We start from the raw sequence: 57671 nt of genomic DNA, 5'->3' as shown, positions 1-57671 counted from the left end.
GGTAGGGTTCAATGAACACGATACGTTTTATGCCTGCGGCGATAATATGTTTCGCACAATTGTGACATGGGAACGTCGTAACGTATAGAATTGCGTTTTTCACGCCGCGCCCAAGTCTTGCCGCGTCTGTTATTGCATTCATTTCGGCGTGAACCATTCGACCATATTCAGTAATACTTCCAATTAGTGAGTCGTTTATCGCATCGCGGATTTTGCTTTTAGATAGAATTTTTTCTGGCGTCTTTTTTTTCGAATAACGTTTTTTTCTTTCAGAACTCTCAGAAAATCAAAAATAATTCTATTTGTTTCTTCTTTGTTAGCTTCTGCTTTTTTATCGACATCGCGTGCTTTGTTTTCATCTTCGTCCCAGTAATTTCCACCGGAGGGTTTGGGAACTTCGTTACAACCGATTGTAATAAGGTCCCCATCTTTTGAAATAATTGCAGCGCCAACTTGGCGAGACAGATCGACGGATCTTAACGATGCAGCTTTAGCGAGATAACTACCAAATTCGTCTCGTGTAGGCGCAATGCTAGTTTGGCCAAACAGAGCTCGTATGAAGCGACGGCATGTATTGGAAATTGTATCTTGCGTTGAAGCATCAATAAAAACATCTCCAAACTGAAAAATTACTCCAAGTTTTTGGCCGAAAATCAACTTGTTTCCGTTACCGTCCTCGTCTTCATTTTCGTCTCTTTTTATTAACTTTCTGGCATGCTCATCACAAGCATCGTTATCCAGATTCGGCAGCTCAACTCTGGTCCTTTGAGATATATTCGCATGCCGTTTGGATTTCTCTTGAGTGATCGACACCTGAATAAATTGCTTTCCATATACTCTTTCCAAAAGTTCAATTTCTTCTGGTCTTTTGAGTTGCCTGACTATGTAAGCTGTTTTGGTCGCAGGAAAGTCGCTTAGTTCAATAAGTTCGTTCGCACCTTCGACAGCTGGTATTTTGGTACCGCGTGTGGAATGCTCTTGATTTCTAGAATGTCTAATTCTTCGAATTGCTTCAACCGCAAGTATACCTTTTTGACCAAATAGCTCTCGCACTTCATTTCCAGCATCAATCTTTTTCTCAAGAGTATTGAGTATCGGTCTTTCATTTTTCTTTATTGCTAACAAGTCGGCAATCGACTCGCTCAAACTAATTAGATGAGGTGAATAATCTACCTCCTTTAGAGCGTTAGCTAGTGCTTGCTCAACCTCGTGAATGTCGCATCCAATCGGGCCAACCAAACCGAATACTAGCTCAGGAAAATTATGTGGGTCGGACATATGGTTTTTTAAATCCTCTTTAGGAGTTGGTGAGTTTCTCAACTATATGCTTGATACGATTCACGCCTTGATTCATTGTGAACAAAAAGTTTTGGGAGATATTTATGAGCAAGCTTGCAACCTCAATTGCTAAACCACAAGCAGAAATTCCATCGAAAGAATCTGGTGTAGGGAGATCAGCGGCAGAAATAATAAGTGAAGTTACAAATGAATTTAAGCAGATACAAAAATCTTTGAGTGCGCAATCGCCGTCAACTAGAGCTTATTTGTCAGGAAGGTTCCGCGCCAATTGAAAGCCTAATCACCAGACTGTTAGTTCGGAGAATAGATACTAAACACCGTTCATTGCTCCCCCTCAACCCGTCCCCGCAGCGTCTTCACTTCCCCGCGCACCTTCTTGGCCTTCAGCCGTCGCTTTTTCGACCCTAACGTTGGTCTTGTCGCGATCCGGCGTTTCGGGGCGACCAGTGCTTTTCGCACCAACTCTGTCAGCCGTTCCCGCGCGATTTCGCGGTTGCGGGTCTGGCTGCGGGTGTCTTCGACCCGCAGGATGAGTGCGCCGTCCAGTGTCCAGCGCCGTCCTGCGAGTCGCTTAAGCCGGGTCTTCACGGCAGGTGTCAGATTTGGGCTGCGCGCGGCCTCGAACCGTAGCTCGACCGCTGTCGAGACCTTGTTCACATTCTGCCCGCCGGGGCCGGACGAGCGGGTGAAGCTTTCGCTCAGCTCCCAATCGGCCAGCGTTATGTCATCGTTGATCTGCAACATGGTTCAAAGTCTATCGTCGGTACGTAAAAACGGAAAGAGCCCGCGCGAGCTTCGCACGGGCTCTCCTCGAGAATTGGAGGTGGCAAGCAGGGACCCGGAGGTGCGCCTGTAGCCAGATTGTTAAGTAGAGGGGCTGCCCCCTAAATCGTCCTCTCGCCTGTAACCTTTACCAGTTGCTCCTGTTTCCCAATAATCATTGGCACCTCCTTTCTGGTTGATATTCACAACTAGGAGCGTGGCACATATTTTGTGTTTGTCAAAAGAAATTACGCAGCATTTGCCATCATTTTGCCAACGAGCAGCCTAAAAGGCACCAGTGCGATCAGTGCGATTGTCGTTTTCACAACCCAATCAGCGACGGCAAGCGACACCCAAAGCGGTGCTTCGGCACCCACGCCAAGGAAGGGTACGACGCCACCGGCCCATGCGACAGCTTCGTTCGCCGCGGTTCCAAATACGGTTATTGATCCGGCAAAAGCGATAGAGAAGAACAGGGCCGTGTCGATGGTTGACCCGACCAGTGTGGACGCCAAAGGTGCACGCCACCATGCCCCGTCGCGCAGTCGGTTGAAAATCGCAACATCCAGCAATTGGGCGACCAAAAAGGCAATTGCAGAGCCGATTGCGATACGCAATGCAACGGCAGGCACCAGAACTTCGGGTGCAACTTCGATCATGATTTGCGAGCCAATCAGGGAACAAACAATGCCCGCGATGAAACCGACGAACACAACTTTGCGTGCCGCGTCAGAGCCATAAACGCGGTTCATCACATCAGTCACAAGAAACGAAAGCGGGTATATGAAGGCACCCCACGTCAGCCAGTTGCCAAACAGGAACTGCACAAGGATGTTGGACGCCACAACAATGGCAGCCATGGCGATTACGCCGGGAAGAATTCTGGTCATAAATCTGGTCCGTTTTATCAAGGTAGCGGAGACTTGGCCCTGCAACATGCAGGACGCGGCGCACGTAGCACAGGCTGATGCGCCAGATCAAGGCATTCTTAGCGGGTCACGTGCCTCTCAGTTCGCCGACAACACGCTTCTGCACTGCTGCGGCAGGTCCGCCAAAGTAAGCTCGCGCCGCGCACGAGGCGGTGGTGCATTCGGGTCAACCGGCTGTGGCGGGGGCGGGTTCAGAATGTCATCAACCCATTTTTGTGCCTCTGCGCATCCGTCTCCGGCGGGCGGTGGGTCTTGGTTCGTGCAATTGCGCGCTCCCCTTGGGCATTTCAGGCGCACGTGGAAATGATAGTGATGTCCCCACCATGGCCGGATCTTGCGCAACCACGTCCGGTCACCGGTTTCGTCGTTGCACATCTGAACCTTCGCGCCCGGAAATAGGAAAATCCGGGCGACCGCAGGGTCACTTGCGGCAGCCCGGAGAATGGCGTGATGCGCTGGCGTCCAATCGTTGTTGACATAAGCCCCTTCAGCGCGCCGCATCGAAACAGAAGACAGGTTTTCGCGCTGGCGGCGGCTAAGTGTCAAATTCATCGCTGGCCGCATCCAGATATCTGCATCCAGACCAATCTGATGCGATCTGTGACCAGACAGCATCGGCCCGCCCCGCGGCTGCGACATGTCACCGATGTAGAGCCCATTCCAGCCGAAACTGCGGGCATGACGACTAAGCCGTTCGATGAATGCAACAGTTTCGGGGTGTCCCCAATTGCGGTTCCGGCTAAGCCGCATGGCCTGCCAGGTCGGCCCGGTTTCGGGAAGCTGAACTGCCCCCGCAACGCATCCGCGTGCGTAACTGCCAAGCGGTGCCGCGTGTTGCTCAGACCCGCTTCGCATTGCGCCAAAAAGTTCTTTTGCAGGTTGTTCTGCAGCAGCAGATCCTGCCAAGCAGATGCTCAGAACAAAGGCTGCAACCGCTCGATACATCATGCGCCATGATCTCCTTCTGGTTTGACCCATCTTAGCAAAACCAGTCCTAAAACAAAGAGTGCGATAAGCGGCGATATTCCGAGGCTCTGACTACCGGTTATCGCGGTAACCGTCCCTATCAAAAGAGGCGCAATGAATGACGTTGCCTTACCTGAGAGTGCGTAAAGTCCGAACGCCTCTGTCATGCGGTTGGGATTCGCTTGATAGACCATCATCGTTCGGCTTGCCGATTGCAGAGCCCCACCAGCGGCCCCGATTGCTGCTCCGAGAACATAAAAAGCAATATCTGGCAGTTTTGAGGACGCATCAACCGCGATGCCAAAGACATGAGTGCGCGAAACAAACACCACCAGAACAGCGACGATTGTTAAGGTAACCACGCATAGTTTGATCACCGGTTTTGGGCCATAGGCTGCATCTGCACGACCCCCAATCCATGCAAAGACCGCACCGGTGATAATCGCCAGAATACCGAATATCCCGGTATCAACCGTGCTCCATTCAAGAACCCCTGCCGCGTAAATTCCACCAAAGGTGTAAATCCCGTTCAGCGCATCGCGGTAGAACATGGATGAGCCGAGGTAGGCAAACAGGCTGGGTGAACGGGGAAGCCGTTTGATCGTTTTCCAAAGATCAGACATTGCCCCCGAGGTTCGAGCAACAGATATCCCGGTTTGCTTGGGGTCTTTTACCCAAAGGAAAAACGGAATCATGAAAACAGCAAACCAGATTGCGGCGAGCGGGCCAACAAACCTGGTTCCCTCGCGCGCGGTCGCATCCAGACCGAACAACGGATCAAGCCCTGCCAGCGTTTTGCCGTTCCCTTGTTCTGCAAAAAACAACAGCATTGTGATAAGCGCTAGCAAACCGCCAACGTAGCCAAAGGCCCAGCCGTTGCCAGACAAACGGCCGATCTCTTCACGTGGGCCAAGGTCAGGCAGCATGGAGTTTGTAAAGATGGTGGCAAACTCCATCCCGATCAGCCCAATCACAAATGACACCATAATAAATGTCAGGTTGAAATTGTCGGGTGCTGACCACCAAAGCCCGAAGGCCCCTACGAAATACATGAGTGAAAACAGCCAGATCCAGCGTATGCGATTGCCAGAGTTGTCGGCGATTGCGCCAAGTATCGGAGCAAACAGCGCAATCAATATGCCCGCCGCCGCAACACCAAACCCCCAAATAGCCTGCGCATCGGCGCCGTCACCGATGATAGATTTAATGTAAGGGCCAAAAATAAACGTCAGCAATAGCGTGTTATAGGGTTGGCTGGCCCAGTCAAAGAAGAACCAACCCCAGATTTTCTTCTTCAGCGTGACTTCCGCCATTGCTCGTACCCCGGTTCTTTTCCTTGATAAGATAGCCAAAGCAGACGCTGCGCAAGCGATGGTTCAGTCCGCGGTTCGCTCCGGTGGCCAGGGCCGGGTTGCATCCGCATCGATCCAGTTCTTAACCCAGGCTGGCAAAGCGGGGCTTTCGACGACGTCGCCTATCGTCTCCATCACGCGTATCGGCGTGACGATGCCGTCCTTGCTGGTGACGGCAGTTCGATAAAGCGCCTGGCTGGTGCACTCACCACGTTTCCACATTGTCTGATCAATATAGATAAACCTGTCGTCCCAACCGACCGCACGGCTGTGAATTTCGACCTTGTCCATGACCCGCACGCGTTGTCGGTAGCGCACGGAAACACCTGCCATCGTCAGACCCCAGCCGTTTTTACGAAGCGCTGTTATCAACCCAACGCGACGGGCAAGGGGAATACGGCCCAGATCAAAAAGCGTAAGCGTGCGCCCATTGTTCAGCTCCAGCCAAAGGTCAAGATCCCACGGCCAGCACCTGTGATGCGATACATGTGTTCCCGTGAAAGGCAGCGGATCGGCATTTCGGCTTACGTACAACTCTTTTGTCATGCGGAAAAACGGGTACATCTGCAACTCTCCTTCGACTGCTCTGGTGCGTGAGAGAATTGCAGAGGTCAAGCCCAACGTAGCGGAACATAGCTTGCGTCATAGCAACGTAATGCTTAGGTCTTGGCCACGGGTTTTTGAACAAAGGTACCGCGCGCATGACTTCACTTTACCAAATCCTGATGCTGATCCTTGATGTGCTTTGGTTCATCATGATCGCACATATTATCATGAGCTGGCTGATCAACTTTCAGGTACTGAACTTGCACCAGCCAATCGTTGCGCAGGTCTGGGACGGCCTGAACCGTTTGTTAGAGCCGGTTTACAGCCGTATCAGACAGTTTTTACCCCCGGTAAGCGGCCTTGATCTGGCCCCGCTGGTTGCGTTCATCGCGCTGATTGCCGTTCGGATAATCCTGCGCAACAACGCTGCACTTTTCTACTAGGGATTGTCGCCGCGCAGGCGGTGTGAAATAGTCCGGGCAAATCGAGCAATAAACAAAATTAGAGGCCCATGTCCCGCGCGCAGGAATTTCTGTCATCTGTCTTTGGATTCTCTGAGTTTCGCCCCGGACAGGCCGAGATTGTTGATGCTGTGATTGCGGGTCAGAACACGCTGGCAATCATGCCGACGGGTGGTGGAAAATCGCTTTGCTTTCAACTTCCTGCGCTTTGCCGCGAAGGCGTAACGGTTGTGATCTCCCCGCTGATTGCCCTGATGCGCGATCAGGTGCGTGCCTTGCGTCAAGCCGGGGTAGAGGCCGGGGCGCTTACATCCGGAAACACAGATGAAGAAACTGAAGAGGTGTATCAGGCGCTCGATGCGGGTCGCCTGAAACTTCTTTATATGGCACCCGAACGTCTTTCAGCGGGTGGTACACAAAATATGCTTCGGCGTGTTGGTGTCAGTCTGATAGCGGTGGATGAGGCGCATTGCGTCAGCCAATGGGGGCATGATTTCCGCCCCGATTACCTGCGTATTGGTGAGCTGAGGAAGAACCTAAATGTTCCGCTTGCCGCATTTACCGCAACAGCGGATGAAGAAACGCGCGCTGAGATTGTCACCCGTCTGTTTGAGGGTGAGCCGCCGGCCAGCTTTCTTTATGGTTTTGACCGGCCCAATATAAACCTTGCGTTTCAGGCAAAGAACAGCCCGCGCCAACAGATTTTGTCGTTCGCCAGCGCGCGCAAAGGTCAGCCGGGCATTGTCTATTGTGGCACCCGCGCCAAAACGGAATCTCTCGCACGTGCCCTTTCAGACGCCGGACATCTGGCATGCCATTATCATGGTGGCATGGCAGCCGAAGACCGCCGCGTGGTCGAATCCCGTTTTCAGCGAGAAGATGGTTTGATTGTTGTTGCAACCGTTGCCTTTGGCATGGGTATCGATAAGCCCGATATCCGTTGGGTAGCGCACGCGGATTTGCCTAAGTCGATCGAGGCTTACTATCAGGAAATTGGCCGTGCGGGTCGCGATGGTGCGCCTGCAGAAACGCTTACTTTGTTTGGTCCGGAAGATATTCGTCTGCGGCGAACTCAAATTGACGAAAGCTTGGCACCAGCAGAACGCCGCATGGCAGACCATGCGCGTCTGAACGCGCTGCTGGGGCTGGCTGAATCGCTGCGGTGTCGTCGACAGACCTTGCTGCGCTATTTTGGTGAAACGCCGGACCCCTGTGGCAACTGCGATCTTTGTGAAACCCCAGCCGATGTTTTTGACGGGACCGTTGCCGTCAGGAAAGCCCTGTCCGCAATTCTGCGCACGGGCGAGTATTTTGGCGCCGGGCATCTGATCGACATTCTGACAGGCAAAGAAACTGACAAGGTGCGTCAGCGCGGGCACGAAACCTTGCCAACCTTTGGTGTCGGCAAGGAATACAGCAGCCCGGAATGGCAGGCAATTTTCCGGCAGATGATGGGTCATGACCTTGTGCGTCCCGATTCAGAACGCCACGGTGCGCTGCGCATGACAGACATCGCGAGGCCGATCTTGCGGGACGAGGCTAGGATTGAACTGCGTCGTGACACGATAAAGAATGCGCTGCACCGTCCTGCTGTAAAGTCGCTGGTCAGCGACGAAGATGCCCCGCTATTGTCTGCGCTAAAGGCGAAACGCCGCGCATTGGCTGAAGCTGCAAATGTGCCAGCCTATATAATTTTTAATGATCGCACGCTGATAGAGATGGCTGAAACCAGACCGGCCACGATGGATCAGATGGCCGGTATTGGTGGCGTCGGAGCGAAGAAGCTGGAAAGCTATGGGTCCGAGTTTTTGCAGGTCATCACGGGTGATGCAACTGAAGCTTCGCACCCTGCCAGACGAAAGCTATCCGGGCGCAATGCCGGTACCCTTTATGACCAGTTGTTGGAAGTGCAGGCAGAGTTACAGCGCGGCCCGGACGGGACGGATAAACCGATGAGCTGTTCTGCCTCGCTACTTGCTAAAATTGCGGCAATGCGCCCAAAAGAGATCGGTAGTATTACCAGAATGCTGGGTGACAAGCGGGCAGAACGGTTTGGCCCTGCATTTCTTGAAGTTCTTACGGAAGGATAACGCAGATGTTGGTGGTGGTTTCCCCGGCCAAACGGCTGAACGAAAAGGCAGGGACAGAGCTGCCAAAGACCGCCCCTGTGTTTCAGGATGATGCTGTCACCCTTGCAGATGTTGCACGCAAGCTTTCGGTTCCGAAGCTGCAAAAACTTATGGGGATCAGCGAAAACCTTGCACGCCTGAACGCGGGCCGTTTCGCCGGTTTCAAGGCGGAACCCGAGCCAGAGGAAACTGCGCCCGCTGCACTGATGTTTGCGGGGGATACCTATCTGGGGCTTGAGGCTGCAACCCTTTCTGACGACGAAATGAACTGGGCGCAGGATCATCTACGCATTTTATCTGGTCTATACGGCATTTTGCGCCCGCTTGATCAGATGCAGCCCTATCGCCTTGAAATGGGTAGCCGCCTTGCCACGAAGCGTGGCAAATCGCTGTATGACTATTGGGGCGACAGGATATCCCATGCGCTGAACACGGCAGCAGCCGCAGTAAACACTGACGTGTTGGTAAATTGCGCATCGGTTGAGTATTTTACGGCGGTTGATCCAAAAGCCCTCAATGTCAGGGTAATAACCCCTGTGTTCATGGAAGACAGAAACGGACAGGTAAAGATCGTAAGCTTTTTTGCCAAAAAGGCACGCGGCGCGATGGCGCGTTTTGTGATCGAACGCCGCCTGACAGACCCGGAAGGTCTGAAAGATTTCGACAGCGGCGGCTACCGCTATATCCCTGACATGTCGGAAAAGGACCGTTGGGTTTTCCTGCGTGACTATCCGGAGAATTCGGAAACATCGTAAGCAACCAGTTCTACGGTGTTTCCTTCGGGGTCTTTGGTGAAAATCCCGCACCAGCCGATCCAGCCAAAATGCTCCACCGTATAGGGCTGTTTAATCTGTTCATACCAGGTCATTACAGCCTCTTGTTCCTTATAGGGCAGTGACAGAGCAATGTGGTGGAGAGAGGATTGTGCACCCGCTTCATCCTGTTCGTCACCGGGAAACAGTGCAAGTACGGCTGTGTGGCCGTTAAAACCATCTGCAATTTTGAGAAAGATAATACTGGTGTTGTGGTCGCCGCTTAAGCGCGTCAATCCGACGACGTCCTGATAAAACTGCGCCATTAGATGCACGTCTTTGCACCGAATAGCTATTTCTCCTAGCGCGCGGGGGCGAAAGCCCTTTTGGTCTGTCATGGAAACAGTTTCTTAATTGCGTCGCTGCGCGACAAGCCTTTTTCTCTTCTGACTAGGGCGGTGCATAAGATAGCGGTCACGCTCCGCACGCACAGTTTCTAAAGCATTAATCCACCGTTTGTATTGCTCGTTTTCGCAATCAATATCGAGAAAATACGAACTGGCGTTTCAATTTCTCAGGCCATTAATAATGGTCGGAATATCACCAATGGAATTTTAACGGCTTTAGGAGGAGCTGCCGCAATAAACCTCCTCGCCACCCCTGGGCCAAGGCGTGAGTTAGAGCGTTTGAAATCTGAAGTTAAGAATGAGTTGGAAAACATCGGGCGTATGAATCAAAGTCGTCTGAATGTCTTGGAACAAATGGAACGCGACGGATGTAATGCTGTCCTAGTTTAATGTTGCTTTGAAGCCCGCTCCCATAGGACGTAGCGGCGTATGTCCCAAACAAACACCCAGAATGCAGTGGTAAGGGCAAAAAACCAGAGATCGCCCCATTCATCCATTCTCACACTATAGGAAGCTAAAAGGAATAAGGCATAGAAGATCTTGAAATAGTGATAACGCTTTGAACTTGGGGGAGGCGTAGATTCGGGCATGGTGGCGCTCTCTTTGACAGGCTTTGTTTTTTGGGCGATCAGGCTGCGTAGCGTTAAATGGACATCAGATGTCGAACTGAGCATGTTGAGTTGATTAGCCTTCAGCCTGGGAATGAGATTCTGAAAAAGTTAACTTTCGGTGTGCGTCGTTGCGCCGAATGGCAATCCCTTTCGGTCGCCCGCCTAGACGGCGGCCTTCGCTGACACCGGGACGTAATCAGAAGGCCAAACATCAGCGCAATCTTTGGGTTTTGCGGAGGTGATTTTGTTATGAATGGCGGTTTTGTCCAAAGGTTTCGTCAGGTAGAAATCAAGCCCTGCTGCCAGAATTTCAGCGCCATCCCCCATTAAAGCATGCGCAGTTACGGCAATGATCGGGATGCGTGGTCTCTGTTCAAGAACCTCTATTTTGCGAATTTTTCGGGTTGCTTCTTTCCCGTCAATTTCAGGCATTGAGATGTCCATGAAAATCAGGTCAGGCTGAAAGTCCTGATAGGCGTCAATCGCCTCCTGCCCATTGTTCACGATTTTCAATTTGATGTTCAGCGATTTTACATATTTTCGAAAAACGAGTTGGTTCGTTTTGTTATCTTCGGCGGTGAGAACCCTCATCCTTCTGCCAGGTTCTCCGGGTCGCTTAAGGCCCGTTGCGCCATGGGTCTCCAGATCTGCGACCGACTGTTCCAGGGGGAACAGATCTAACAAAGTACTGTACAGCAGGCTGCGGGGCACAGGTTTCTGCAAGAGCTTGCGCACCCCGGTGTCTCTAAAATTGTTGAGTTGCAGCTGGTTCGTATGTGTTAAGAAAATGATGGGAAGTGCGGGGGTCTTTTGGTGCAGCTTATTGGCAAATTCCTCTGGTGTCAGATCAATCAGGTCTGTTTCGGTTATGGCTACATCAAATTTGTCGGTGTTACCGCCAAACAGATCTTTCGCCCGGAGGTAGACACTTGATTGAACACCAAGTGCAGAAAGTTGACGGTTAAGGATTTCGCCAGTCATGGGGTTTGGCGTTACGATTGCGGCATGCATTAAATGGTTGGGCAAGGCCGAGAGCGCCCTTTGCTGCGTATCTGCAACCGGAAGCGACACCATGAACCCAAAGCAAGACCCTTCATCCACGACAGAGTCTACCCAAAGCTCACCACCCATTAATTCGATCAGTTCTTTGCTAATCGCAAGGCCAAGCCCGGTGCCTTCAAATTTGCGGTTACGCTCATCTTCGACCTGATTGAATTCTCCAAAAACATGATCGACCATGTCCGCGGGAATGCCGATACCGGTGTCTTCGATAGATATATGAATTTGCGTAACGCCAGGTTCAGTCTTCTCAAAACCAACAACGTTGATCACGACGTACCCTTCAAGCGTGAATTTAAGCGCATTTCCGATGAGGTTGGTCAGCACCTGCCGAATGCGCCCAACATCCCCGATAAAGACGGTTGGAAGCAACAAATCAAAGTCAACAAGCAGGTCGATGCCCTTCTCGCGCGCAGAAGGAAGCAGAAGAAAAACAATTTCATAAATGCAACGTTCCAGATCAAATGGTGCAGGATTAAGCGTCAGTTTTTTCGCTTCAATTTTCGAATAGTCCAGAACATCATTGATAATCACCAACAATGCCTCAGCGGAGCTTTTGATTGTGTTGGCGTATAACAGCTGCTCTTCGTTCAGCGCAGTTTCGCGCAGCAGGTTGGCCATTCCGACAACCCCATTCATCGGGGTGCGAATTTCATGGCTCATGTTTGCCAGAAAGGTAGATTTCGCGCGGTTTGCAGCCTCTGCTTTTTTGCGCGCTTCCTTCATTTCTTTTTCGTGTTGGATCGTATCGGTGATGTTGAGTGCAAGGGACACGGTCTCGCCATCGCGTGACCGTTTATCCACCAGTTTCAGGTAGTGCCCATTCCACAGCTTTATAGTTTGTTGTGGGATTTCTTCTTTGTGCCAGCGTATGAGCATTTCCGTCTGCCAAGCGGACGGGCATTGATCGCCAATATCGACAATGCCTTCTTCGGTTGCCAGTTCCAGCAGGCGTGTATAGGTGACAAAAGGTGCGGCTTCTTCAATACCGTCAAAGGCTGCAAGATAGCTTTTGTTCGCGGCGACCAGCCTGTGCTCTTTGTCGAAAACGGCAAAGCCGTCTTCGATCGTTTCAATGGAATCCCACAACCTTCGTTCGGCGATCACCACTTTGCTTTCTGCAGTCTTCAGATCAAACCGAACCTTGGTGTTTTCACCTTTCAATGCTTCGGCCACAGATCGAACATCATTCATTTCCTGACGTTTTTCGATAATTTCATCTGATAACGCGCGTGCATGGTGACTTAGCTTTTGGTTCGCTTGAAACAGTTCCGTCTGTTTCAATTCCAAAAGCCGCTCTGCTGCCAATCGCGCGCGTCTTTCCTGCGCGAGTTTTTCTGAAAGGCTCATTCCATCACCTCGGAGAATTCCGAATCGTCTTTGACGGACTATTCCAGAACAGCCTGAACAGGCACTTAACCGCGACGGGGAAAATGTTGCCAAACCCGCTGTAGCCGTGCGACCATTGATCGAAAGCCGAGGAGGTGTCCGATGCGTTTTATTTTCAATTCATTTGTTGTTCTATTCTTTTCAGCCACCACGCTTTGGGCCGAAAGTGCTATGCCTGAAAGGCGTCTTACATTGACCCGCGATCTGGATTTCTATGGCTCAGACCTGCAGAATATTTTTGATACAACGCTGGAGGCCTGTCAGCGCATTTGCCTCTCGAACAAAGATTGCAGCGCTTTTACCTTCAACACACGCTCGAATGCTTGCTTTCCAAAAAGCACGGTGACCGAGGCGCAGCCTTATGAAGGTGCGGTTTCGGGTCGGGTTTTGCGGACAGACACCACTGTTTTAGCAACCGCCGCAACGCGACAGGCTTCGCTTGGGTTTTTGAATGAGAATGATCTAGCGGCCGCGCGTTCACTGGCAAGGGAGCTGGCTGGTTTGCATGTGACTGGCGAATGGACCGCAAAGGCACATCTGAATGCCGCCCGTACCCGCGCCGCAGCGGGTGAAACACGAAACGCATTATGGTTTACCGGTGCTGCGCTTAACCTGACTGATGCACCTGATCAATGGGCCGAGTATGCGCGCTTTGCGCTTCAACTGGCGACAGAGGATCGCGACCAAAGCTATACCTATAACGCTCGTGCAGTGTCAGCATCGGTCAATAGCTATCTGCGGGCATCGACCACAGCAGAACAGGTTTCTGCACTGACTGTCCTGGCGCAAGCACTTGAAAGACAGAATCGTGGGCGTGATATGATCCCGGCTCTAAGGCTTGCACAGGCCACGCAGCCACGGGACGAAACACAAGCCGCGCTGGAAGACGCAATTGGCAAATATGGTTTCCGCATCACAGAGCACACCGTTGACAGCGACGCCGCAACCCCGCGGATCTGCGCTGTGTTTTCCGAAGATCTGGTGCAGGCTGGGTTAGATTATTCACCTTATGTGCAATTGCCTGAAGCTGGGATGACCGTTGAACAGAACGGGCAACAGATTTGCATAGAGGGTGTCGAACATGGCAGCCGCTACCGCGTTCAGTTCCGTGAAGGACTGCCTGCCGCCAGTGGCGAAGCGCTTAGCAAATCGGTTGAACTGAACCTTTACGTTCGCGATCGCAGCCCTGCTGTTAGGTTCTCAGGTAGAGCCTACGTATTGCCAAAGTCTGGCGATGCTGCTCTGCCAATTGAATCGGTCAACGTTGATACTGTTGATCTGACACTCAGCCGAGTGAGTGATCGTAACCTTCTGCGTGCCATTCAGGACAATTACTTTGGCCGTCCGATGAATTATTGGCAGGAACAGAACTTCAGTTCTGATATTGCCGAACAGATATGGCAGGGTACTGGCAGCGTTGAGATGACGCTCAATCAGGATATGACCACGCGCCTGCCAATGGGCGATGTTATCGGGGAGTTGCCAGCGGGCATTTATACCCTGCGTGCGTCAGTTCCGGGTTCCGACAGTGATACGCCTACAGCGACGCAATGGTTTGTTCTTTCTGACCTTGGAATTGCCACGCTGAGCGGTGCAGATGGGCTGCATGTCTTTGTGCGAAGCCTGGGAAGCGCTGCGCCAAAAGAAGGCACAGCCGTCACCCTGCTTTCACGTGCGAACGCGGTATTGGCTGAGACTATGACCGATGCGCGTGGCTATGCGCATTTCGCAGAGGGTCTGATCAGCGGGCGCGGCGCGTCTGCTCCGGCACTTTTGACAGTGGCAGACGGGAAAACAGACATTGCGTTTCTGTCGCTGACTGACCCAGAGTTTGACCTCTCGGATCGCGGGGTCGAAGGCCGTGCACCTGCCGGGGCCATCGATGTTTTTGTAACGACTGACAGGGGCGCCTACCGCGCTGGTGAAACAGTGCATGCGACTGCACTAGCGCGTGATGGAAAGGCAGAGGCGCTTTCTGGTCTGCCGCTAACCGCGGTACTGACCCGCCCCGATGGTGTGGAATACAGCCGTGAAACCTCGACCGATGCACAGGCAGGAGGCCATGTTTTCGACCTGCCCATCATTCCTTCGGCACCACGAGGCACCTGGCGACTGGCGCTTTACGCTGATCCGGATGCGCCGGCGCTGACCCGCACCAGTTTTCTGGTTGAGGATCTTTTGCCAGAGCGGATCGACTTTATCCTCGCACTCCCCGACACGCCGTTGCGTCTAAGCGATCAGCCAGCACTGACTGTTGATGCGCGATACCTGTTCGGGGCACCCGGCGCGGAATTGCCTGTTGAAGGCGAAGTTCTGGTCCGTGCAACAAACGGGCTGCCCGACTTTCCCGGGTATGTCTTTGGCCGATATGACCAGAGGTTCGAACCACAGATAGATGTTCTGCCATTCGGGCAGCGCACAGATGCCGCTGGCCGCGCGATGCTGCCAGTGACCTTTCCACAGTTCGAAGGCGTGATTGATCGCCCACTTGAGGCACGTCTGACCGTGCGTGTGGCCGAAGGGTCCGGTCGCCCGGTAGAGCGTGAACTGACACAACGCCTTGCCCCTGCAAGCTCGCTTATTGGGATCAAGCCCTTGTTTGACGGCGTTGTCGCCGAAGGCAGCAAAGCCCATTTTAATGTGATCGCTATTGATGAAACAGAAACCCCAACCCCAATGCGGGTACGCTGGTCAATCAACCGGGTCGAAACACACTATCAGTGGTATCGACTTTACGGCAACTGGAACTGGGAGCCAACGGTTACACGTAGTCGTGTGGCAAGTGGTGAGGCTGACCTGAACGGCACCCCGCTTGAGATTAGCGCACCAGTCGAATGGGGTCGCTATGAAGTTAAAGTAGAACGCCTTGGCAGTGACTATACTGCCAGCTCTACAGACTTTTACGCGGGCTGGTACGCACCGGCAGATGCGTCGGCCACACCTGATACGCTGGCCGTGTCGCTAGACAAACCAGCTTACGCAAGCGGTGAGACCGCGACTTTGCGTGTTGTGCCACGATATGCGGGAAAGGCGCTGATCACGGTCGTTTCAAACCGCCTTATTGATATGCAGACGGTCGAGGTGTCTGAGGGTGAAAACCTGATCCCGCTTACGGTGACGGATGACTGGGGTGCCGGGGCTTACGTCACCGCTACAGTCATTCGCCCGATGGATGTTGCAGTAGGGCATAACCCTGCCCGCGCGCTGGGCCTTTCGTATGCACCAGTTGATCCGGGGCTGCACAAGCTTACTGCATCGTTCGATGTTCCGGCAGAATCTGCTCCGCGGTCTGCGCTTGATGTCGCCTTGAAAGTTGACGAGATTTCTCCGGGCGAAACCGCTTATGCGACAATTGCCGCTGTAGATGTTGGCATCCTCAATCTCACAGCCTTTGAAAGCCCGGACCCATCGGATCACTACTTTGGTCAGCGCAAGCTGGGCATGGGAATGCGTGATCTTTATGGCCGCCTGATTGACGGAATGAATGGGGCAATGGGCACCGTGCGCTCTGGTGGAGACGCTGGTGCGCAAGGCCGGCTGCAATCCCCGCCGCCGACTGAGGAACTCGTTGCCTACTTCTCCGGCTCGGTCACGGTTGGCGCAGATGGTATTGCGCGCACCAGCTTTGACATGCCGTCGTTCAATGGCACCGTTCGGCTGATGGCTGTGGTCTGGTCGGGCACTGGCGTGGGTCAGGCAGAGGCAGACATTCTGGTGCGCGATCCGGTTGTAGTTACCGCCAGTTTGCCCCGGTTCCTGTCGCCGGGGGATGAGACCCGGATGCTATTGGAAGTGGTGCATGCCACCGGGCCATCCGGTCGGGTTGGGCTTGATGTAACGGCAGATGGGGTAACGCTTGGCACGCTTCCATCGGGCTTTGATATCGGTGACCAAGGCAAATTCACAGTTTCCGTACCCGTCACGGCAGGGGATGTTGGCCTGCAAACGATCAACATTGCGCTAACCACACCCGATGGTCGGCAGCTCACCAAAACAGTCACTATTCCGGTGCAAATTGGCGATCCTGAGATCGCGCGCACCAGCCGGTTTACACTCGCTGCGGGGAAAAGTTTCAGCTTTGATGCGGATGTTTTTGCTGATCTGCGTTCCGGAACTGGCACTGCAACCCTTTCAGTTGGCCCGCTTGCACGGTTCGATGCGCCGGGTCTTTTGCAGGCGCTTGATCGTTACCCCTATGGCTGTACCGAACAGGTCACATCGCGAGCGCTGCCGCTGCTGTATTTCGATCAGGTTGCAGAGGTGATGGGCCTTGCAACGCGTGATCAGGTTGCCTTGCGCATTAATCAGGCGATTGCAGAGGTTCTGACCAACCAATCCTCGAATGGGGCGTTTGGCCTGTGGCGCGCAGATACAGGTGACTTCTGGCTTGATGCTTATGTCACAGACTTCCTGGGTCGCGCCCGAACGCAGGGCTTTACCGTTCCTGATCTGGCGTTCCGGCAGGCCCTGAATAATCTGCGAAATCAGGTCAACTACGCCCCTGATTTTGATGAGGGCGGGCAAGAGATTGCCTATGCGCTCTTTGTTTTGGCACGCGAAGGGGCCGCAGCCACGGGCGACTTGCGTTACTACGCCGATGTAAAAGGCGATGCCTTTTCCACGCCGCTTGCCGCCGCGCAGCTTGCTGCGGCATTGGCAAGCTATGGTGACCAGACTCGCGCAGATGCAATGTTTGCCCGCGCTGCGCGCCTGATGGCCAGCCGGATGGGTGACGAGACCGCGCAGCTTTGGCGCACCGATTATGGCACCAACCTGCGCGATGCGGCTGCGGTGTTGACCCTTGCGGTTGAGGCCGGGACAGAGGTGATTGATCGTGCCACGCTTGCGGATCGAATTGCGCCTTTGCAGGGTTCTCGCAACCGATCAACGCAAGAGGCGATGTGGACCCTTCTGGCGGCAAACGCCCTGATCCAGTCTCCGCAGATGCAGGGCTTCACGGTGAGCGGTGAATCGGTTGATGGCCCACTTGTGCGTGTTCTCGAGAGCCAGACAAATACCGGTTCACTTGAAATCCGTAACGGTAGTGAAAATGAAGCCACAGTTACGGTAACTACCTTTGGTATCCCCTCGGAACCAGAGCCGGCGGGCGGCAATGGGTATGCTATAGAAAGGCTCTATTACACCTTAGATGGTGCTGAAGTAGCGCCAGATCGTGTTCCTGTCGGGACGCGTCTTGTGACTGTTATCAAGGTCTCACCCTTCGCGAAAATCGAGGCACGCCTGATGGTCAATGACCCGCTTCCGGCTGGGTTTGAAATTGATAACCCGAACCTGATGCGTGGGGGTGATATCGGCGCACTTGAGTGGTTGGAATTGCATGAGGACGTGGAAACTACGGAGTTTCGGCAAGATCGTTTTCTTGCCGCTGTTGACTGGCGCAGCGATAAGCCTTTCCGGCTTGCCTATATCGTCCGAGCGATTTCACCGGGCTCATTCCACCATCCGGCGGCAAGCGTTGAAGATATGTATCGCCCAGCGTTCCGCGCCCGCACTGCTGCGGGGCAGATCAAGGTTGTTGAATGATACGCCGCTTTGGCATCTTCCTGCTGGTTGCGGGGTTGTTGATTACGGCTGCCGTTCGCGATGAATTTGATCGCTGGGTGAACGCGACAGAACTGCCAGTTTTGCTGACGGAAACATCGGTCGAGGTTCTGGCGCGCGACGGAACATTGTTGCGGGCATATACCGTTGCCGATGGGCGCTGGCGGTTGGCGACCACGCTTGACGGAACAGACCCCGGCTACCTTCAGATGCTTATCGCGTTTGAGGATAAAAGGTTCTTCCAGCATTCCGGCGTTGATTTGCGTGCCATGCTGCGCGCGCTAGGGCAAGCCATATGGAATGGGCGGGTGGTTTCAGGCGGCTCCACACTGACCATGCAGGTTGCGCGTTTGCTGGAAGATAGTGGTACCGGCCATTGGGCCGGAAAGCTGCGCCAGATCAGGGTCGCACTGGCCCTGGAAAGACAGCTCACAAAAGAGCAGATATTGACGCTTTATCTCAATCGAGCACCGTTTGGCGGAAATCTGGAAGGATTGCGCGCGGCAACACGCGCATATTTTGGTAAAGATCCGCGTCGGTTAACCCCGGCTCAAGCTGCGGTGTTGATCGCTTTGCCTCAGGCCCCGGAAACACGTAGGCCAGACCGTTACCAAGGTCGTGCAACAGTTGCTCGGGATCGTGTTTTGGAGCGCATGAGTCGCGCTGGAATATTGGATGCTGGCGACGTAATTGCCGCAAAAACGGAGTCTGTTCCGGCGGAAAGGCGTAGTTTTCCTGCCTTGGCCCCCCATATTGCGGATCGCGCTATTGCGGAGAATTCCCAGCAGAATCGTCACGATCTGACACTTGATGCCGCGCTACAATCTTCCTTGGAAAAACTCGCCAGTGATGCAGTGGCCGGGCATGGCGACCGTCTGTCTGTTGCAATGCTGGTTGCAGATCATCAAACTGGCGAAATCCTCGCCTCGGTTGGGTCGGCTTCGTACCGCGCCGACGGTCGGCAGGGATTTGTCGATATGACGCAGGCACTGCGTTCTCCGGGCTCCACCCTTAAACCGCTTGTTTATGCTCTCGCGTTTGAGCAAGGGCTCGCGCATCCGGAAACACTGATCGACGATCGCCCGACAGCCTTTGGCAGCTATATGCCACAAAATTTTGATGGGGCGTTTCGCGGGACACTGAGGGTGCGTGATGCGCTTCAGCAGTCCCTCAATATCCCCGTGGTGACGCTGACAGAGGCGTTGGGACCCGCGCATTTGATGGCGCGTTTGCGTCGCTCGGGTGCCACGCCAGTCGTCCCTGGCGGTCAACCAGGACTTGCTGTTGCTCTGGGTGGGGTCGGGATCACCCTGACGGACATGGTGCAGCTTTACGGTGCCCTTGCGAATGGCGGTATGTCGCAGCCATTGCGTTGGAAAACAGGCTCTATTCAGGCTGAAAACAATGCAAATGTGACGTCACCCGAGGCCGCGTGGCAGGTGGGAAACATACTCTCGGGTCTTGCCCCTCCGCCGAATGCGCCGCGCAACAGGCTTGCCTACAAGACAGGCACCTCTTACGGCCACCGGGACGCATGGGCCATTGGTTATGATGGTAAACATGTGATTGGTGTTTGGTTTGGTCGCCCTGACGGAACACCTGTCCCCGGAGTGTTTGGCGGAGATCTTGCAGCCCCATTGCTGTTTGATGCATTTGCGCGTCTGAAGCCAGAGCTGGCCCCGCTCCCGCCACCACCACCCGCAACGCTGATCGTCGGCAATGCAGACCTGCCACAACCCTTGCAACGGTTCCGCAGCCGAACCGCTGTCTTTGAGCCTGACAACAACGCACCAAAGCTCGCCTTTCCACCAGACGGCGCGGTGCTTGATTTATCTGACACTTTGGTCGTGAAGGTCCGCAATGGCCTTGCACCCTTCACATGGTTGATGAACGGCCAGCCCGTTGTTGTGTCGACCTACGAAAGACAATCCCAGATACCGCTGGCGGGCCCCGGCTTTTTACATCTTTCCGTTATTGATGCCGAAGGTCAGGCAGCACGGGCGGATATTTCCCTCAGATAGACCAGCGCAAGCAGATCAAAGTCGCTCTATCGCCAAGGCAATGCCCTGGCCGCCGCCAATGCACATCGTGATCAATGCTTTGTTTCCGCTTATCCGCTCCAGCTCATAGAGGGCTTTAACGGTTAAAATGGCACCCGTCGCACCCACCGGGTGACCCAAAGCAATCGCGCCACCATTTGGGTTGACCTTTGCCGGGTCAAAGCCAAGCGCGTTGCTGACGGCAAGCGCCTGCGCAGCAAAAGCTTCGTTGGATTCAATCAGGTCAAAATCATCTACGGTGAGGCCCGTTTTCTTGAGCAGCTTTTCAACCGCCGGAATTGGCCCAACGCCCATAACTTCGGGTCGCACACCCGCGTGGGCATACCCGATGATCCGCGCCTTTGGGCGCAAACCCGCACGCTCTGCCGCATCGGCCCGCGCAAGGATAACCACGCCTGCGCCATCGTTAATACCAGAGGCATTTCCGGCGGTAACAGAGCCGTTTTTCTGGAAAGCGGTGCGTAAGCCAGCCAAAGCTTCTGCGCTGGTTTCTTTGGGGTGTTCATCTGTGTCGAAGTCTATCATTTCCCGCCCGGCGCGTACTTCGACCGTTGCGATCTGAGATTTGAAATGCCCTGCTTTAATTGCAGTTGCTGCACGCCGCTGGCTTTCCAGTGCAAAGGCGTCCTGCATCTCGCGGCTGACCTGGTGCTCGGAGGCGACATTCTCGGCGGTTACGCCCATGTGGCCGGTGCCAAAGGGGCATTGCAATGTACCAAGCATCATGTCCTGCGATACCACATTGCCCATTTTTTGCCCCCATCGCGCGGCGGGCATGATGTAGGGAGAACGGCTCATGCATTCAGCACCGCCGGCCAGAGCAAAATCTGCATCCCCGTCTGCAAGCGCCTGCGCCGCAGAAGTAATTGCCTGCACGCCAGAACCACAAAGCCGGTTAACGTTCATCGCCGGGGTGCTTTCCGGTACACCTGCCTGCATCGCCGCGACGCGAGACAAGTACATATCGCGGGGTTCGGTATTGATGATGTGGCCGAAAACCACATGACCGATCTGCTTGCCGTCAACCCCGGCGCGCTCCATCGCCGCTTTCGCAGCAATCGTTCCAAGCTCGATGGGGGGTGTACCAGCGAGTGATCCGCCAAAGGTGCCAATTGCCGTGCGTGCGCCATCAAGTATCACAATATCAGTCATGGGTGTTCCTCATCGAAATTTTGATGGTAGTCTAACGCCAAGCACCACGTCTGCGCAGCATGACGTTCCGTCACAAGCGGTCACAATTTTCTGTATTGTCCAGAAATCGTTTAAGCAGAGCTCGAAACGTTCCTGCGTCATCGCCCAGGCTTTGCATTGCGTCGTCCTCATAGGCGCGCGCCATCGGTGCGATATCGTCAATCATACTGCGCCCCTTATCTGTCAGCGCCAGTTCAACGAGCCTGCGGTCGGTTTTGTTCACGCGTTTCGTGACATAGCCGGACGCCTCTAGACGGCTTGCGGCCCGGCTTACCTTGGATTTGTCCATATCAACCCGATTGTGAATTTCCCGTACGCTGACAGCACCAGCCTGCGAAAGATGCGCAACAACCCGCCATTCCGGTACGGAAATATTATATTTCTGCCTGTATAGAGCCGAAAACATACGGCTGGCGCGCGAGGACGCCACTGCAAGCTGGTAGGGTAAAAAACTGTCCAGAACAAATTCGGTCATCATCCAGCCCTTATTTCATTGCATCTAATATGACTGCATGTTTCCACGCCTGATTCAAGTGATTGACACATAGAGGGCGCACAGCGCAGGGTCCGGTTATGTCTGAAAGCACCGAAATACTCGATCGTCTTGCGATGCGGCTGAAAGAAACCCGCCGCTCGAAGGGGTTGTCGCTGGAAGCCGTTTCGAAACTGTCCGGCGTGTCCCGGTCGATGGTCAGTCAGATTGAAAGAGGCGAGTCTTCGCCAACGGTTGCAACGCTCTGGAACCTGACACAGGCGCTACAGGTGGATTTTGCAGGGCTTCTTGAGGGAGGCGATACGGTTGATCAGATCGAAGTGATCCGTGCAGATCAGACTCCGACAATTGTGCAACGCGGCGAAGGGTGCCGTATTCGCATACTATCGCCCCCCGAAGACGCGGGGCGGCACGAGGTTTACGATTTACGGTTCGAGATTGGTGGCGTTCTTGATAGCCAGCCACATGCCCAGGGTGCGCGTGAAGCGTTAACCGTTGTTTCTGGAAAAGTCCGCGTGACCTCGGGCGAGGTCAGTGAAATATTGAACGAAGACGATACCGGACATTACGCCGCGGACTGCACCCACAGGATTGAGGCGCTTGATGGTCCTGCCCGTGCATTTTTGACTGTCCAGAATGCTTAAAACGAACAATCCATACGACCAACAGGCATAGTTAGGCTCTATTTTTTCGTATTTAAGTAGCAAATGACGAGTTGGCACCTGCGTAGCGGTTCCGTTGCACTGAGGACGCTATCGGGCTTTTTCCAGAGCTTTGCAGATCTTTTCCATATGTGTGTAATCAGTGCCGCAGCACCCACCGAAAACGTTCATGTGCGGGTAGTTCATTTTCAGGTCGCTATACTGGTGCGCCAACTCATCTGGGTTTCCCTCATCCAGGTGCCCGAGTTGGCACAATGTTCCGTGATCAAGAGAAGAGGCATTCGCACGAATACCGCGAATGCGCTTTGACCATTTTTTTTGCGCAAGCGCAGGCCCAAAATCGGAAGGGTGTGAACAGTTTATCATGTAGTACGCTGGTGCATTGCCCGTGGCATCGTCAACCAGATTGATTGCCTCTCCAAGGGTTTCGCCGCTTCTAAGGCGCCGGTTCTTTTCCAACGTGAATGAGATTACAGAAGGCAGACCGGATGACTTTGCCGCCTGTGCAATGCCAATCGCTTCTTGCGTTGAATTTAATGTGAGCGCAGTGACAATGTTAAAACCGGCGTCCTTGAATGTTTCAATTTGCTCCGCGTGATAATCCGCAGAACCTTTTGACGTCAGAGTCTTATTTTGTTGGTACGCATCGCCCTTGGGCCCGATACAGCCGCTATAAACCGTATCCTCTGCGTTCAAACCGGCTTCTTCAGCAACCTCCTGGTAAAGCGAAAGACATCGGCGGTTCATTTCGGCCAGTGATTTATCCGTATATCCGAGCAGATGCCCCCAGTCCCGACTGGCCCTATAAGTCAGGCTGTCAAAGATGAACCCGGTATTCCGAATTTTTGCGATATCAGCAAATGCGCGGTAGTAGGACCGTAGCGCCTTGGTGGCTGTTGCGTCGTTCAACAAATGGAATGCGCTAAACTCCGGCAGGTCAAACCCACGTTTGTACATTAGCCAGGTTTCGGTGCCGCCATCGGTCAGATATAATTTATGTGTTTCATGGGGTAATGTTGGTGATGGCCGTGTCATCTTGATCTCCTGACTAAGAAACTTGCCAACTTGGCTTATGCAGAGATGCTATTTCAACCGCCTGATTGACAACAAACGATATTAATTCGCACGATAGATTAGTTTTTCTAATGTATGGTTCGATGCGTCGGCAAATGCCCACTCTCAATCAATTGCCCGGCTGTGAATTGTCCTATATCACGGAATGAAATCCGTTATATTGCATAAGTTCGCTATTATGGTAGAAAGCACCCAAAGGGAGCAGAGCATGACAAAGCGATTCTTAGACCAGATACGTGAGACACTGACTCAGATCGATGCTGATGGGTTGATGAAGCGCGAGCGACTTATCACATCGCCCCAGGGCGGGCGTATAACGGTGTCTCAAAATGGGAAGACCCGTGAAAATGTCGTGAACCTCTGCGCAAACAATTATCTTGGTCTGGCAGATAACGCAGATCTGATTAAAGCTGCAAAAGACAGCTATGACGCACAGGGCTATGGCATGGCGTCGGTCCGATTCATTTGCGGAACAAAGGATATTCACAGACAGTTGGAGCAACGTCTTGCTGGCTTTCTTGGCAAAGACGATTCCATTCTGTTTGCAGCCTGTTTTGACGCGAATGGTGCAGTATTCGAGCCGCTTTTAGGACCGGAAGACGCTGTTATTTCAGATTCGCTGAACCATGCTTCTATCATCGACGGCATCCGCCTGTGCAAAGCACGGCGGTTTCGCTACGCGAACTCGAATATGGGCGAACTCGAGGATCGTTTGAAAGAAGCGCGCGAAGGCGGTGCGCGCCACATCATGATTGCCACCGACGGTGTGTTTTCGATGGATGGGTATCTTGCGAAGTTGCCAGAGATCACCGCACTTGCGGAAAAATACGAGGCACTTGTCCTGATCGACGATTGCCACGCAACCGGGGTCATGGGTCCACAAGGGCGCGGGATGCCCGCGCATTTCGGCGTTGATGTTGATATTCTGACTGGCACATTGGGCAAGGCGCTTGGCGGAGCTATCGGTGGATACATCGCTGGCCCTCAGCCAGTCATTGACCTGTTGCGCCAGCGTGCGCGACCTTACCTGTTTTCAAACTCTCTGCCGCCGGCTGTTGTCATGGCAGGCCTCAAAGCGCTCGACTTGGTCGAAGCGGGTGATGATCTGCGCCAGCAGCTTTTTGAAAACACGGCTTATTGGCGTGCCGGTTTGACCGATTTGGGTTTTGATCTTTTGCAGGGCGAACACCCGATTGTTCCGGTGATGCTGGGCGACGCACGACTTTCACAAGACATGGCCGCCGCCTTATTTGACCTGGGTGTCTATGTCGCCGGCTTCTTTTTTCCGGTGGTACCAAAAGGTCGTGCACGGATCAGAACGCAGATGAATGCGGCTCTAACAAGGGCCGATCTGGATTTTGCGCTTGATGCTTTTGCGGAGGCGGGTCGAAAAACGGGAGTGTTGTCATGACGAATATGATGAAGGCTCTGGTAAAGGCCAAACCAGAAGAAGGCCTTTGGATGGAACACCACCCGGTTCCGGAGATCGGCCCGGATGACGTTCTGATCCGCATCCATAAAACAGGAATATGCGGCACGGATATCCATATCTGGAATTGGGATGAATGGGCGGCCAAAACCGTTCCCGTGCCCCTTATCACAGGTCACGAATTCGCGGGAGAGATTGTCGAACTTGGCAAAAACGTCGAAGGGCTGACAATCGGCCAGCGTTGCTCGGGTGAGGGGCATCTTATCGGTAAAACATCCCGTCAGTCGCGGGCGGGAAAATTTCACCTTGATCCAGCAACTCGCGGTATTGGTGTGAACGAACAGGGCGCATTCGCTGAATATCTGCGGCTTCCCGCCTTTAACGTTGTTCCCCTGCCGGACGAAATTTCCGATGACATCGGAGCAATCCTTGACCCGCTTGGAAATGCTGTTCACACTGCTTTGTCATTTGATCTTGTGGGCGAGGATGTATTGGTCACCGGTGCAGGACCCATCGGCATTATGGCGGCTGCAGTTGCAAGGCATGTTGGCGCGCGCCACGTTGTGATCACAGACGTTAACCCTGACCGTCTTGCACTGGCCGGCCGCGTTGCAGATGTACGCCCGGTGAATGTGCTGGAAGAGGAACTTTCAGACGTAATAGAGTCTTTTAAGATGAAACAAGGTTTTGATGTCGGGCTTGAAATGTCCGGCAATCAGGCCGCACTTGACCAGATGGTCGAAGCGCTCGTTATGGGCGGGCGGATCGCGCTTCTTGGTATTCCGCCTGGCAAATCCCCGGTCGACTGGTCGCGCATCGTTTTCAAGGCAATCACGATCAAAGGTGTCTACGGGCGCGAGATTTTTGAAACCTGGTACAAGATGATCGCCATGTTGCAGAACGGGCTGGATGTTTCTGGCGTGATCACGCATCGTTTTCATGTTGATGATTTTCGCGAAGGTTTCGCCGCGATGAAAAGCGGATCATCCGGCAAGGTTGTTCTTGATTGGGGGTAGCGTGCGGTGCAAGCGCATGACTCTATACTCGGGGCTATAGGGAATACCCCAGCCGTCTGGCTGGATCGTATCGTGGCGTCACGCGGTCTGAACGGACGCATCCTTGCAAAACTTGACTACTTAAACCCCGGCTTTTCGAAAAAAGATCGTGCCGCCTTGGGAATTGTAGAAGAGGCAGAACGAAACGGCAGCCTTAAACCCGGCCAGACAGTGGTAGAGCTGACCTCTGGTAATATGGGGACCGGTCTCGCCATTGTTTGTTCGGTCAAAGGATATCCGTTCGTTGCAGTCATGTCGCGTGGCAACTCCCCCGAACGGGCCCGAATGATGGGGGCACTTGGGGCAGAGGTTGTTCTGGTTGACCAGTGTGAAGGTTCTATCCCAGGAGAGGTTTCGGGCGGGGACCTCTCAAAGGTGGATGACGTGGCCACGCAGATCACTGTTGACCGCGGTGCCTTTCGCGCGGATCAGTTTCACAGGCTTGGCAATCCGGACGCATATGCAAACAGCACGGCGCCCGAGATTTGGGAGCAGTCTGGCGGCACCCTTGATGCCTTTGTAGATTTTGCAGGGTCTGGCGGAACCTACACCGGGACGATCCGGGGGCTTAAAGCAGTGAAACCGGAAATACGTGGATACATTGTTGAACCGGATGGTGCTGCGGTTATATCAAAACAGGCTCTGACACGCCTTAATCATCCAATTCAGGGTGGCGGATACGCGATGCCGGATTTGGCTTTCTTGGAACGCGCGCCCATCGACGGAACCCTGATTGTAACTGGTGAAGAAGCACGTGAAGCCACACGCGCATTGGCAAAGGAAGAAGGAATCTTTGCCGGATTTTCAAGCGGCGCAAATTTGGCGGCCGCTTTACAATTGCTGGCGGGTGAACTTTCGAGAATGACCATCGCGATCGTAATCTGCGACAGTGGACTAAAGTATTTGTCTACTGATCTATGGGATTAGGATCGTTCCCCGCTTGACTTCGTTGCATTTGCAACGATATACTTTGCGCCATCTTCATTACAGAATGAGTGTATGATTGTGCAGGCTTGGTCTTGTCACCTGACGGGAGGAAACGCGAATGAATGTCCAGAAATCCACACGCGAAATGACACGTGCAGCGGCGCCACAAGGCAGTATCGATCCGTATTACATGCCAGGTTTTGGGAATGATTTTGAAACGGAGGCCCTGCCGGACGCCCTGCCGCAGGGCATGAACAGCCCACAAAGATGCAACTACGGGCTCTATGGTGAGCAGCTGACCGGGACCGCGTTTACCGCGCCCAGCCATCAAAACGAACGGACATGGTGCTATCGCATTCGCCCGTCCGTCAAACACACACATCGATTCGAAAAGATCGACGTGCCGATGTGGAAATCAGCGCCCTGCATTGACCCTGATATCATTTCTCTTGGCCAATACCGCTGGGATCCGGTGCCGCATACAGACACGCCGCTGACTTTTGTCACCGGCATGTACACAATGACTACCGCTGGCGATGTGAACACTCAGGTTGGAATGGCAAACCACATCTACCTTGTTACCGCCTCTATGGAGGATGATTACTTCTTCTCGGCTGATTCAGAGATGCTGATTATTCCGCAGGACGGAAAACTTCGATTCCACACTGAACTTGGCACAATCGATCTTGCGCCAAAGGAAATTGCAATTATTCCACGCGGTCTCGTGTTCCGGGTTGAACTGCTTGAAGGGCCTGCGCGCGGTTTCGTCTGTGAAAATTACGGTCAAAAGTTTGAATTACCAGGTCGCGGCCCGATTGGTGCAAACTGTATGGCGAACCGGAGAGACTTCAAAACCCCCGTGGCGGCATTTGAAGACCGCGAAGTTCCGTCAACAGTGACAGTAAAATGGTGCGGCCAGTTCCACAAAACTAACATCGGTCATAGCCCACTTGATGTGGTCGCATGGCACGGCAACTACGCACCGGTCAAATATGATCTCAGAACATATTGTCCGGTTGGCGCTATTTTGTTTGACCACCCTGACCCATCGATTTTTACTGTATTAACAGCACCTTCCGGTGTTCCCGGTACTGCTAACATCGACTTTGCGTTATTCCGCGAACGCTGGATGGTTGCTGAAAACACCTTCCGTCCGCCGTGGTATCACAAGAACATCATGAGCGAGCTGATGGGCAACATCTATGGCCAGTATGACGCAAAACCCGAAGGTTTTGTTCCCGGCGGCATGTCGCTTCACAACATGATGTTGCCACACGGCCCTGACGAAAACGCGTTTGAGGGTGCCTCAAACTCTGACCTCAAGCCTGAAAAGCTCGACAACACCATGTCCTTCATGATCGAAACGCGCTTCCCGCAACAACTGACACCATTTGCAGCAACCGAAGCACCATTGCAGGATGATTACATCGACTGCTGGACCGGTATTCACAAGAAATTCGATGGCACCCCCGGTTTGAAGTGAGTTGGCAAAAATGAAGCTTTATAGCTATTGGCGGTCTACGGCCGCCTACCGGGTCAGAATTGCGCTGAACCTGAAGGGTATCGACCACGAAACCGTTCCGGTGGATTTGGTCAAGGATGGCGGCCAGCAACACGCGCCTGACTATGTTGCGAAAAACCCGGCGCATCTTGTTCCGTCACTGGAATTGCCTGACGGAACTGTTCTGACCCAATCGCTTGCGATCATTGATTATCTGGATGCGCTTGTGCCAGAACCCACCTTGTTGGTGACTGATCCAGTGAAGCGCGCAAAGGAACTAGCGATTGCACACACGATCGCGATGGATATTCATCCCGTAAACAACCTTCGCGTGGTACAACATCTGAGCGCTGAGTTTGGCGCAGCTGCAGATGCAAAAGCAGAGTGGATGCGCCATTGGATGAAAATCGGATTTGATGCACTTTCTGCCCTGTTAGAGCCTAACAAACCCTTTGCGGCAGGCGAAAATCCTAGTCTCGCAGACATCTGTATCGTCGCGCAGATGTATAATGCGCACCGTTGGGGTCTTGACCTTGCACCATATGCCCGTCTTCTTGAAATAGAAGATGGCTGCCTTGCGTTGAAACCCTTTGCCGATGCACGGCCAGAGGCCCAGCCAGACGCCGCCTGAAAGGAACACTATGTCCGGACTGCTCAAATCCTGGGTTGAAAGTGCCAATTCGGCAGAAACCCAATTTCCGCTTAACAACCTGCCCTACGGCGTTTTCAGCATGTATGATGAAGAGCCCCGCTGCGGAGTTGCGATCGGAGATATGATTCTGGATGTGGCATATCTGGAAGAAGAAGGCGTTATTTCAATCGACGACGAACCAGTGCTTGATCTGCCATTCTGGAACGAAGTGATGGAAACGGGCCCTGAAAACTGGTCAGCACTGCGTGCCCGATTGACAGAGATTTTGGCAGAGGGTGGCGATGACGTGCTTTCCTCTGACTCGGAAATGCGGGCTCGGGCGCTTCTGCCCATGAAAGACGCGACTTTGCACTTGCCGTTGGTCGTTTCCGAATACACGGATTTTTACGCAGGCATGCAACACGCCAAGAATATGGGTGCAATCCTGCGCGGCTCCCCTGACCTACCGGCGAACTGGTTGCATATTCCTATCGGCTACAATGGCCGTGCGTCGTCTGTCGTAGTCTCGGGCACCGAAATTCACCGCCCCCTTGGCCAAACCAAGGCCCCGGATGCAGACATCCCATCCTTTGGCCCGACCAAACGGCTTGATATAGAGCTTGAAATGGGGGCCATTGTCGGCACAACTACCGCGCTTGGCCAACCGGTCACAGTTGATCAGGCCGACGCGATGATCTTTGGGTACGTGCTGCTCAATGACTGGTCCGCGCGCGACATTCAGGGGTGGGAGTATCAGCCGCTTGGTCCGTTTCAGGGCAAAGCCTTTGGCACCACGATAAGCCCATGGATCGTAACCGCAGAGGCACTGGAGGCATTTCGCAAGCCAACACCGCCCCGCGAAAAGGAACTGCTACCTTATCTGACCGAAAACAAACCCGGACTTTATGACATATCGCTTCAAGTTGATATGCAGCCAGAGGGTGCCGCAAAACCAACCACGATTTGCCAGACAAATTACGCGCGCATGTATTACTCAGCAGCACAACAATTGTGCCATCACGCGGTCTGCGGTTGCGCGATGAACGCAGGTGATTTGTTGGGCTCTGGCACCATTTCGGGCAGCAATAGAGACGAATATGGCTCTCTGATGGAACTTAGCTGGGCCGGAAAAGAACCGATCTCGCTCGATACGGGTGAGACCAGAACCTTTATCGAAGACGGTGACACGCTGACGCTGCGAGGTCACGCGCGGGGCGATGGGTTCACGATTGGTTTTGGTGAATGTACCGGTAAAATTCTGCCGGCAATCAACTTCCCCCCCAAAACATAGATGTCCGCGATAACGACATATCCGGTGTCAGAGCGCGCCTTGCCAATCTCTGATCACATCAAGCGGCCAGAGCAGCATAATAATATTCAGCGCGAGCCCGTCGCGGATTACAATGGCCGTCAACACCTCGAAGCCGATCACAATCGCGATGCTAAGCGAAACAGGCAGCCGCCCTGCCAGCCAGAAACCGACAAACATCGCAAGAATGTCGGCAACCGAGTTGATGACGCTGTCACCATAGTAATCAAGCGATATGGTTACTTCGCGGTACCGTTCAATCACCGCATTGGTGTTCTCCAGTATCTCCCACGCGCATTCAATCAGCGTCGCAACAACCAAACGCCATCCAATTGGTACCCGGCGCGCAACCAACCAAAGGGCGGCATAAAACAAAATTCCATGAATTATGTGGCTCGGTGTGTACCAATCCGACAGATGTTGCGAGTTCTCAGAACTCATCGTCTGCCCGTGCCAAAACTTGATATAACCACAGTCACAAATGGGCACACGGCCCATGCTCAGCAAGATAACAGCCGCCGCAAGAACGATGAAGCCCGTCAGCCAATAGGGGAATGTGCGATTGTTCCAGATCATTTGGCGACGGAATCACAGGTTGTAGACTGTGTCCATCGGTATCGTGCTAAAATGTGCGGGCGTCTGGCATCCTGTGTTGAAATCGCAATGGGAAATGGGCGGAACATTCGCCTCTAACCGATGAAACCGCTTAGAATTTTTTGAAAGGGCAACTTGATGGCCAAAGCATTCGCATCACAAGGCGATATGAGCGAGAAGAAAACCAGCTTTACTGAGGTGGGCGATGGGCTGTGGGCCTTTACCGCAGAAGGGGACCCCAATTCAGGTGTTATCATCGGTGATGACAGCGTCATGGTGATCGAAGCTCAGGCCACGCCGCGCCTTGCGAAAAAGGTGATCGAGGAGATCCGCAAAGTCACTGACAAACCGATCAGCCATCTCGTTCTGACGCACTACCACGCAGTCAGAGTTCTTGGCGCCAGCGCCTATGGCGTATCGCAGATCATCATGTCAGACGTTGCGCGATCAATGGTCGTGGAACGCGGCCAGGAAGACTGGGACAGTGAGTTTCAGCGCTTTCCGCGGCTGTTTGAAGGCCATGAATCCATTCCAGGCCTGACCTACCCCACAACAACCTTTTCAGACAGCATGACCGTCTATCTGGGCAATCGCAGGGTCGATATCATGCAATTGGGCCGCGCCCATACTGCTGGCGATGCAGTTGTCTGGGTGCCGGATGCCGAAGTGATGTTTACCGGCGATATCGTAGAATACCATTCTGCCTGCTATTGTGGTGACGGACATTTTGGTGACTGGGGGGACACGCTGGACAACATTGCATTCTTTGATCCGTCCTCAATTGCACCGGGGCGAGGGGACGCGTTGGTTGGCCGCGAGATGGTTTATGCGGCAATTGAAAGCACCCGTGACTTTGTAGAAAGCACTTATCGCCCCGCCGCTCGGGTTGCTGCGAAAGGTGGTACACTCAAAGAAGCATGGGACGCAGTTCGTGCAGAATGTGACCCTAAGTTTGCTGAATATGCGATTTATGAGCATTGCCTGCCCTTCAACGTGGCCCGCGCCTATGACGAAGCACGCGGCATAGACACCCCTCGTATCTGGACCGCACAACGCGATCTGGAAATGTGGGATGCGTTGCAAGGTTAAACACCAAACAGACGGAACTGGCAAAGAACTGGACGGCTAGAAAAGGCAAAGACGATGACCAAAATATTTGAAACACCGCTCTATCCATACACCCGTTCGCCGGATCAGGATGTATCCAGGATACGGCACCCGGTTGTTGTGATTGGGGCGGGTCCGGTCGGGCTCGCTGCTGCGATCGACCTTGCCCAACAGGATGTTCCGGTCATTGTTCTGGATGACAACGACAAGGTCAGCTTTGGATCACGGGCCATTTGTTTCGCCAAACGACCGCTCGAAATCCTTGATAGACTCGGATGTGGTGACCCGATGGTGAACAAGGGGGTCACCTGGAACACCGGCAAAGTGTTCTTTGGTAAGCGCGAAACCTATAAATTTGATCTTCAGGCCGACGCTGGCCATAAACGCCCCGCTTTCATCAACCTTCAACAGTATTACTTAGAAGAATATTTGGTAAATCGCGTTCGCGAGCTTGAAGCAGAAGGTAAACCAATCGAAATTCGTGGCCGAAACAAGGTCTCTGCAATTGCGCGGCATGATGATCAGGTGACGTTGGAAATTGATACGCCCGAGGGACCCTATAACCTCGAAGCGGAATGGCTGATTGCCTGTGATGGGGCAAATTCACCAACCCGCCGGATGTTGGGGTTCGACTTTGTTGGCCGCATTTTTGAGGATAACTTCCTGATTGCTGACGTTATCATGGAAGCAGATTTTCCGTCAGAACGCTGGTTCTGGTTTGATCCGCCGTTCAACAAAGGGCAATCAGCCCTGTTGCACAAACAGCCCGATGGTGTCTGGCGCATTGACCTGCAGCTTGGTTGGGACATCGACATAGAGCGGGAAAAACGCCCTGAAAACGTTATTCCGCGGCTGAGGGCGATGCTTGGTGAAGACGCGCGTTTTGATCTGGAATGGGTCTCTATCTACACGTTCCAGTGCCGGCGGATGGAAAATTTCCGCCATGGTCGCGTATTGTTTGCGGGCGATTCCGCGCATCAGGTCAGCCCCTTTGGTGCCCGCGGGGCAAATTCCGGTCTGCAAGACACCGATAACCTGATCTGGAAGCTGAAACTGGTGTTAGACGGTAAAGCGCCGGATACCCTGCTCGACACTTATGATGCCGAAAGGGTCTATGGCGCGGAAGAGAACATACTTAACTCTTCCCGTTCGACCGATTTCATCACACCAAAATCCGATATCAGCCGAATTTTCCGCGATGCGGTGCTTGATTTGGCCGAGCAGCACGAATTTGCCCGCCCGTTGGTTAACTCCGGCCGTTTGTCCGTACCTTGTGTCTACGATGGCTCAAGCCTGAACACCCCGGATGAAACAACATTGCCGGAAGACACCCGCCCCGGCGCACCTGCACTTGACGCACCTCTGGCAGATTTCTGGCTTCTGGATGCGCTTGGCAACCATTTTCAATTGCTCGCGATCGGGACAGATGCGCCTGATTTTCTGGATGTTGATGGTATTCGGGTCGAAACCCTGCGCGTCGCACCGGGCGAAAGTCCAACTTTTGATGACCGCTATCTTGGTGAAAAATCATCGGCAATCTACTTGATGCGGCCAGATCAACATGTTGCCGCCCGTTGGGTCGAATATGACGAGGCGGCCGTACGTAACGCCGTCCTTCGCGCAACAGCCCAGGCTTGAGGAGAGTCCTTATGTTAATCACCACCCCTAATATTCCTGACGCCGACGGCTTTTATGCGGAACTGCTTGATCTGCACGAGTCCCACACCAAGGAAGAAAGCGATGCGCTGAATGCACGGCTTGTTCTGTTGCTTGCAAATCATATCGGTGATCGCAAGGTGCTGAGCGAAGCGATCACTGCCGCGAAGCTCAAAAAATGAACTACTAAGCCTTAATAGGGTCTATTTTGATGCGACCAGCGGGTGTGATTTGCCAAACTTCACGCCCTTCAAGCACCACTGCGGAAATGGCGTCACCGTAACCAGCGCCCGTGTCGATATTTAGCCGGTTGCCATAATGTGTGACTGCCTCAACCGGGGTATGGCCATGCACAATAAGTGGGCCATGGTCAGCGGTACTATTGTGAAATTCTGCCCGAATCCAAAGCAAGTCATCCTCTGATTGCTCTGCCAGCGGCACTCCGGGACGTATGCCCGCATGGGCGAAAAACACGTCACCCCGGGCGACAAAATGCTCCAGAGACTGAAGAAACTTTACATGTGCTTCCGGAACTTTGGCCAACGCCTCCGCGAACACGTCTGCCTGTGGGCGGGCATCTGCATTTTCGATTCCATATGACATCAGCGTGGTATTCCCGCCCAAACGAGGGTGCAGCCAGCCCAATGTCGGGTTCAACAGGGGGTCTTGGTGGTTTGCGTCATGCATAAATCCGGCAAACATGCGGTCGTGGTTGCCTTTTAGCACGCGCCAGAGTTTTCCCTCTGTAATGCCATTTAGCAGATAGTTGATGACACCCCGGCTATCAGGGCCACGATCCGTCAAATCACCGATATGGATAACAGGTGCCTCAAAATCACCGATTTGCGCACGATCCTGCTCGATAAGCTGATGAATAGCTTTCAGTTTATCTAGGTAGCCGTGAATGTCGCCTATGGCGTAGGTCCGGTTTGTCATATGTCCTCCGGCCCGGCACGGGCACGAGTATGCAAAAGCAATGACGCTGCCCACAATGGGGCTGCGTCATACTCAGATAACACCTGTTCAGGTTCAGGCAACGTCAAATTCAAGCGGTTTCACAGATTTGAACAGGCCTGTATCGCAAAGCTTTTTCAACACCGGGTCGCTAATCACGTCATCAACGTAAAGCAGCGCAATCGCTTCGCCGCCAACCGCAGCACGGCCAAGCGTAAAGTTCGCGATGTTTACACCGTTCTCGCCCATGGTCTGGCCGAGTGTGCCAATGATACCCGGTACGTCATTGTTTGTGGTGTAGAGCATGTGCTGCCCGATCTCAGCATCAATATTGATGCCCTTGATCTGGATAAACCTTGGTTTTCCATCACTAAATACCGTCCCCGCGATCGAACGCTCGCGCTCGTCCGTGACAACCGTCAGCTTGATATAAGCATCAAACACACCAGATTTTTCCTGTGTGGTTTTAGACAGGGAAATTCCGCGTTCTTTTGCAATCACCGGAGCAGACACCATGTTCACATCCGGGTTCGAGGCCTTCATGATCCCTGAAATCGCTGCGCAATTCAGGGCCTCGAGGTTCATAGTAGACACCACACCATCGTAGAGGATGTTGATTGCCTTGATCGGTTCTTCCGTCATCTGACCGATGAAAGCGCCCAGATGTTCGGCCAGTTTGATCCACGGTCCCATGACCATGGCTTCTTCAGCAGTGACCGAAGGCATGTTCAGCGCATTGCTGACGGCACCCGTCAGCAGGTAGTCTGACATCTGTTCAGCAACTTGCAGCGCCACATTTTCCTGTGCTTCGGTTGTTGCAGCACCCAGATGCGGGGTGCAAACCACGTTTGGCAGGTTGAAAACCGGGCTTTCGGTTGCAGGTTCGACTGCGAACACATCCAGGGCGGCCCCGGCAACATGTCCGGACTTAAGCGCTTCTGCCAAGGCTTCTTCGTCAATCAGGCCACCACGAGCACAGTTCACGATCCGCACGCCTTTTTTCGTCTTTGCGATGTTTTCACGGCTCAGGATGTTACGGGTCTTGTCGGTCAAAGGTACGTGAAGCGTGATGAAATCAGCCCTCTCGAGCAATTCATCCAGCTCAACCTTTTTCACACCCAGTTGCGCGGCGCGTTCTTCGCTGAGGAAGGGGTCATAAGCAATGACCTTCATCTTAAGGCCAATCGCCCGGTCACAAACGATACCGCCAATATTGCCTGCGCCAATTACGCCAAGTGTTTTGCTTGTTAGCTCAACGCCCATGAATTTTGATTTTTCCCATTTTCCGGCATGGGTAGAGGCACTCGCCTCGGGAATTTGCCGGGCGACGGCCATCATCATCGAAACGGCGTGTTCTGCCGTCGTGATCGAGTTACCAAACGGTGTGTTCATCACGATCACACCTTTTTTGGACGCCGCATTCAGATCAACGTTATCGACGCCGATTCCCGCGCGGCCAATCACCTTCAGGTTTGTTGCGGCATTGATTAGCTTTTCCGTCGCCTTGGTGGCGGACCGGATAGCGAGACCATCGTATTGTCCAATCACTTCCAGCAGGCGGTCTTTGTCTTTGCCTAGGTTGGGTTCAAAATCCACATCGATCCCGCGATCACGGAAAATCTGAACGGCGGTTTCACTGAGCTTGTCAGAGACGAGTACTTTGGGGGCCATTGGGCTCTCCTGAATATTGTAAAACTTTAAAATTCGGGGTTTGCAACCTTTAAAGAGTTGCAAGTTCCTGCCGTTTAGGCCGCCTCGGACAGCGCGGCAATTTCAGCGCTGAACGCCCAGTTAAGCCACGGCAACATCGCCTCGATATCAGAGGTTTCAACCGTCGCACCGCACCAGATCCGCAAACCCGCTGGGGCATCGCGGTAAGCGCCAATGTCATAAGCCACACCTTCGCTTTCCAGCCGCTTTGCTATGGCCTTGGCAAAAGTTGCGCCGTCTTTGATACGGGTGTCTGCGAACTTCAGACAGACAGAGGTGTTAGACCGTGTTGCCGGTACTTCTGCCAGGAAATCGATCCAGTCATGATCGGCTACAAACGTCTCTATTACTGCGGAATTTGCGTCTGCGCGGGCAATCAGACCCTTTAGGCCACCAACCGATTTTGCCCAGTCAAGCGCGAACAAATAATCCTCAACGCATAGCATCGAGGGGGTGTTGATGGTTGCGCCCTGAAAGATACCTTCAATCAGTTTACCAGCTTTGGTCAGGCGGAAAATTTTAGGCAGAGGCCAGGCCGGGACGTAAGTTTCGAGCCGTTCAACCGCGCGCGGGCTAAGGATGAGCATCCCATGCGCCGCTTCACCACCAAGCACTTTCTGCCAGCTGTATGTTGTAACGTCGAGCTTGTCCCAAGGCAAATCCTGCGCAAATGCAGCCGAAGTCGCATCGCAGATTGTCAGGCCCGCACGGTCCGCCGGGATGAAATCACCGTTCGGAACACGCACGCCGGATGTGGTGCCGTTCCATGTGAAAACCACATCGCGGGTGAAGTCTGTCGTCGCGAGATCAGGGAGCTGGCCATAGTCAGCCGTGCGAATATTTGCGTTGAGTTTCAGTTGTTTAACAACATCTGTAACCCATCCGGAGCCAAAACTTTCCCACGCCAGCATTTCAACCGGACGGGCACCTAGCAAAGACCACATCGCAATTTCCATCGCGCCGGTATCGGACGCAGGCATAATGCCAATACGGTAGTCAGCCGGAATACCAAGCACTTCGCGCGTCGTTTCGATCGCAGCTTTCAGCTTGTCCTTGCCAATAGCAGCCCGGTGCGAACGGCCCAAAGGCGCGTCAGCAAGCTTGGCAGGAGTCCATGTGGGGGGTTTGGCGCAAGGGCCAGAAGAAAAACGCGGGTTAGCCGGCCGCGTTACCGGTTGTTTCGTATCCATTGATGGATATCCTCTCAGATATTCGCCCTTCGTTGGGGAAGGGTGTCCCACTGCCGGACATACGGGCGGAAACAGGCTGGCGCAAGTCACAAAAAGGCGATATTGCGCCGCTTGAGCTGCAAAAAACGACCCAAACGTCCACTATCGGAAACCTGTCTATGTTCATTGCCACTCTTCTGACCAACCCCAAAAACCCTGTGCTGGAACCTGCAACGGTCGATGCATTACGCAATGCCTGGGGCGGGGGGGATGCACAGTGGCTTTCCCCAGATGTTGCCGCAGAATTTGCCATTGCGACGGTGCCGGGAAACCGTTGGGATGTCTGGGGAGAGATGCAAAAACTGGGTATCGATCTTGTGGTTCAACCCGTTGAGAACCGTAAGAAAAAAATGCTTCTGGCGGATATGGACAGCACCATGATCCAACAGGAATGCGTGGACGAACTGGCCGCGGAAGCGGGCGTCGGCGAACGGGTGGCAGGTATAACCGCACGGGCCATGAATGGCGAACTGGATTTCGAAGATGCGTTGCGCGAACGGGTTGGTTTACTAAAGGGTTTAGACGCAAAGGTAATAGAAAAAGTTCTTGCAAACCGGATCACCTATATGCCGGGTGGCAAGGCAGTGGTTGCGACAATGAAAGCGAACGGTGCACATGCCGCTTTAGTATCTGGCGGCTTTACGGCTTTCACCGCGCGCGTTGCTGCAACGCTGGGATTCGACGAAAATCGGGCGAATACACTGCTCGTATCAGACGGAAAGCTAACCGGAGAGGTTGGGGTTCCAATTCTTGGCCGCGAAGCAAAGGTTACAGCGTTGAAAGAGATTTCAACGCGCCTTGGCCTGAACGCAGAAGATGTGATGGCCGTTGGCGATGGCGCGAACGACCTTGGAATGCTGGGGCTAGCCGGAGCAGGCGTTGCGCTCCACGCAAAACCCATTGTGGCCGCCGAATGCGACATTCGCATCAATCACGGTGACCTTACCGCACTCTTGTTTATCCAAGGCTATTCCCGTGATGAATTTGTGAACTGAATACGCCGTGTAAACGCAAAACACTTTGGCCTCAGAGCAACGCCGCCGAAGGCCGTACAGAGCCGACTTCGATACCGCGCCGATTTAACATTGGGCCATTCATCCGCTTCAATGTGGCAGGGTGATTAGGGTCTAACACACCTAATTTCGTCAGAATCGCAGCAATAGCGCATTCTGAACCACGGGTCCCACCGTCGACGATTTTGACCGCAACGCCAAGCTTCTTCTCCGGAATAATTGCGACGAAAACACCATCTGCCCCAGTTTTGATTGCGACCTTGCCATCCATTGCCCGCATCATTTCGGTGCAGGCACGGCCTTCTCCCGCAACAAGCTCTGGATAGGTGGCCATTGCTTGTACCAATTGCGCTGCCGCGCGTTCACGCACAGATGCGCCATCGGCGGAACAGGACGCAAAAAACGACATTGCCCGCGCCAGCCCGTGAACGGTTGTCGCAAAGTTCGGGGCGGAACAGCCGTCAATACCGTAGCCGGGTGTTTCCTGTCCGGTGACCTCTTCAAAGGCTTCTTTGACTGCCTTCTGTACCGGGTGGTCAGGCTCAATATATTCGGAACCCGCGTTCAGATGCTTGGCTAGCGTAAGAAAGCCTGCGTGCTTGCCCGAGCAGTTGTTGTGCAGTTGGCAGGGTTCTTCATACGCCCGTATCAACCCATTACGCGCTTCTGTATCGTCCGGCTCTTGCGGACCACAACGCAGATCACCTTCGCCAAGCCCAAGATCGGACAGCCATGCAGAAACCCTGCTTGTATGAATGAGGGCGCCCTGATGGGATGCGCAAGAAAGTGCAAGCTGTTCTGTGGTCAGCCCCGCCGCCGCCGCCGCGCCGCTTTCGATCAGGGGAAGCGCCTGCACCATCTTGCAGGAAGACCGTGGCAAGATCACCCGGTCAGGGTTGCCCCACGCCTGAACAATATCGCCAGAGGAATCGCAAATTACAGCATGACCACGGTGCGTGGATTCCAAAAAAGGGCCACGCCATACTTCTACTAAGGTTACCGGATCGGTCATTCTTGCTCCTCCCAACGGCTCCTGCGCAATTTTCCGCTAACAGGGCTTTTAAATATAAGCAGTTATGCGCTAATGTGATCGCATCGAATAGTAAACAGCCTGATGAATAAATAAGGTCCGGAAAGGGCTAATTTGGCTAGGCTCATCTGAGGCACATACAGTTGGAGACTGTGAGAACCATGAAATCACTTTTAGCACGTGGACTGGGTGGTGCGATTTTTGCACTGGCAGCGACAGGCGTCTTTGCACAGGAAACATCAGATAACCGTGTCGCAGCGAGCACCGATTGGAGCGTTTTTGTCGAAGATAACCCGACAGAATGCTGGGCCGTTTCAAGCCCGAAAGAAACCGTAAATACCAAGGACAACAGGGTGGTCGCCGTCCGGCGCAGTGAGATATTGCTTTTTGTCTCATATCGTCCGGGGTCAAACGTAAATGGTGAAGTTTCCTTTACCGGTGGCTATCCGTTTGCAGGTGGCTCAACCGTTCAGCTTCAAATTGGGGATAGCGGTTTTGAGCTTTTCACAACGGGTGAAAACGCATGGCCAGCCTCAAGTGCCGATGACGCAAAAATCATAACTGCAATGAAACGTGGTGCCCAAGCAGTCGTGACCGGGCGTTCCGCACGTGGGACGGTTACACGTGATACGTTTTCTTTGCTGGGCTTTACTGCAGCACTTGACGAAGCCGAAAATCGTTGTGGCAGTTAAGATGTATTTAGGTGTGGCATGATTAGTTTCCCTCGCATGCCAAGTTTGTGAAATATGTTCCCGACGTGTGAAGGGCGAGACTGAAAATGCCTGCACCTTTTCTTTCAGAAATCAAATATCTGGGCCCTGGTGCGCAGGATTTTGTCGAAGTGGTTCTGGATGAGGGTGCTGATTCTTCTGGTGTTCAGATCGTTATCTACAATTCGAACGGAACGATAAGGTCTATAAATGATCTTGGCTCGGTTGTCGGTACGATAGCGGGTGATGACATCTATGTTGTTGATGCCGCTATCAACAAAAATGGTGCTGTTGCACTGGTTGTTGACGGAACGGTCACATCGTTCGTTTCTTTCGCTAGGGTGGTGGATGCATCCGAAGGCCCCGCGTCTGGTAGCAGTTCAACCCAGATCGGTGAATCAAACTCACAGAATGCGTCGCTTGTTTCGATTGATGGGGTCAATTTTTCAGACCAGACCCCGCCCGACCCCGGTGTTGTCCCCTGTTTTCTGAAGGGGACCTTGATCGAAACTGACAAAGGTCTCTGCCCTATAGAAGATTTGTGCGTCGGAGATAAAGTCCTGACCGCAGAAAGTGATTTTGCGGCGATAGAATGGGTGGCGTCGCGAAAATTGGATATTCAGGGCTCACGCGACCGTCATCTGTTACCCATTCTCATCCCAAAAGGAAGCCTTGGAAAAGATACGCCTGAACGCGATCTTATTGTGTCGCCAAGTCATCGGGTTTTGCTGCGCGCACCTGTATTCAACCTGATGTTTTTCTCTTCAGATGTGCTGGTTCCGGCGCGGCATCTGGTTGGAACAAACGGAATTCGCGTTTGTACGCATCTCCGTCAGCCCGAATATTTTCATATCCTGTTTGAAGAGCACGAACTTGTCTGGTCGGAAGGCGCACTGACGGAAAGCTTTCACCCAAGTGTCGCCGCCGCGTCCGGTTTTGCCAAAGAAGCGCAGGAAGAACTCCGTTCACTTTTCCCAGAGCTGTTTACAAACCCGATTTCAATTGGTCCGGTCCATTCCTATTGTCTGAAGTCTTTTGAGACACACGCAGCCCTGCATTCTTCTGACTGGCAGGGTGTCGGCAGGATTGGCGACACTGGCTATGGTGGTTCTCATCTTCTCTGAATTGGTGTAGAACGCGCGTCCGAGTCTCTGGAGAATGCGCCATGTCGGCCAATACCCCTATAACGCAGGATGTTCTGACTATCCCGCGCAAGCAACCTGAAGGTGGCAAGGCCAATCTTGTCGGCCTTACACGCGATGCGTTGCACGCTGCCTTGATTGCGGCTGGGACGCCCGACAAACAGGCCAAGATGCGGGCTGGGCAGGTTTGGCAGTGGCTCTATCAAAAGGGTGTGCGCAGCTTTGATCTGATGTCCAACCTCAGCAAAGACTACCGCGCGTTGTTGGAAGAACACTTTATTATAGAAGTCCCCGAGGTAGTAACCAAGCAAGTCAGCGAAGATGGGACTCGCAAGTATCTGGTGCAGATCGCCGGCGGACACGAAGTGGAAATCGTCTATATCCCCGAAGAAAGTCGCGGAACGCTCTGCGTGTCCTCTCAGGTTGGGTGCACTTTAACCTGCTCGTTTTGCCACACGGGTACTCAGAAACTTGTGCGAAATCTGACGGCGGCCGAAATAATCGGGCAAGTGATGGTCGCAAGGGATGATCTGGGCGAATGGCCTGAACTTGGAAAACCAAACCCGCCAGAAGCACGGTTGTTGTCCAACATCGTACTGATGGGCATGGGGGAGCCGCTTTACAACTTTGAAAACGTCCGCGACGCGATGAAAATCGCGATGGACCCCGAAGGTATATCACTTTCGCGTCGGCGCATCACATTGTCGACCTCAGGTGTCGTGCCGGAAATTGCACGTACCGCTGAAGAGATCGGCTGCCTTCTGGCAATATCCTTTCATGCCACAACCGATGAAGTGCGTGACAAGCTGGTTCCAATCAACAAACGCTGGAATCTGCAGGCCTTGCTTGACGCCCTACGCGCTTATCCCAAGGCGTCTAATTCAGAACGCATCACCTTTGAATACGTGATGCTCAAGGGAGTAAACGACAGCGACGAAGATGCGCACCGCCTGATGGAACTGATCAAGGGCATCCCGGCCAAGATCAACCTGATCCCGTTCAACGAATGGCCAGGTGCGCCGTACGAACGTTCAAGCAACAACCGTATTCGCGCCTTTGCCGATATCGTTCATAATGCTGGCTATGCCTCGCCAGTGCGTAAACCAAGGGGCGAGGATATCATGGCCGCCTGTGGACAGTTGAAATCTGCAACCGAGCGTGCGCGTAAAAGCCGCAAACAGATCGAAGCTGATGCCGGGCTTGGGAAGTGACGAATGCCGCATGACCATCACGGCCACCATGGTCACGCCCACATAGACCCTGATGCAGGTGATCGGCGTGTCGCACTGGCTGTTCTGGTCAACTTTGGTCTGGCCTTTGTTCAAATCGTCGGCGGCTTGCTGTCAGGTTCGCTCGCGCTGATCGCAGATGCGATTCATAATCTCAGCGATGCCGTGTCGCTGGTGATTGCCTTTGGTGCCCGGAAAATTGCCAGACGCCCTGCGGATAGCGACATGACCTTTGGCTATGCCCGCGTCGAAACAGTCGCTGCACTTATCAACTACACCACGCTGATCGTGATCGGGATTTATCTGATCTACGAAGGGGTGATGCGGATTTTTGATCCCGTCGGAATTGACGGCTGGATCGTTGTCATAATTGCTGCCGTTGCACTGTCAGTTGACCTTGTGACGGCAGCGCTGACGTACACAATGTCCAAGGACAGCATGAACATTCGCGCCGCCTTTTTGCATAATCTCGCGGATGCGCTGGGCTCTGTCGCGGTGATTGTCGCGGGAACGCTGATCATACTTTACGACTGGATGATCGTTGATCCGATCGTAACCCTGATGATCGCGGCCTATATCCTTTGGCATGCCGCAGTCGAAATTGGTGATGTGATCCGCGTCCTGATGCTGGGCCGTCCGCCTTCGGTCAAGATGGATGACGTGCTTAAAGCTATGAAAAATATAGACGGGGTTACAGGCGTGCATCACGTGCATCTTTGGCAATTGGAAGAAAAGAAAGCCGCCCTTCAGGCGCATGTTGTCATTGGCGAAGGACGCTGGGGTGATGCGGATGCGATCAAAACCCGCATCCGCACTGTTTTGGCCGACCTAAAGATCGACCATAGCACGCTTGAAATGGAATGTTCGCGGCATGTTTGTCTTGATACACCTGTGGTCGGCCACTAAGCCTTACTCCAGAATTGTAGGCGAATGGTTCTCTGGCCAGTTTTCAATAATATCCACGGCCTGTTGCGCCGTATCGACGAATTGAAACAGCTTTAAATCCTCTGCCGAAATTGTTCCCGCCTCGGATAGCGCCTCCCAGTTGATGATTTTACGCCAGAACGATTCACCAAACAGTAGGAAGGGTACGGCTTTCATCCGGCCAGTTTGAATCAGTGTCAGGCTTTCAAACATTTCGTCCAGCGTTCCAAATCCACCGGGGAAGACAGCAACCGCCTTGGCGCGCATCAGGAAGTGCATCTTACGAATGCCGAAGTAGTGGAAGTTGAAGCATAGACCGGGAGTCACATATTCATTGGGTGCTTGTTCATGGGGCAGTACAATGTTGAGACCAATTGAATGTCCGCCCACGTCAGCCGCCCCGCGATTTCCAGCCTCCATGACGCCAGGGCCGCCACCCGTTGCGATGACATCTTCGCGGCCACCGCTTTTTTGGGATTTTATCGTCATCAGTCGGGAAAATTCACGCGCCACGTCGTAGTATTTTGACAGATCGGCCAGTGTCTCTGTGCGCGCTGAATCTTTTTTTGAAGGTTCGGGTATGCGCGCACCGCCAAAAAGAACAATTGTGCTTTGAATGCCATGTTCATCCAGAAGCATCTCTGGCTTTAGCAGTTCCAGTTGCAACCGGACGGGCCGCAATTCGTCCCGGCAAAGAAATTCCTCATCCGCAAAAGCCAGTCGATAAGATGGCGCGCGGGTTTGTGGGGTGTCCGGAATCTCGCGGGCCGTTTTCATGTCCTCGTGAGAATGGCGAAACGGATGCCGACGGCTATCATCTTTCATATGCGCGTTCCTTATTTACTTACTGTCCTGCATTGCGCGGTTACTCTCTTTTGGTCTATAGGCTTCGCCCAACCGAGGCCATACACGAATTGGATACGCCCGATGTCGAATGAACAACTAGAGACTGCCATCGAAGCCGCCTGGGAGGCGCGTGATACTATCACTCCGTCAACGACTGGCGAAGCCCGCGAGTCGATTGAAGACACGCTGAATGCGCTCGACAGCGGTAAGCTGCGCGTGGCGGAACGCCGTGAAAACGGGGACTGGCACGTCAACCAATGGGCAAAGAAAGCAGTGCTTCTTGGGTTTCGCATAAAGGATATGGAGCCACACGCAGGCGGGCCGCAAGGTTCCGGCTGGTGGGATAAGGTTGATAGTAAATTCAACGGCTGGGGTGAAAACCAGTGGCGTGCTGCAGGCTTTCGCGCAGTGCCCGGCAGTATCGCCCGCAAATCCGCATTTATCGCGCCCGGTGTGGTCTTGATGCCATCGTTCGTGAACCTTGGAGCCTATGTCGATGAAGGTACAATGGTTGACACATGGGCCAGCGTCGGAAGCTGCGCACAGATCGGCAAGAACGTGCATCTTTCTGGCGGTGTTGGCATTGGCGGCGTTCTTGAGCCGATGCAGGCAGGACCGACGATTATTGAGGATAACTGTTTCATTGGCGCGCGTTCCGAGGTTGTGGAAGGCTGTATCGTTCGCGAAGGTTCTGTTCTAGGGATGGGCGTTTACATTGGCCAGTCCACCAAGATCGTCGACCGTGAAACTGGCGCCGTAACTTATGGTGAAGTTCCTGCCGGCTCTGTCGTTGTTTCGGGGTCGATGCCGTCAAAGAATGGCGTCAACCTATACTGTGTTGTTATCGTGAAAAAGGTAGACGCACAGACGCGGTCAAAAACCTCTATTAATGAGTTACTTCGTGACTGAGAAAGTAGCTGATAAGCCTAAGAAAAAATCTCGCCAGCAGGTCTATACCCTGCTGGTCGAGGTCGGCCGTTCTACGGGTGACGGGTTACCCAAAACCGCAACAGGTGCGGCGTTGATGATCTATGCGTCGGGCGTTGATGAAGCAGAGGCCGTGCGTGAAACTGTCGCGATCCTCAAGCAGGCAGAGATGGCACCACTGGATGTTTCCGGGTACGGCACACTTGAGGAACGGCTTGCTGAAGGTCACGATATCGGGGACGAGGAAAAAGACCTGATGAACCGTGCGCTTATTGAAAACTCTGTAATCGTTGCGCAGATGACACCGTTCTATGATACCTGATCGGCAGGCCCAGATCACCTAGCCTGCGCGCATAGATTTCAACGTGTAGGCCTCGAAGGGGCGTAAAACTGGTCGCGATGGTTCGGTGTGAACCGGTAATTCATCTGAAAAATCTTCGCCAGATGGTTGTGGCCTGAACAGGCTCTCAACACTACTTCCCGCCACGTTCAAAATCTCTGGACGGTCAAACAGTAACTGATAGTAGCGAATAGTTTTCAATCGCGTTTCGGGTAAAACGGAATAGGTGTCTTGCAAATGCTCTGCATTGATCAGGACCTCTTCTTCTCCGAAAAGATACTCGACCATGTCACCTTCGACCAAAAGACGCAAATTCCGCGCAACCATGATATCTTGGTTTAGCTCGAAATACGGGGCGCGAAGCCGCAAAGGCTGATAGTGACCATGCGCCGGAACATCACGCACCATAAGGCAGCGTATAGGCTGAGGACCACTGTCCAGTGTTGAAACCAAATCACCCACGCGCAGGTTTTGCACAAGCTCTGGCCCATTTGGCGTTTCCACCGGTGAAGACGCGACAATTCCGGGGATAAGGCCATGTTCTTCAATCTGGTCCGAAAACGTAAAAAACAGAACTTCTGAAACAGCACGCGTGCTTTCGGGTGACATCGTCATGTGATGGACGTCAACGACAGGAACTGGCAACGGATCCGACACGTCTTTGGTATGCACAGACCCGTCATCAAGGTTTTCAATCGTTAGCTGCCCCCAGCGTTGCGGGGCATCCCAGGAGAAAATGATCCTGGAGGGTTGCGCGCGAACAAGCGCGCCCTCCCCCGTTTCCAACGTAATCTGACGTGACCCCTGAATATGTCGTAAAATGACAGTGTCGTTCTGTGTAAGACTGATTTTTAGCTGCGTTCCCCAATCGGAAACTGAATAAAAATTTATCAGTTCCAATGCGTTTGAATTTTCTTCAAGCGTGGAAATTTCGATGACAAGGCTACCCTTTGCCAAAAGCTGCTCGTCAGATGGTTTGGAACCGCCTACTGCCGACGGATGTGATATCCCAAGAGGAGAAAAAAATGAGTTAGAAAAATCGCAAAGCGCCAGCCAGGTCATCTTGGATTATCACACTCTTTTCAGCTCGCCCCATTGCAGGTGTCCGGTATCGGCGCAAATGCACAGTTTTGGCTGTTGCGTCTGACAGGTAAGCAAGGGTTTTCTTTCTTGTCTTCGCCCCTGTTACGCTGCAACGCTCCTTGCAATCAAGACCCGAGCTTCATAGGCGCGCAGGGTTCGGCGCGCGGCCGGGCTGTATCCAAGGCCAGTATCCGGATTAAGTTCAGGAAAAATTGAACATATCTCTTCAACACATTCCCGTTCAAAGCTGCGTGTTGTCTGAGGGCCGGGCAGAAAGCTCTCGGTTGCCAGGCCTTCTGAGAACACGACCTGATGGCGGTCAAACAGGATATGCACATAGTCAACCATACCGCCTTCTTGCGAACGTACCGTGTAGTCGTTGACGAGGTCTTTAGCGGCGATCAAAACTTCGGCTTCTCCGAACAGCAGTTCTGCAAGACTATCGCTGATCAAAATCCGGTGCTGCGGCGACACCAAAAGTTCGCGATGCGAGCCAAACGTATTTGCCTTGATGCATATCGGCGCAAGATTGTCTTTGGCTGGAACACGTCGCTGGCCTATCCATCGTACGGGCTGGGGGCCGTCGTCATGGGTGATAACCAGATTGCCGGGCTCAAGCGTTTCAACAGGCACTTCACCGTCAGGCGTAAGGATCATGGTGCCAGCCACAAAACACGGTATCGTGTTGACGGTCACAAATGCGGTATCAGAAATCCCATTTCCACCGCCATTTGCAACGGTGTAAGTGAAGTTGACACTTTCCTCGTCGGCGTCTGTTGTAATGGAAAACGTTCCATCCGCATTCAGAGAAACCTGCTGCCCGGTCGCCAGTGTCACGGTATCGCCTGCTACGACAGCGTTTCCATTGATATGTGTAACTGTTAACGAGCTTCCGTTTGGGCCGGTATCATTTGCGAGAACGTCAAGAGTTTTAGTGCCGCTTATTCCAATATCAACTGTATCATCTGATGCGATCAGCGCAGTCTGAACGCTGTTTCCAGCGATCAGCAGATTTGAATCATAGTTTGAATCCCCGACGTCCGCGATGCCGATCCGGATCGAGTTCAATTGGCCGGGTACAACAACCATCTTGAGCGTCATTGTGACAGTAAAGCCGTCCATTTCAGTGTTGAACGCATCAGACGTGTTGTCATTGTAGAGATTTACGTTGTTGGTGTCGTTGACGTTTCCGACATTCGTCTGGCCAGAGCCAATTGCCAGTTGAACGGGGTTGCCGTTTACCCAAACACCGACCGCGTCATTATAAATTGAATTTGTGTACTCCGGGTATTCATCAGACGAGAACACAAACTGCATTGTCAAAATGTTGCTGTCCGGAATGAAATCGACATCCAGCATTGACGCGTCGTAGGTTTTAGTGCCGGCAAGAGAATTAAAGTCTGGGTCGTTATTTACACCCTTGGTGTTGGTGGATGTATTGGTCGATTGGTTGGACTGCCCCGATGAATTGGTAAAATCCTTGGCACGTCCAGTTGACAGGATAACGCCCGTGTCGCCCGGCGTGACACCGGGGGAGGTGTTATCGCCGTCTGAGTAAGTACCGGATGAGTTCTTGTCGCCTGAGTAACTTGCGCCGACAACAGTAACACCGTCGCCAAATATCGTATTTGCCATGCTAACGGCGTTAGCTTTGGTGTTGATCGGAAGTTCCGATGCTGTAACCATGTCTGCCCCCGGCCCTGCAAGGAGGCAACGCAAACATATAGCCGGGCATAGCCCAGCCATCATCGATATTAGTCTCTTACCGCTCGATCGGACCGTTTTTTATTTTTGGTCCTAAGTTTGCCCTGCCTCGGGTCTGTTATTATTTTGCACTAAATCAAGTGTTTGACAGATTGTTAACAAAAGAATGCCTTGGTTGTAGTTTCCGCAAATTTGCGTGTCTCTCTGGGGCAACAGTATTGTCAGGCGGTTGACATTGCCTCGTCAGAAGGAAATGTCTATCGGTGGTATAAAGGAGGGGTAAGGTGACCCAAGATATTGATGTTGTCGAACTTTGTGCGGAGCTAATCCGTTGCCCTTCGGTTACCCCTGCTGATGGGGGTGCGCTCGCACTTCTGGAAACGCATTTATCGCGCGCAGGTTTTTATTGCGCCCGTGTTGATCGCGGAGAAGTAGTAAACCTCTTCGCACGTTGGGGTGAAAAGGGTCATCCGAAGACCTTTGGGTTCAATGGTCATACCGATGTTGTGCCTGTTGGCGACGAAGCCGCTTGGACAGTCGATCCCTTTGGTGGCGAGGAAAAAGATGGATTTTTGTGGGGGCGCGGCGCAACTGATATGAAGTCGGGTGTCGCAGCATTTGCTGCCGCTGCAATTGAATTTGTTACGCAGACGCCACCGGATGGTGCGGTTGTATTGGCCATAACTGGCGACGAAGAAGGCGATGCAATTGACGGCACCGTTGCACTTCTTGACTGGATGAAGGTGAACGGCGAAGCGATGAGCGCCTGTCTGGTGGGCGAACCGACCTGCCCGAACCACATGGGCGAGATGATGAAAATCGGGCGGCGCGGTTCCATGACCGCCTATTTTACGGCGAAAGGTATTCAGGGTCATTCAGCATATCCACATCGTGCGCTAAACCCGCTTCCCGCCATGGCACGGTTGATCGATCGGTTGGCAGGCCATGAACTCGATACAGGTACCGGCCATTTTGATGCATCCACACTTGCCGTTACAACGATTGATGCGGGCAATCCGGCAAACAACGTTATTCCTGCTGAATGCAAGGCAACCGTGAACATTCGGTTTAACGACGCGCATTCCTCCGACAGTCTGATCGAATGGCTGGCAAAGGAAGCAGCGGTCGTAACCCAACAGACGGGCGTTGATATCCAGATGGAAACGCAGGTTTCCGGGGAAAGCTTCTTAACACCACCTGGCCCGCTGTCAGAACTGATCGCAACAGCGGTCGAAGCGGAATGTGGCGTGCGGCCAATCGCGTCAACGTCGGGTGGAACCTCGGATGCGCGGTTTGTCAAAGACCATTGCCCGGTGGTGGAGTTCGGGCTTGTTGGCAAAACAATGCATCAGGTTGATGAGCGGGTTGAAGTTGAACAGATACCGCAACTGAAAGCGATCTACGGGCGGATCCTGCGTGACTATTTCGCCTAGATACCGTCAACAACTGGTGGTGATGGTGAAAGAGCCGCGCCCCGGTCGGGTAAAAACGCGGCTTGGGCGAGGTATTGGCAAGACAGCCGCGGCTTGGTGGTTTCGCCATCAGGTGCGGCGATTGCTTCGCGATGTAACTGATCCGCGTTGGGATGTTGTACTTTCGGTCGCGCCAGATACCGATGGTTTGACAAGCCGCGTCTGGCCAACGCATCTGCCACGCATCCCGCAAGGAACGGGCGACCTTGGCGACCGGATGGGTCGCATTTTTCATATGATGCCAAATGGCCCGGTTGTCATTATCGGCGCCGACATTCCGGGTGTGACGCGTCAACACATAAACAAAGCATTTCGTGCCCTCGGAAATCATGACGCGGTTTTTGGCCCTGCAATGGATGGAGGGTATTGGCTGGTTGGGTTAAAGCGTGTTGGTCCCGTGCCAACAACGCTTTTCCACGGCGTGCGTTGGTCTAGCGAACATACCTTGTCTGACACATGTGAAACACTTGGGTGCGCACGGATCGCATTGGTTGATGAAATGCAGGACGTGGACAGCATTGCCGATCTGGAGAAGCTCCGGTCAAATTGAACCCGGAACGGAAAGTCAAAAGAGGCGATCTGTAACAGACCGATTTGCAATGACGTCGCAGCAGCGGCGTGTTAATCGGGTTTCATGATGCGCATACCGACAAAAGACGAAATTCTTGCATGGATTTCCGATAACCCGACCAAAACCAATAAACGTGATATCGCCCGTGCTTTTGGCATCAAGGGTGCTGCGCGCATTGATCTGAAGCGTTTACTGAAAGAGTTGGAGTCCGAAGGACACCTTCAGAAAAGAAAACACTCTTATCGTGATCCGGATAGGCTGCCGCCAGTTTCTGTTTTACAGATAATGGCCCCTTCTGAGGATGGTGACCTATACGCGCGTCCACTTGAGTGGATCAGCGATAGCCCCGAACCAAAGGTTTTGTTCGTTGCGCGTGAGTCTGATCCTGCGTTGGGTGAAGGCGACAGAATATTAGCACGTCTAAGCGAAGTAAGCGGAGAAGCGCATCAGTACGAAGCGCGGCTGATCCGCAGGATCGGAACGAACCCGCACCGGATATTGGGCGTTTTCAGGAAAGGGGCTGAAGGCGGACGCGTTCTGCCAATCGAGAAAGGCAGTGACAAGGAATGGCGTGTCACGCCAGGTGCAAGCCTTAGCGCGAAAGACGGCGAACTGGTCGAGGCTGAACAGGCCGGGCCAAAGAACCGGATGGGCCTTCCTTCAGCGCGTATCATAAGCCGTCTGGGGGACCCGACAGCACCAAAGGCTGTTTCGCTGATCGCTATTCACCAGCATGGTATTCCCGACGATTTCCCTGATGATGTCGTTGCAGAGTCAGACAATGCGAAACCTGTGCCGCTCGGTAAACGTGAGGACCTGCGTGATCTTCCCCTGATCACGATTGACCCGACCGACGCGCGCGACCGTGATGATGCCTGCTATGCGCACGCGGATGACGACCCAAAGAACAAGGGTGGTCATGTTGTTTGGGTGGCTATCGCAGATGTTGCTCACTATGTCACGCCCGGTTCGGCATTAGACTGCGAGGCCCGTAAACGCGGCAATTCAACCTACTTCCCGGATCGGGTGGTGCCTATGCTGCCCGATCACCTGTCCGGCGATCTATGTAGTTTGCACGAAGGGGTGCCACGTGCCTGTATGGCCGTGCGAATGGTTTTAGATTCGAGCGGCCACAAAATTAGTCATCGGTTTACACGGGGTCTCATGAAATCTGTGGCATCGCTTCACTATCATGAAGTTCAGACCGCGATTGATGGTGACGCAAACGAGAAAACCGAAGCTTTGGTGGAACCGGTTCTAAAACCACTTTATGCCGCCTATGAAGCGACAAAAAAGGCGCGTGCGGAACGCCAACCGCTTGACCTTGATTTGCCAGAGCGTCGCGTTGTTATAAGTGACGATGGCAAAGTCGCCTCCGTCAACTTCTACGAACGGTTGGACGCACATCGCCTGATCGAAGAATTCATGGTGCTTGCGAATGTTGCCGCCGCCGAAGAGCTGATCAAAAAACGCCAACCCCTGATTTTCCGGGTGCATGAAGAGCCCAGCCCTGAAAAGCTGGATAGTCTGCGCGAGGTTGCACAGGCCTCTGGCCTGACCCTCGCCAAGGGACAGGTATTGAAAACGGCGCATTTGAACCGATTGCTGAAGGAAGCAGAAGGCACCGATCAGGATGAACTGATCAATATGGCCACTCTGCGATCTATGACACAGGCCTATTACGCACCTGAAAACTTTGGGCATTTTGGTTTGGCGTTGCGCGCGTATGCGCATTTCACCTCACCTATCCGGCGGTACGCGGACCTTGTCGTGCACCGTGCAATTATCAGGGCACATGGTTGGGGTGATGACGGGCTCACCGATGCTGACGTGCAAAATCTCGCCGAAACAGGTACGCATATTTCAGAAACCGAACGCCGCAGTATGATGGCGGAACGGGACACCACAGACCGCTATTTAGCGGCGTATCTATCAGAGCGTGTCGGAACAGAGTTTCCCGGTCGCATCTCGGGAATCGCACGGTTTGGCGCCTTTGTGCGTCTGGATGAGACCGGGGCAGACGGGCTCATTCCTGTACGAACGCTCGGACGTGAGTTTTTCCATTTCGATGCCGAAGAGCAGACTTTGACGGGTGAACATTCCGGCCTCAAGCTTGGAATTGGCACGCGCGTGCTGGTTCGGCTGTCAGAGGCCGCACCGGTAACCGGGGGTCTCTTGCTGGAATTGGTCGAAGTGGCGGGCAAGGCCTTGCCAAGGGGCCAGGCCGGGGGGCGTGGCAGCTACAAGGGACGTGCAACGAACCGGTCACAGAAGAAGTCAGCCAAGATAAAAAAGAAAGTTGCGCGCAAACGGCGTGGCTAGCTCCGGCGAAAGCCTGCGCGTTTTTATCAGGGTGCTTTTCGATGGGTTTCAGACAGGGTACACTTAGTAAAAGAACAAAAACATACAGGTGTCAAATTGCGCAATTGGGTAATGATCTTCGGGTTTGTTGCGGGCTTGTTGCCAGCCGTAGTGGCTGGGGCATCTGGCCTAGCTGTCGAGGTTTCAAAGCGGCCCGTCGAGCGGCCTGTTGTTGCAGGTGAAACTGTTGTCGCAACAGTCGCAACGTCAGGTGTGATCGCGCTTCCGCGCCCTGCCGCACGCCCTCAGAGAGAAGAGAGTGTTCAGGTGCAGCCCGCAGTCGGCAATGCAGGGTTTCAACGCTGGATCAGAAGTTTTCGGTCTCGCGCGGTAGCGGCAGGTATCACGTCCCAGACGTTTGACGCCGCTTTCCGGGGTGTTCAGTACAACACCGGAGTGATCCAGAAAGACCGCAATCAATCTGAATTCACCAAACAGATTTGGGAATATCTGGATAGTGCAGCTTCGGATACGCGCGTAAACAATGGGCGCGCGGCCGTGCGCCAGCATCGCCGCTTACTTGAACAGATTGAAGCGCGCTACGGCGTTGAAAAGGAAGTTGTCGCCGCGATTTGGGGGTTGGAAAGCGCGTATGGAGAGTATCGCGGCAGTGAGCCGCTGATCGAATCGTTGGCGACGCTTGCCTTTGATGGGCGGCGTGGCCGGTTCTTTGAATCGCAGCTGATTGCGGCGTTGAAAATCATTCAGTCCGGTGATGTACGCCCGAAACAGATGACGGGTTCCTGGGCGGGGGCCATGGGACATACACAGTTCATACCAACCAGTTATCTTGCTTATGCGCAGGATTTTACCGGTGACGGTAAGCGTGATATCTGGTCCGACAATCCTGCCGACGCTCTGGCGTCTACTGCGGCTTATCTTGCACGGTTTGGGTGGACCAAGGGCCAGCCTTGGGGTGTAGAGGTACAGCTTCCGCGCGGGTTTAATTATGGCCTGACGGGTGAAAGGATAAAGAAACCGGTTCGTGAATGGATGGCGCTGGGCATCAGGGATGCAAACGGCAATCGAATACCTGAACACGGGCGTGCCTCTATCTTGTTACCAGCGGGTGCGCAGGGTGCCGCCTTTATGATCTTTCAGAATTTTCACGTGATAGAGCGGTATAATACAGCCGATGCCTACGTTATCGGCGTTGGGCACTTGTCGGATCGGATTGCTGGGGCAGGGCCACTACGATCAGACTGGCCACGTGGCGACAGGCCATTGCGGTTTTCCGAGAAACAGGAAATGCAGCGGATGCTGACCGCTGCCGGGTTCAACACCGACGGTGTTGACGGCATCATCGGGCCAAACACAATTGCAGCGATCAGAAGGTTTCAGAGTTCTGTCGGGATGATTCCGGATGGCTATGCGTCATACGATATTCTGCGGCGATTGCGCTAGCAGAGCGCATAAAAATCGCTGACTAACGGTCGCTGTTCAGGTGGTTGCGAAAAGCATCAATCACCTGTCTGTACAAATCTCGTTTAAACGGCACGATGCTTTCCAGCATTTCATCCGGGCCAATCCAGCGCCATTCTGAAAATTCCGGGTGGTCGGTTTCAATTTGGATGTCGGCATCTTGACCCAAGAATTGAAGCAGGAACCACAATTGCTTTTGCCCTTTGAACCGTCCCTTCCAAATTCTGGGTATGATGTTGTGCGGCAGTTCGTACGTCAGCCAATCATCTGTCTGTGCCCTGACTGAAACCAGATCAGTGGTTACACCGGTTTCTTCCCACAATTCACGCATCGCCGCATCCTGCGGGTCTTCACCGTCGTCGATTCCACCCTGAGGCATCTGCCACGCTGGCAATTCGCTATCAATCCGTTGGCCAGCGAAGATCAGGCCAGCAGAATTTACGAGCATCACTCCGACGCAGGGGCGATAGGGAAGGGCAGAAATGTCATCTGGTTTCATGATGGTAGAAGGAGGGCCGGTTTTACAACCGGCCCCTTTTCCTTATTCGGTTGCAGATGCTAGGGCCGATAGCCCCGTCAGCAGGTCGATTGCATAAGACAGTTGAAAATCCTCCTCACGAAGTTCAGCTGCGGCTTCAACGCGCGCGCGCTCTTCTTCCAGCAACCGGCGTTCTTCTTCGGTGAACGAGTCATTGTCGAGGCTGCCACGCAGGTCCGCCTCTGTACGGGTGCGCGGTGTTGCACTTTCGTCCTCGTCATTTTCAGGCTGTCTGCGGGGTTGTGGAACAACAACGTTTGGCTCCACGCCCAAAGCTTGGATCGAACGGCCTGAAGGTGTGTAGTAGCGCGCGGTTGTCAGGCGCATGGCACCGTCGCCGCGCAATGGCATAACGGTCTGGACAGACCCTTTCCCAAAGCTCTTTGTGCCAACCACGATTGCACGGCGGTGATCTTGCAGCGCACCGGCCACAATTTCAGAAGCCGAAGCAGACCCACCGTTAATCAGAACGACAATCGGCTTGCCCTGCGCCAGATCGCCCGCAGAGGCGTTGAACCGTTCTCCGTCTTCAGGTGCACGGCCGCGGGTTGATACGATCTCACCTGCATCAAGGAACGCATCAGACACCCGGATCGCCTGATTGAGCAGGCCGCCGGGGTTGTTTCGCAAGTCAACAACCACACCGTTGATATTATCGATCCCACCCGCAGCTTCGATTTCTTTTTCGAGCCCGTTTTTCAGGTTGCTATAGGTCTGGTCATTGAAGGTTGAGACGCGAAGAACAACTGTATCGCCTTCAGTGCGTGCGCGCACTGCTGTTAGTTTGATTGTGTCGCGGATGATGGAAACATCAAACGGTTCATCCGCTCCTTCACGAACGACAGTAATAATGATTTCAGAACCAACCGGACCACGCATCATTTCAACAGCCTGATCAAGGGTCAGACCCAGCAGACTTTCGCCATCTACGTGGGTTATGAAATCACCAGATTCCATTCCAGCGGCATCGGCAGGTGTTCCGTCAATTGGCGAGACGACTTTGACAAAGCCTTCTTCCTGGGTCACTTCGATCCCAAGGCCGCCAAATTCTCCACGTGTTTGCACCTGCATGTCATCAAAATCAGCAGGGGGCAGATAACTTGAATGCGGATCAAGTGACGACAGCATTCCGTTTATCGCGGCTTCGATCAGGTCAGCTTCGTCCACCTCTTCGACGTACTGTGCGCGAATGCGTTCAAAAATATCGCCAAAAAGATCCAGCTGTTCATAAACGTTGGTGTTACGAGTGGTTTCTTGTGCAATCAAAGGACCGGCAATCTGGGTGGTCGCTACAACCCCGGCCAAGGTGCCACCAATTGCGGCCATCACAAATTTCTTCATCGCATTCTAATCCTTGTTCAGATTGAACCAGCCTGACGGGTCCACCGGGCTTTGCCCATTTCTTATCTCTATATAAAGCGTTTCTGTCCGGTCAGCACCAGCACCATCAGCACTATTTGGCAAAAACGCTTCAATTCCTTCAGAACTGCCGCCCATCAACCCAAGAGGCGCACCGGCAGAGACCACTTCACCGACTTCACCATAAACACGCCCGAGGCCCGCAAACACCATTAGATAGTCTTGATGCGGCTCAAGTATCATCACGTTTCCGTAGTCAAGCAACGGTCCACGATATCTGATTGTGGCCGGCCACGGAGCAGTGACGATAGAGAGAGGTAATGTCGCAATAAGAAAGCCGGGGCGGCGAATTCCTGCAGCATCGGCTTCGTTGTATCCCCGAAGCAAAGTTCCCGAGACGGGTAGCGGAAGATTGCCCTGACCAAGTTCGAAATCGGGAATCGGGATCGCCTTGTCACTTTCTGGCAGGGATGCGAGACCCCCAGCGAACCCTTCAAGCGTTTCGCTTCCTTCTAGCAAGCTCTGCAATTGTGCCGGATCTTCTGTAAAGCGGCGCGGCAGCTCTGTTCTGTCTGAAACCGCCTGCGAAAGCGCAGTTCGCGCGTTTTGCGCTCCTTGAAGCCCCTCATTCAATGTGTCTGCGGCGCTTTCCTGCAGCGCGCGTAACAGCGAAAGTTCCTCTAGTTGATATCTGAGGTCTTCTGCCTGCGCCTGAATTGCAGGTGTCACTTCCGCAAGGATCATACCAGACCGCGCGGTGCCAACCGGTCCCGAAGGGTGCATCAAAAGAAGGGGCGTGGGCGAGTTCTGCATTGTTTGCAGAACCCCCAAAAGTCGGGAAACCCGATCACGCCTTGAATCAAACTCCAGCCGGATGGCAGCTTCGCGGATTGCGGCCTGACGCAGGCCCTGACGCAGCGCAACAAGCCCTTCTTCATAAGCGTGTATCGTTTGGGTTAGCGCGGCAACACGGTCTCTTGCGCCCTCTGCTTCCTGCAACGCAACAGAGGCGGCTTCAAGCTGGCCCGCAGCACGGCGGGCGATCAGAGATGGGTCCGTCTCGGCCCCGGCTGAGAAAGGGGAGGTCAGGGCCATCAAAACGGCCAGGAAAATGCCACGCATTTTTCTCATCGGGCAATCAGGCTTTCCCCGGTCATTTCATCAGGCTTTGGCAGACCCATCAATTCCAGAAGT

The 57671-nt window shown here is 53.4% G+C and carries 50 protein-coding genes (1 of these 50 cut by a window edge); 27 read left to right on the top strand and 23 right to left on the bottom strand.

What is annotated here, in order from left to right; translation table 11 throughout:
• Positions 1 to 195: 195 nt before the first annotated feature.
• Complete coding sequence (locus MWU63_RS14635; protein ID WP_213890527.1) at positions 196 to 1278, bottom strand: hypothetical protein; 1083 nt, start codon at positions 1276 to 1278, stop codon at positions 196 to 198.
• Positions 1279 to 1382: 104 nt separating this feature from the next.
• Between MWU63_RS14635 and MWU63_RS14630 the strand changes: the two genes are divergently transcribed.
• Positions 1383 to 1571, top strand: coding sequence for a hypothetical protein (locus tag MWU63_RS14630; protein WP_213890526.1), 189 nt, complete (start codon positions 1383 to 1385; stop codon positions 1569 to 1571).
• 49 nt (positions 1572 to 1620) lie between these two features.
• On the opposite strand, the gene arfB is transcribed toward MWU63_RS14630, so the two are convergent.
• The 5 genes from arfB to MWU63_RS14605 form a co-directional block, all read right to left on the bottom strand.
• The gene (gene arfB / locus MWU63_RS14625) at positions 1621 to 2043 is read right to left on the bottom strand and encodes an alternative ribosome rescue aminoacyl-tRNA hydrolase ArfB (protein ID WP_213890525.1); all 423 of its coding nucleotides are present in this window, start codon (positions 2041 to 2043) and stop codon (positions 1621 to 1623) included.
• Positions 2044 to 2309: 266 nt separating this feature from the next.
• Positions 2310 to 2951, bottom strand: a complete 642-nt coding sequence (locus MWU63_RS14620; protein WP_213890524.1) for a queuosine precursor transporter — start codon at positions 2949 to 2951, stop codon at positions 2310 to 2312.
• Between the two features lie 117 nt (positions 2952 to 3068).
• The gene (gene mepA / locus MWU63_RS14615; RefSeq protein WP_213890523.1) at positions 3069 to 3938 is read right to left on the bottom strand and encodes a penicillin-insensitive murein endopeptidase; all 870 of its coding nucleotides are present in this window, start codon (positions 3936 to 3938) and stop codon (positions 3069 to 3071) included.
• Complete coding sequence (locus MWU63_RS14610; protein ID WP_213890522.1) at positions 3935 to 5269, bottom strand: MFS transporter; 1335 nt, start codon at positions 5267 to 5269, stop codon at positions 3935 to 3937. The genes mepA and MWU63_RS14610 overlap by 4 nt, the downstream gene beginning before the upstream one ends.
• 63 nt (positions 5270 to 5332) lie before the next feature.
• Entirely contained in the window at positions 5333 to 5872 is a 540-nt protein-coding gene (locus tag MWU63_RS14605) for an acyl-CoA thioesterase (RefSeq protein WP_213890521.1), read from the bottom strand.
• A 137-nt stretch (positions 5873 to 6009) separates the two neighbouring features.
• Between MWU63_RS14605 and MWU63_RS14600 the strand changes: the two genes are divergently transcribed.
• The 3 genes from MWU63_RS14600 to yaaA all read left to right on the top strand — a co-directional run bounded on the left by MWU63_RS14600 (position 6010) and on the right by yaaA (position 9199).
• On the top strand, positions 6010 to 6297 hold the full coding sequence (locus tag MWU63_RS14600) for a YggT family protein (protein ID WP_247078517.1): 288 nt from the start codon (positions 6010 to 6012) through the stop codon (positions 6295 to 6297).
• 68 nt (positions 6298 to 6365) lie between these two features.
• Complete coding sequence (gene recQ / locus MWU63_RS14595) at positions 6366 to 8405, top strand: DNA helicase RecQ (protein WP_247078515.1); 2040 nt, start codon at positions 6366 to 6368, stop codon at positions 8403 to 8405.
• Between the two features lie 5 nt (positions 8406 to 8410).
• Entirely contained in the window at positions 8411 to 9199 is a 789-nt protein-coding gene (gene yaaA, locus MWU63_RS14590) for a peroxide stress protein YaaA (protein ID WP_213890518.1), read from the top strand.
• On the opposite strand, the gene MWU63_RS14585 is transcribed toward yaaA, so the two are convergent.
• Together MWU63_RS14585 and MWU63_RS14580 are read right to left on the bottom strand one after the other, a co-directional pair.
• A complete protein-coding gene (locus MWU63_RS14585) occupies positions 9172 to 9594 on the bottom strand; it encodes a VOC family protein (protein WP_213890517.1) in 423 nt (140 codons plus the stop codon). The genes yaaA and MWU63_RS14585 overlap by 28 nt on opposite strands.
• Positions 9595 to 10376: 782 nt before the next feature.
• On the bottom strand, positions 10377 to 12623 hold the full coding sequence (locus tag MWU63_RS14580; protein WP_213890516.1) for a response regulator: 2247 nt from the start codon (positions 12621 to 12623) through the stop codon (positions 10377 to 10379).
• A 141-nt stretch (positions 12624 to 12764) separates the two neighbouring features.
• Between MWU63_RS14580 and MWU63_RS14575 the strand changes: the two genes are divergently transcribed.
• The gene (locus tag MWU63_RS14575) at positions 12765 to 18206 is read left to right on the top strand and encodes an alpha-2-macroglobulin family protein (RefSeq protein ID WP_247078513.1); all 5442 of its coding nucleotides are present in this window, start codon (positions 12765 to 12767) and stop codon (positions 18204 to 18206) included.
• Positions 18203 to 20245 carry a penicillin-binding protein 1C gene (pbpC, locus tag MWU63_RS14570; protein ID WP_213890514.1) on the top strand — a complete coding sequence of 681 codons (2043 nt, stop codon included), beginning with the start codon at positions 18203 to 18205 and terminating at the stop codon, positions 20243 to 20245. Before MWU63_RS14575 ends, pbpC begins: the two co-directional genes overlap by 4 nt.
• 15 nt (positions 20246 to 20260) lie before the next feature.
• Here the strand turns inward: pbpC and MWU63_RS14565 are convergent, their stop codons facing one another.
• The gene (locus tag MWU63_RS14565) at positions 20261 to 21436 is read right to left on the bottom strand and encodes an acetyl-CoA C-acyltransferase family protein (protein ID WP_213890513.1); all 1176 of its coding nucleotides are present in this window, start codon (positions 21434 to 21436) and stop codon (positions 20261 to 20263) included.
• Between the two features lie 70 nt (positions 21437 to 21506).
• Positions 21507 to 21953 (bottom strand): MarR family winged helix-turn-helix transcriptional regulator, encoded by a 447-nt coding sequence (locus MWU63_RS14560; protein WP_213890512.1) that lies wholly within the window; start codon positions 21951 to 21953, stop codon positions 21507 to 21509.
• 95 nt (positions 21954 to 22048) lie between these two features.
• Here MWU63_RS14560 and MWU63_RS14555 point away from each other — a divergent pair, with 95 nt between their 5' ends.
• Positions 22049 to 22612, top strand: a complete 564-nt coding sequence (locus MWU63_RS14555; protein WP_213890511.1) for an XRE family transcriptional regulator — start codon at positions 22049 to 22051, stop codon at positions 22610 to 22612.
• A 108-nt stretch (positions 22613 to 22720) separates the two neighbouring features.
• On the opposite strand, the gene MWU63_RS14550 is transcribed toward MWU63_RS14555, so the two are convergent.
• Positions 22721 to 23665: a homocysteine S-methyltransferase family protein gene (locus MWU63_RS14550; protein ID WP_213890510.1), complete on the bottom strand. Its 945-nt coding sequence runs from the start codon at positions 23663 to 23665 to the stop codon at positions 22721 to 22723.
• 247 nt (positions 23666 to 23912) lie between these two features.
• On the opposite strand from MWU63_RS14550, the gene MWU63_RS14545 reads away from it, so the two are divergent.
• From MWU63_RS14545 to fahA, 6 genes are all read left to right on the top strand, one after another.
• Positions 23913 to 25115 (top strand): glycine C-acetyltransferase, encoded by a 1203-nt coding sequence (locus tag MWU63_RS14545; protein WP_247078511.1) that lies wholly within the window; start codon positions 23913 to 23915, stop codon positions 25113 to 25115.
• Positions 25112 to 26149 (top strand): L-threonine 3-dehydrogenase, encoded by a 1038-nt coding sequence (tdh, locus tag MWU63_RS14540; RefSeq protein ID WP_213890508.1) that lies wholly within the window; start codon positions 25112 to 25114, stop codon positions 26147 to 26149. The genes MWU63_RS14545 and tdh overlap by 4 nt, the downstream gene beginning before the upstream one ends.
• A gap of 6 nt (positions 26150 to 26155) precedes the next feature.
• Entirely contained in the window at positions 26156 to 27115 is a 960-nt protein-coding gene (locus MWU63_RS14535; RefSeq protein WP_247078509.1) for a cysteine synthase family protein, read from the top strand.
• Between the two features lie 145 nt (positions 27116 to 27260).
• On the top strand, positions 27261 to 28598 hold the full coding sequence (hmgA, locus tag MWU63_RS14530) for a homogentisate 1,2-dioxygenase (protein ID WP_246531788.1): 1338 nt from the start codon (positions 27261 to 27263) through the stop codon (positions 28596 to 28598).
• A gap of 10 nt (positions 28599 to 28608) precedes the next feature.
• Positions 28609 to 29247 carry a maleylacetoacetate isomerase gene (gene maiA / locus MWU63_RS14525; protein WP_213890505.1) on the top strand — a complete coding sequence of 213 codons (639 nt, stop codon included), beginning with the start codon at positions 28609 to 28611 and terminating at the stop codon, positions 29245 to 29247.
• 10 nt (positions 29248 to 29257) lie between these two features.
• On the top strand, positions 29258 to 30538 hold the full coding sequence (gene fahA / locus MWU63_RS14520) for a fumarylacetoacetase (RefSeq protein WP_213890504.1): 1281 nt from the start codon (positions 29258 to 29260) through the stop codon (positions 30536 to 30538).
• Positions 30539 to 30565: 27 nt separating this feature from the next.
• On the opposite strand, the gene MWU63_RS14515 is transcribed toward fahA, so the two are convergent.
• Positions 30566 to 31132 (bottom strand): DUF2585 domain-containing protein, encoded by a 567-nt coding sequence (locus MWU63_RS14515; RefSeq protein ID WP_213890503.1) that lies wholly within the window; start codon positions 31130 to 31132, stop codon positions 30566 to 30568.
• A 156-nt stretch (positions 31133 to 31288) separates the two neighbouring features.
• Between MWU63_RS14515 and MWU63_RS14510 the strand changes: the two genes are divergently transcribed.
• Genes MWU63_RS14510 through MWU63_RS14500 form a run of 3 tightly spaced genes read left to right on the top strand, consistent with a single transcriptional unit; the run spans position 31289 to position 34095 of the window.
• Positions 31289 to 32239: an MBL fold metallo-hydrolase gene (locus MWU63_RS14510; RefSeq protein ID WP_213890502.1), complete on the top strand. Its 951-nt coding sequence runs from the start codon at positions 31289 to 31291 to the stop codon at positions 32237 to 32239.
• A gap of 54 nt (positions 32240 to 32293) precedes the next feature.
• Positions 32294 to 33895 carry an FAD-dependent oxidoreductase gene (locus MWU63_RS14505; RefSeq protein ID WP_213890501.1) on the top strand — a complete coding sequence of 534 codons (1602 nt, stop codon included), beginning with the start codon at positions 32294 to 32296 and terminating at the stop codon, positions 33893 to 33895.
• An 11-nt stretch (positions 33896 to 33906) separates the two neighbouring features.
• Positions 33907 to 34095 (top strand): DUF2783 domain-containing protein, encoded by a 189-nt coding sequence (locus MWU63_RS14500; protein WP_213890500.1) that lies wholly within the window; start codon positions 33907 to 33909, stop codon positions 34093 to 34095.
• Positions 34096 to 34099: 4 nt separating this feature from the next.
• Here the strand turns inward: MWU63_RS14500 and MWU63_RS14495 are convergent, their stop codons facing one another.
• The 3 genes from MWU63_RS14495 to MWU63_RS14485 form a co-directional block, all read right to left on the bottom strand.
• On the bottom strand, positions 34100 to 34849 hold the full coding sequence (locus MWU63_RS14495) for a metallophosphoesterase (protein ID WP_213890499.1): 750 nt from the start codon (positions 34847 to 34849) through the stop codon (positions 34100 to 34102).
• Between the two features lie 93 nt (positions 34850 to 34942).
• On the bottom strand, positions 34943 to 36538 hold the full coding sequence (serA, locus tag MWU63_RS14490) for a phosphoglycerate dehydrogenase (RefSeq protein WP_213890498.1): 1596 nt from the start codon (positions 36536 to 36538) through the stop codon (positions 34943 to 34945).
• 74 nt (positions 36539 to 36612) lie between these two features.
• Positions 36613 to 37767, bottom strand: coding sequence for a phosphoserine transaminase (locus tag MWU63_RS14485; RefSeq protein ID WP_213890497.1), 1155 nt, complete (start codon positions 37765 to 37767; stop codon positions 36613 to 36615).
• Between the two features lie 158 nt (positions 37768 to 37925).
• Here MWU63_RS14485 and serB point away from each other — a divergent pair, with 158 nt between their 5' ends.
• Entirely contained in the window at positions 37926 to 38801 is an 876-nt protein-coding gene (gene serB, locus MWU63_RS14480) for a phosphoserine phosphatase SerB (protein ID WP_213890535.1), read from the top strand.
• Between the two features lie 31 nt (positions 38802 to 38832).
• On the opposite strand, the gene MWU63_RS14475 is transcribed toward serB, so the two are convergent.
• The gene (locus MWU63_RS14475) at positions 38833 to 39831 is read right to left on the bottom strand and encodes an asparaginase (protein WP_247078507.1); all 999 of its coding nucleotides are present in this window, start codon (positions 39829 to 39831) and stop codon (positions 38833 to 38835) included.
• A gap of 179 nt (positions 39832 to 40010) precedes the next feature.
• On the opposite strand from MWU63_RS14475, the gene MWU63_RS14470 reads away from it, so the two are divergent.
• From MWU63_RS14470 to MWU63_RS14455, 4 genes are all read left to right on the top strand, one after another.
• Positions 40011 to 40541, top strand: a complete 531-nt coding sequence (locus tag MWU63_RS14470; RefSeq protein WP_213890495.1) for an invasion associated locus B family protein — start codon at positions 40011 to 40013, stop codon at positions 40539 to 40541.
• 86 nt (positions 40542 to 40627) lie between these two features.
• A complete protein-coding gene (locus tag MWU63_RS14465; RefSeq protein WP_213890494.1) occupies positions 40628 to 41683 on the top strand; it encodes a Hint domain-containing protein in 1056 nt (351 codons plus the stop codon).
• Positions 41684 to 41724: 41 nt separating this feature from the next.
• Positions 41725 to 42912 carry a 23S rRNA (adenine(2503)-C(2))-methyltransferase RlmN gene (rlmN, locus tag MWU63_RS14460; RefSeq protein WP_213890493.1) on the top strand — a complete coding sequence of 396 codons (1188 nt, stop codon included), beginning with the start codon at positions 41725 to 41727 and terminating at the stop codon, positions 42910 to 42912.
• Positions 42913 to 42915: 3 nt separating this feature from the next.
• Positions 42916 to 43836: a cation diffusion facilitator family transporter gene (locus tag MWU63_RS14455; RefSeq protein WP_213890492.1), complete on the top strand. Its 921-nt coding sequence runs from the start codon at positions 42916 to 42918 to the stop codon at positions 43834 to 43836.
• 3 nt (positions 43837 to 43839) lie between these two features.
• Here the strand turns inward: MWU63_RS14455 and MWU63_RS14450 are convergent, their stop codons facing one another.
• A complete protein-coding gene (locus tag MWU63_RS14450) occupies positions 43840 to 44679 on the bottom strand; it encodes a TIGR00730 family Rossman fold protein (protein ID WP_213890491.1) in 840 nt (279 codons plus the stop codon).
• 102 nt (positions 44680 to 44781) lie between these two features.
• Between MWU63_RS14450 and dapD the strand changes: the two genes are divergently transcribed.
• Positions 44782 to 45609, top strand: coding sequence for a 2,3,4,5-tetrahydropyridine-2,6-dicarboxylate N-succinyltransferase (gene dapD, locus MWU63_RS14445; RefSeq protein ID WP_213890490.1), 828 nt, complete (start codon positions 44782 to 44784; stop codon positions 45607 to 45609).
• Positions 45602 to 45949 carry a hypothetical protein gene (locus tag MWU63_RS14440; RefSeq protein WP_247078505.1) on the top strand — a complete coding sequence of 116 codons (348 nt, stop codon included), beginning with the start codon at positions 45602 to 45604 and terminating at the stop codon, positions 45947 to 45949. The genes dapD and MWU63_RS14440 overlap by 8 nt, the downstream gene beginning before the upstream one ends.
• An 18-nt stretch (positions 45950 to 45967) precedes the next feature.
• Here the strand turns inward: MWU63_RS14440 and MWU63_RS14435 are convergent, their stop codons facing one another.
• Together MWU63_RS14435 and MWU63_RS14430 are read right to left on the bottom strand one after the other, a co-directional pair.
• Complete coding sequence (locus MWU63_RS14435; RefSeq protein ID WP_247078503.1) at positions 45968 to 47029, bottom strand: Hint domain-containing protein; 1062 nt, start codon at positions 47027 to 47029, stop codon at positions 45968 to 45970.
• A gap of 123 nt (positions 47030 to 47152) precedes the next feature.
• On the bottom strand, positions 47153 to 48736 hold the full coding sequence (locus MWU63_RS14430) for a Hint domain-containing protein (RefSeq protein ID WP_213890487.1): 1584 nt from the start codon (positions 48734 to 48736) through the stop codon (positions 47153 to 47155).
• A gap of 302 nt (positions 48737 to 49038) precedes the next feature.
• Between MWU63_RS14430 and dapE the strand changes: the two genes are divergently transcribed.
• The 4 genes from dapE to MWU63_RS14410 all read left to right on the top strand — a co-directional run bounded on the left by dapE (position 49039) and on the right by MWU63_RS14410 (position 54562).
• Positions 49039 to 50187 carry a succinyl-diaminopimelate desuccinylase gene (gene dapE, locus MWU63_RS14425; RefSeq protein ID WP_247078501.1) on the top strand — a complete coding sequence of 383 codons (1149 nt, stop codon included), beginning with the start codon at positions 49039 to 49041 and terminating at the stop codon, positions 50185 to 50187.
• A 22-nt stretch (positions 50188 to 50209) separates the two neighbouring features.
• Complete coding sequence (locus tag MWU63_RS14420; RefSeq protein WP_213890533.1) at positions 50210 to 50776, top strand: TIGR04282 family arsenosugar biosynthesis glycosyltransferase; 567 nt, start codon at positions 50210 to 50212, stop codon at positions 50774 to 50776.
• An 84-nt stretch (positions 50777 to 50860) separates the two neighbouring features.
• Positions 50861 to 53119 (top strand): ribonuclease R, encoded by a 2259-nt coding sequence (gene rnr, locus MWU63_RS14415; RefSeq protein ID WP_247078486.1) that lies wholly within the window; start codon positions 50861 to 50863, stop codon positions 53117 to 53119.
• A 111-nt stretch (positions 53120 to 53230) separates the two neighbouring features.
• Entirely contained in the window at positions 53231 to 54562 is a 1332-nt protein-coding gene (locus MWU63_RS14410; RefSeq protein WP_247078519.1) for a lytic murein transglycosylase, read from the top strand.
• A gap of 22 nt (positions 54563 to 54584) precedes the next feature.
• Here MWU63_RS14410 and MWU63_RS14405 read toward each other — a convergent pair whose 3' ends face one another.
• The 4 genes in view from MWU63_RS14405 to gpmI are tightly spaced (at most 42 nt apart) and all read right to left on the bottom strand, a layout consistent with a single transcriptional unit that may run on beyond the window.
• A complete protein-coding gene (locus MWU63_RS14405; protein ID WP_247078484.1) occupies positions 54585 to 55079 on the bottom strand; it encodes an RNA pyrophosphohydrolase in 495 nt (164 codons plus the stop codon).
• 42 nt (positions 55080 to 55121) lie between these two features.
• Entirely contained in the window at positions 55122 to 56459 is a 1338-nt protein-coding gene (locus MWU63_RS14400; RefSeq protein WP_213890484.1) for a S41 family peptidase, read from the bottom strand.
• Between the two features lie 6 nt (positions 56460 to 56465).
• The gene (locus MWU63_RS14395) at positions 56466 to 57572 is read right to left on the bottom strand and encodes a peptidoglycan DD-metalloendopeptidase family protein (RefSeq protein WP_246531786.1); all 1107 of its coding nucleotides are present in this window, start codon (positions 57570 to 57572) and stop codon (positions 56466 to 56468) included.
• A gap of 32 nt (positions 57573 to 57604) precedes the next feature.
• Positions 57605 to 57671, bottom strand: partial view of a 2,3-bisphosphoglycerate-independent phosphoglycerate mutase gene (gene gpmI / locus MWU63_RS14390; RefSeq protein ID WP_247078482.1) — the 3' end only. 1454 nt of this gene lie beyond the right edge of the window; the window shows 67 of its 1521 coding nt (coding positions 1455–1521); its start codon lies beyond the right edge, outside the window; its stop codon occupies positions 57605 to 57607.

The sequence above is a fragment of the Pseudohalocynthiibacter sp. F2068 genome (genome assembly GCF_023015645.1).
In the GTDB taxonomy this organism is placed as follows: Bacteria; Pseudomonadota; Alphaproteobacteria; order Rhodobacterales; family Rhodobacteraceae; genus Pseudohalocynthiibacter; species Pseudohalocynthiibacter aestuariivivens.
The sequence above is the reverse complement of the archived record's forward strand: the minus strand, read 5'-3'. Positions and strand labels throughout refer to the sequence as shown.

What these genes read in the sequence shown, in the direction of transcription:
- MWU63_RS14585 (WP_213890517.1), bottom strand. Translation starts at nt 9,594, where the DNA reads ATGACAGACCAAAAGGGCTTTCGCCCCCGCGCGCTAGGAGAAATAGCT.
- MWU63_RS14410 (WP_247078519.1), top strand. Translation starts at nt 53,231, where the DNA reads ATGATCTTCGGGTTTGTTGCGGGCTTGTTGCCAGCCGTAGTGGCTGGG.
- MWU63_RS14580 (WP_213890516.1), bottom strand. Translation starts at nt 12,623, where the DNA reads ATGAGCCTTTCAGAAAAACTCGCGCAGGAAAGACGCGCGCGATTGGCA.
- mepA (WP_213890523.1), bottom strand. Translation starts at nt 3,938, where the DNA reads ATGATGTATCGAGCGGTTGCAGCCTTTGTTCTGAGCATCTGCTTGGCA.
- MWU63_RS14505 (WP_213890501.1), top strand. Translation starts at nt 32,294, where the DNA reads ATGACCAAAATATTTGAAACACCGCTCTATCCATACACCCGTTCGCCG.
- MWU63_RS14600 (WP_247078517.1), top strand. Translation starts at nt 6,010, where the DNA reads ATGACTTCACTTTACCAAATCCTGATGCTGATCCTTGATGTGCTTTGG.
- MWU63_RS14485 (WP_213890497.1), bottom strand. Translation starts at nt 37,767, where the DNA reads ATGGATACGAAACAACCGGTAACGCGGCCGGCTAACCCGCGTTTTTCT.
- pbpC (WP_213890514.1), top strand. Translation starts at nt 18,203, where the DNA reads ATGATACGCCGCTTTGGCATCTTCCTGCTGGTTGCGGGGTTGTTGATT.
- recQ (WP_247078515.1), top strand. Translation starts at nt 6,366, where the DNA reads ATGTCCCGCGCGCAGGAATTTCTGTCATCTGTCTTTGGATTCTCTGAG.
- MWU63_RS14550 (WP_213890510.1), bottom strand. Translation starts at nt 23,665, where the DNA reads ATGACACGGCCATCACCAACATTACCCCATGAAACACATAAATTATAT.
- MWU63_RS14635 (WP_213890527.1), bottom strand. Translation starts at nt 1,278, where the DNA reads ATGTCCGACCCACATAATTTTCCTGAGCTAGTATTCGGTTTGGTTGGC.
- dapD (WP_213890490.1), top strand. Translation starts at nt 44,782, where the DNA reads ATGTCGAATGAACAACTAGAGACTGCCATCGAAGCCGCCTGGGAGGCG.
- MWU63_RS14455 (WP_213890492.1), top strand. Translation starts at nt 42,916, where the DNA reads ATGCCGCATGACCATCACGGCCACCATGGTCACGCCCACATAGACCCT.
- yaaA (WP_213890518.1), top strand. Translation starts at nt 8,411, where the DNA reads ATGTTGGTGGTGGTTTCCCCGGCCAAACGGCTGAACGAAAAGGCAGGG.
- MWU63_RS14630 (WP_213890526.1), top strand. Translation starts at nt 1,383, where the DNA reads ATGAGCAAGCTTGCAACCTCAATTGCTAAACCACAAGCAGAAATTCCA.
- MWU63_RS14510 (WP_213890502.1), top strand. Translation starts at nt 31,289, where the DNA reads ATGGCCAAAGCATTCGCATCACAAGGCGATATGAGCGAGAAGAAAACC.
- MWU63_RS14610 (WP_213890522.1), bottom strand. Translation starts at nt 5,269, where the DNA reads ATGGCGGAAGTCACGCTGAAGAAGAAAATCTGGGGTTGGTTCTTCTTT.
- MWU63_RS14400 (WP_213890484.1), bottom strand. Translation starts at nt 56,459, where the DNA reads ATGAAGAAATTTGTGATGGCCGCAATTGGTGGCACCTTGGCCGGGGTT.
- MWU63_RS14495 (WP_213890499.1), bottom strand. Translation starts at nt 34,849, where the DNA reads ATGACAAACCGGACCTACGCCATAGGCGACATTCACGGCTACCTAGAT.
- MWU63_RS14565 (WP_213890513.1), bottom strand. Translation starts at nt 21,436, where the DNA reads ATGACTGATATTGTGATACTTGATGGCGCACGCACGGCAATTGGCACC.
- MWU63_RS14430 (WP_213890487.1), bottom strand. Translation starts at nt 48,736, where the DNA reads ATGGTTACAGCATCGGAACTTCCGATCAACACCAAAGCTAACGCCGTT.
- MWU63_RS14545 (WP_247078511.1), top strand. Translation starts at nt 23,913, where the DNA reads ATGACAAAGCGATTCTTAGACCAGATACGTGAGACACTGACTCAGATC.
- MWU63_RS14500 (WP_213890500.1), top strand. Translation starts at nt 33,907, where the DNA reads ATGTTAATCACCACCCCTAATATTCCTGACGCCGACGGCTTTTATGCG.
- MWU63_RS14605 (WP_213890521.1), bottom strand. Translation starts at nt 5,872, where the DNA reads ATGTACCCGTTTTTCCGCATGACAAAAGAGTTGTACGTAAGCCGAAAT.
- rlmN (WP_213890493.1), top strand. Translation starts at nt 41,725, where the DNA reads ATGTCGGCCAATACCCCTATAACGCAGGATGTTCTGACTATCCCGCGC.
- MWU63_RS14465 (WP_213890494.1), top strand. Translation starts at nt 40,628, where the DNA reads ATGCCTGCACCTTTTCTTTCAGAAATCAAATATCTGGGCCCTGGTGCG.
- serB (WP_213890535.1), top strand. Translation starts at nt 37,926, where the DNA reads ATGTTCATTGCCACTCTTCTGACCAACCCCAAAAACCCTGTGCTGGAA.
- MWU63_RS14405 (WP_247078484.1), bottom strand. Translation starts at nt 55,079, where the DNA reads ATGAAACCAGATGACATTTCTGCCCTTCCCTATCGCCCCTGCGTCGGA.
- MWU63_RS14515 (WP_213890503.1), bottom strand. Translation starts at nt 31,132, where the DNA reads ATGATCTGGAACAATCGCACATTCCCCTATTGGCTGACGGGCTTCATC.
- rnr (WP_247078486.1), top strand. Translation starts at nt 50,861, where the DNA reads ATGATGCGCATACCGACAAAAGACGAAATTCTTGCATGGATTTCCGAT.
- MWU63_RS14395 (WP_246531786.1), bottom strand. Translation starts at nt 57,572, where the DNA reads ATGGCCCTGACCTCCCCTTTCTCAGCCGGGGCCGAGACGGACCCATCT.
- MWU63_RS14435 (WP_247078503.1), bottom strand. Translation starts at nt 47,029, where the DNA reads ATGACCTGGCTGGCGCTTTGCGATTTTTCTAACTCATTTTTTTCTCCT.
- MWU63_RS14575 (WP_247078513.1), top strand. Translation starts at nt 12,765, where the DNA reads ATGCGTTTTATTTTCAATTCATTTGTTGTTCTATTCTTTTCAGCCACC.
- MWU63_RS14470 (WP_213890495.1), top strand. Translation starts at nt 40,011, where the DNA reads ATGAAATCACTTTTAGCACGTGGACTGGGTGGTGCGATTTTTGCACTG.
- MWU63_RS14555 (WP_213890511.1), top strand. Translation starts at nt 22,049, where the DNA reads ATGTCTGAAAGCACCGAAATACTCGATCGTCTTGCGATGCGGCTGAAA.
- tdh (WP_213890508.1), top strand. Translation starts at nt 25,112, where the DNA reads ATGACGAATATGATGAAGGCTCTGGTAAAGGCCAAACCAGAAGAAGGC.
- hmgA (WP_246531788.1), top strand. Translation starts at nt 27,261, where the DNA reads ATGACACGTGCAGCGGCGCCACAAGGCAGTATCGATCCGTATTACATG.
- MWU63_RS14560 (WP_213890512.1), bottom strand. Translation starts at nt 21,953, where the DNA reads ATGATGACCGAATTTGTTCTGGACAGTTTTTTACCCTACCAGCTTGCA.
- arfB (WP_213890525.1), bottom strand. Translation starts at nt 2,043, where the DNA reads ATGTTGCAGATCAACGATGACATAACGCTGGCCGATTGGGAGCTGAGC.
- MWU63_RS14620 (WP_213890524.1), bottom strand. Translation starts at nt 2,951, where the DNA reads ATGACCAGAATTCTTCCCGGCGTAATCGCCATGGCTGCCATTGTTGTG.
- MWU63_RS14420 (WP_213890533.1), top strand. Translation starts at nt 50,210, where the DNA reads ATGGTGAAAGAGCCGCGCCCCGGTCGGGTAAAAACGCGGCTTGGGCGA.
- MWU63_RS14475 (WP_247078507.1), bottom strand. Translation starts at nt 39,831, where the DNA reads ATGACCGATCCGGTAACCTTAGTAGAAGTATGGCGTGGCCCTTTTTTG.
- fahA (WP_213890504.1), top strand. Translation starts at nt 29,258, where the DNA reads ATGTCCGGACTGCTCAAATCCTGGGTTGAAAGTGCCAATTCGGCAGAA.
- MWU63_RS14450 (WP_213890491.1), bottom strand. Translation starts at nt 44,679, where the DNA reads ATGAAAGATGATAGCCGTCGGCATCCGTTTCGCCATTCTCACGAGGAC.
- maiA (WP_213890505.1), top strand. Translation starts at nt 28,609, where the DNA reads ATGAAGCTTTATAGCTATTGGCGGTCTACGGCCGCCTACCGGGTCAGA.
- serA (WP_213890498.1), bottom strand. Translation starts at nt 36,538, where the DNA reads ATGGCCCCCAAAGTACTCGTCTCTGACAAGCTCAGTGAAACCGCCGTT.